Raw genomic sequence first — 57,671 nt, forward strand, 5'->3', positions numbered from 1 at the left:
ATGGATTGATCCAGTTTGATTACATCATTCGTTTGTAAATGCAAAAAGTCCTCAATTGTAATAGATGACTCACCTAAATTCGTTTTAACATCGACTGAGACTTTCGATAAATTTTCTTGAAGCAAGTGATAATCTTCTTCATTTCGCTTATGAGCTTGATTTTCCATCCAATAATGAACGGACAGCTTAGAAATAATGGGTTCTAGTAAAATATGTGGAATGCAAATATTCATCATCCCAGAGCTTTCACCAATCATTGTATTTAATGAAATAACAATCACTGTCTCGTTCGGTGATACAATTTGTAAAAATTGAGGATTCACCTCAAAATCTTCCATTTCAACATCGATGGAAACCATAGATTCCCAAGCTTCTTCTAACGACTCCATCGCTGAACCAAATGTTCTCGACATAATCTTTGTCTCAATTTCCGTCAGTGTTTCTACTTTATTTAAGCTAGAGCCCGAACCACCCAGCATCCGGTCTAAAATAGCATAGGCTATATTTGGATTTACCTCGAAAAGTAATCGTCCTTCTAACGGATCTGCAGAGAAGACATTTAAAATCGTCTTAGATGGGACGGACCGAATAAACTCTTCATAAGGCACTTGGTCGACAGAAGCGACTTGGATCGATACATAAGATCGTAGATGTCCTGAGAAAAAGGATGTCAATAACCTTGCAAAGTTCTCATGGATTCGTGTCAGTCCTCTAATTTGATCTTTTGAAAATCTTAATGCTCTTTTAAAGTCATAGACTTTTATTTTGTTATTTTCTGTTTCATCGACCTTTAATTCCTCTGCATCCATTTCTCCACTGGACAACGCAGTGAGCAAAGCATCGATTTCACCTTGGGATAAAACATCATCGGCCACATTTCTCACCCCCATTAATGGGTCTTTCTATTATTGAAGAACTTTATCGATAGTAAAGATATCGGTTACTTTCCCGTGTTTCTGCAACCCATCTATTTGATTAAGATGATTCTTTAATTGCTGTTCGACTTCACTTAGTCCACTTCTAAAATTCTCTTCCTTCAGGACGGTTAGTTCTTTTAAGATGACATTGTTCAATTGAAAATGCTCGCCCTTTTGTAAGAATTCTGCCGCGTCCTCGTGATCAGTCACGATTCTGAATTGGATTAACAAAAAGTTGTTGTCTGCTAAGTCTGTCCGTATTTCTCCGGTCATAAAGGAATTTTCAACCATGTCATCTATGGTACGTTCTTCCGATGAAACAGAACCTTGATCACCATATACGAGGATAACAATTGTTGCTATACCAATGATTGTCAATGAAATGAGTATAGTAATCATGACCTTGATCGGTTTACTCATCTTTCTCCACCACCTTCTTATGTAAATCAATTGTACCGATTTGCTGATAATAGTCAGTGATCAATTGAATGACTTCGTGAACCGATTCTTTTACAAAATGCTTTTTTCCATTAATTAAGCTGATGGTTGTGTCAGGTAATGCTTCAATTTTTTCAATATATAATGCATTCAAAACGAATTCATCACCGTTTAGCCTAGTTAACTCGATCATATTTAGGTACGGGGCTGAAACAATCCAGCCCCATTCCCTCCCTTATCGTTTCAAGTTAACGAGTTCTTGTAGAATCTCATCACTTGTTGTAATGACACGTGTATTCGCTTGAAATCCACGTTGAGCTGTAATCATCTCCGTGAATTCTTCTGAAAGGTCGACATTGGACATTTCAAGCGCACCGGCAAATAAGTTGCCAGCCCCGCCTTCTCCTGGCACGAAAAGATAATCGGCGATTCCGCCATCTAATTCACCCGCATTGTTGGAAATTTTATAGGAATTATTGCCAACTTTATCTAAACCTTCTGGGTTGGAGAAATTTGCAAGTAAAATTTGACCTGCGACAGCTGGTTGTCCACTTCCGTCCACATAATTGACCGTTCCATCCCCACCGATACTGAAGCTTTGAGCATTATCCGGTAATTGAATTCGGCCGATTTGATTTGTTACGCCGTCATTATCTGCGTTTGGCGTACGACCTACCAAATATCTACCGCCACTCGTTACAATATGTCCGTTGTCATCGAAGTAAAAATTACCTGCACGTGTGAAGCTCATATCGTCAGTATCCGTTGCTAGAGCATCATCACCTTCGACTGATTCGGCAGTTGCAAACATGCCATCACCTTCAATTGCCAAATCTAGTGGGCGATTCGTCGTCTGGCGGTTACCTTGTGTATGGATATTATCAATACTTCCTGTTGTTGTTCCTAATCCAACTTGCATTGGGTTACGTCCCCCTAATGTTGGGTCTCCTGCTGCGTTTTGAATAGGTCCTGTAGCACCTTGCATCGTTTGGCTCATTAAATCGGAAAATGTATATCTTCCTTTTTTAAATCCAAACGTATTCACATTTGCGATGTTATTGGAAACTACATCTAATTTTGTTTGAAAACCTTTCATTCCTGAGATACCTGTATACATCGAACGTAACATTTACATCTCTTCCTTCCGTTTTTAAGTTTAATAGTGAAATTGCTTCAATCAGTCAGCAATTCTCGGCTTCCTTTCGGTCCAGCCGTTAATCCGGCAAAATAATCGTTCCATTTATATTTGTGATTAATTGATCGGTTTGATTATTTTTATCCAATGCCGTTATAATTGTGTGGTTTTTTGTACTGGCAACCAACACAGCATCTTTCGTCACGATGACGGAATCAGTAACGCCTTTTTGTTTTGCCTCGAGCATTTTTTCATGAATCTCATTCCATTGTGATGAACTAATCTGGATATTCCGTTCATCCAATCGTTTTTGCGCATGTTTACTAACTTTTAGTTCAGCCTTCTGGTTTTCTAGGATGGATTGAAAAGATTGCTGAACTGCTTTCTTTTGGTTTACTTGTTTCGACTGTGGTGGAATTGTCGGATAATGAATGGTATTAATTCTACTATTCGCCATCATCAATCACCTCATGGGTCGGTTGGGTAATTTCCATTACTTGACTCGCTGCAATTTTATTTTCATTGGATAGCTTTAGCATCACATCATTCCCAGTAAATGACACCGATTGTACTCGTCCGGTTTCTTTTCCTGCATATTCACCTGTAGAATCATACACCGCGTATGTAATCTCCTTGTTGATTAGGTTGGAATAGGCCAAGAAATTTGATTGGCTTTGTTGATTTGTCAATACTTTCATTGTATCGGACATGTTGATGCTTTGTTCTAATTGTGAGAACGTAGCCATTTGTGAGATGAATTGCTTGTCGTCCATTGGGTCCAGTGGATCTTGGTGTTTCAATTGCGCCATCAGTAATTTCAAAAATTCATCTTTTCCTAAATCGGATTGTTTTGTTTGATTCGTCGGTTGTTTTGTCAGATAAAGATTTTCGTCAATTTTCAATCTCTACACCTCCTCCGCAAATAAATAATCTTGGAAATTCACATCACCATCCTCATCATCCAGTTGCCTTGCCTTCTCTTGCTGCTTTGATGATTGCTCTTCCTGATCTTGTTTTTCCTTGAAGTCGGCTAAGTTCGTTTCATTCGTTGCTTCCATTTGGCGTTCGACAACAACTTGGTGAGGTGAGAACAAGTGTCTTAATTGATGTAAATTTTTATCGACCATTTCTTTCGCCACCTGGCTCATGACGGTTATTTTAACGGTCATTTCACCATCCTGCTTAACAAACCTGAGAATCATTTCACCTAACTCCATTGGCTTCAGTTGCAATGTAAGTTGCGTAGTACCACCTGGTTTTGCGAATCGCGTTGATAAAATCATTTGCTCCATTTGATTCATCATCTGTTGTGAGTTTCCCTGAAGCGACAGACTTTGCTTCACTATTTGAGCATTAGTGGCTGTCACATTTCTCAATAAATTACTCAGTTGTCCAGCAGGTTCCAAGGGCATTTTAGTTGTTGGCTTCGAAAGTTTTTCTGTAAGGACATGTGCCCAATTCATGACTGGCTTATCTGTTTGGGCATTACCCGACAATCTGAGCAATTCTTTGGCAAACCCTGTTTCGGACTGACTTTGGCTTAATTGTTCACTTGAAATGAGCTGCTGCCAAATCGTCGACGCTGTCTGTGTTTGCTTCATACTCGGTTCAGTTATTTGCAGTTGTTGACTTTTTTGTTGGATTAATTGATAAAGAACTTTTTCCATAAGGTTTTTCAGACCATCCAACCCGTTGGATGGTTGCGTGAACAATGCTTCCAACCCCTTAAAGGTCTCAGTAGAAGCTTGATCAGTGGACACGAACGAACGATATAGCTCCGTTAATACCAAGCCGACTTGATCGATTGCTGGAATGGATGCATCTTCTAGTAAGCTATCAAGTTCCTCTGTGGGAATATTCATAGAGTCTGTAAATGTCTGTAGCCAATCGTTTAATTGAGACTCAAGTTCTTCATCAGATGAAATTAACCCTAAGAGTTGTTGTAACATTGCTTCTAGTTCTTCCATTGACCCTTCTTCGGCAAGCTCCATTCCGACTTTTTCCACTGTTACTTTTTCAGCTAACCCTTGAAGTACCTTAGCAAAATCGCCATCTTGACTGAGTGAAAGTGATTTTCCAGAAGTTTTGTTCATCAACTGAGTAACCTGTGGCATGACTTGTAGCATCATTGCGTTATTCACTTTTTCACCCCCTTTCAGCGTATAGACTCGAGAATCTATCGTAATTATTCAGCGTTTGTACGTTCTATGAGAGAGTCTGTATAAGTAGCTGCCTGCTCTGGCTTCATCGCTCCCAACACCTTGCCACGCTCCTCATCACTCATTTGCTCAAGGAGCTTCAATGCAACCTTGTCTTCCATCTCCACAACAATTTCAGCGGCTATTTTGGGCTCAATTCCTGAAAATGAATTGGACATTTTCTTAATCGTTTCTTCTTCAGTTAATAATGTTTGCTCTTTTCGTTCCAACTCAACATTCAAATCAGCAATTTCATTTTTAAGCTCTTCAATTTTAGTTTCTTTTTGGCCAATTTCGCTCTGTAAGTTCTCAATTTGTGTGTTTTTGTTTTCGTTTTCTTTTTTTATTTCATCTAATTGTGATTGCAGAATTTCTTCATCTTTTGAATCCACGAATGATGAAACAACCGGAGCTTCTTTAAGTTGATCCATTGGATTGATTCCCATAACCGACAATACGACGAATAACATAGTGATGGCGAATACAATTGGAATGACGATCACAAATAGAACCCACTGTAGCTTACCTGCCTTTTTTTCTTCGTTGTTATTCCTTGCCATAACATCACCTATCTCGTACGAAAGTATTGTTGCATAGAAATTTCATCCATGAATTCGGCTTCTTTTTTCTTTGCAAACTCTTTTAATTCTTCTTTTTTTAGTTGAATTAACTTTTCCATCTTTTTCATTTCGAGATGTGCTACTTTCAACTGGTTTTCCTTTTGCTTCATGTTCACGCGTGCTTGATGCACCTTTGTCTGGAGCGCTTTTTCCTCTTTTTCAATCCGTTGAATCGAATCATGTGCTGCGTGTATGTATGTAATCGTTACTCGTCCTTTAAGACGATTGTCGAACCGTTCTTGAAGTGTCTCTTTCTTTTTTAACAATTGAAAGAGCTCTGTCGCTTGCTCTTCAAAATAATCGATTGCACGTTGATATTGCGCTTGGGCTTCGTTCATTTCTTTTTCACGAATGTTATATATTCTCTCAATTGAATGGATTGTGTTCATTAGCATCAACCTTTCAAGATCCGGCTAAGTTCGCTTAGTGATTGTGTAAGATTACTGTCCTCTTTTGTGTTTTGTGCAAGGAAAGACATGATTTCCGGATAGTAATAAATCGCTTCATCCACTTTTGCAGAAGACCCCTTTTTATATGCACCAATTTGTATCAACTCTTTATTTTCTTCATAGGTAGCTAGCAGAGAGCGTAGCTTTTTAGCCAATTCAAGATGCTCTTGATCCGCAATTTTCTGAATGAGACGGCTGACGGACTTAAGAACGTTAATCGCTGGATATTGGCCTTGTTCAGCGAGGCGACGATCTAGAACCAAGTGTCCATCCAACAGACCCCGAACGGCATCAGCTATTGGCTCATCCATATCATCACCATCCACTAGCACTGTGTAAAAAGCTGTAATGCTTCCTACTTCACCTGTCCCGGTTCTCTCCAATAACTTCGGTAACATGGCAAATACACTCGGCGGATAACCTTTTGTAGTCGGCGGTTCACCACTGGCCAATCCGACTTCCCGTTGAGCCATCGCTATTCTAGTTAAGGAATCCATCATTAAATTGACTTGATATCCTTGATCCCGGAAATATTCGCTGATCGCTGTTGCTGTATATGCTCCACGGATCCGCTGTAAAGCTGGTTGATCAGAGGTTGCAACAACTACGATCGATTTGGCTAATCCTGCTGTACCCAGTTCTTGTTCAATGAATTCTCTTACTTCTCTACCACGCTCGCCAAGAAGCGCGAAAACGTTAACATCAGCATCACTATTTCGGGCTAGCATTCCGAGCAACGTGCTTTTACCGACTCCACTTCCTGCAAAAATTCCTAAACGCTGGCCTCTGCCGACCGTCATACAAGTGTCGATTGCTTTGATTCCTGTTGATAACACTTGGTCTATCGGCGGTCTGGCTAATGGATTAAGCGGTTGTTTTTCTGCTTCATAAGGGATGAAGTCACTTGGTAGCTTGGACCCATCTAATGGATTACCTAGACCATCCAGCACTTGGCCAATCAATCCTTCGCCAGCTTTCACAGTCAATGATCGATTGAGTGATTCTACTAAACTACCAGGGCCGATTTGGTTTGTTTGTTCATACGGCATCAACAACACATGTTCATGTTGAAAGCCAACCACCTCTGCGAGGATCGGTTCCTTTTCACTTGTTGCAGAATGAATATAACAAACCTCTCCAATATTAACAGCAGGCCCTTTGGATTCGATTAACAAACCAACATTCCGATAAACCTTTCCATAACGTACAATCGAGTCAGTTTTATGTAATGCTTCAACCAATCGCTTAACTTCCACGCTGCTGATTCTCCTTTACTAGCTGTAGCAGCTCTTCTTTAACCTTGCTTAGTTGCTTATCAACACTAGCATCGATTTTTCCAAAAGGAGACTCGATCAAGCATGCATAGGTAGATAGTTCTTCATTGGAGAAAATACTAAGTTGTCCCTTACCCGACAAAATCCCTTCGAGTTCTTCCCGTTGATTCACGACAAATGCATACATTTCTGGATGAACATATACATGTACTTCAGGTTGCTCTGAAACTTCATGGACAATCTGTTTCACAAGCTGAATAAAGCGGTCATTCTCTGACTCTATCGTTTGGTGAATAATTTTTTCGGCAATTTCTACAGCTAACGTCAATAAGTCTTCTTCTGCATCAGATAGTTTTTTTAGATAAGCGGCTTTCGCTTGGTGAACGACATCGTTCGCCTGCTCAATGAGTGACTGATATTCTTCCTTTGCTTGTACAAGACCTTCTTGTTTCCCCTCTTTGTAACCCGTTTCTTTTGCCTCTTGATGTGCATGTTGTATGGAGACTTTTGCTTCTTCGTGTAATCGCTCAGCTTCCTGTTTCGCTTGAGCCACTAATTGTTCTGCTTGCTCTTTAGCCTGTTCAATTATCTTTTCTGCAGTATTTTGCTTTTGTTTTCTTTGTTCTTCATAAGTTAACTCTGTACTTGTTTCAGTAGATGTGTCGCGGATTGCGCCGACTTGAATCGGCCTTTCGGTTAGTTGTTTATCTGATGGATAACGGAAAACATTAGACAATGATGTCATCTCCCCCGCCTCGAGCAATAACGATTTCGCCCATATCTTCTAATCGACGGATGGTGCCAACAATTCTCATTTGTGCTTCCTCAACATCCTTCAACCGAACAGGACCCATATACTCAATCTCATCTCGGATGGTTTCTGCCATGCGTTGAGACATATTTTCAAACACTAAGTCTTTCACCTCTTCACTGGCTACTTTCAAAGCCATGATAAGGTCTTGATTCTCTACATCTCGAATCACACGCTGAATTGCTCGATGATCCAAGGTAACAATGTCTTCAAACACGAACATCCGTGTTTTGATTTCTTCCGCCAATTCAGGGTCACGCACTTCTAATTCATCTAGAATCGTTCGTTCTGTCGATCGATCGACACCATTCAATATTTGAACAATTGATTCAACGCCACCAGTTTCCGTGTAATCCTGTGTAACAGTAGACGAAAGATTCTTTTCAAGTAGTTGTTCTACCTCTTCAATGATTTCAGGCGATGCTGAATCCATAATCGCGATTCTACGAGCGATATCCGCTTGCTTATCCTCTGGCAACTCCGATAAAATCTGAGAAGCTTGTTCAGATTCCAAATAAGACAAGACGAGAGCGATCGTCTGTGGATGTTCATGCTGAATAAAATTATAAATTTGGGTAGGATCCGCTCGTCTAGCAAAATCAAATGGTCGAACTTGTAAATTTGTCGTTAAACGCGATAAGATTTTAGATGCTTCATTTTCGCCCAACGCCTTCTCAAGTACAGTTTTCGCATAGCCAATTCCACCTTGGGAAATATAGTTTTGTGCGAGGGCTATTTGGTGAAATTGGTCTAAAATCTCCTCTTTCTGTGTTGGGTCGACTTTTTTGACGGAAGAAATTTCTAATGTTAGCTGTTCAATTTCTTCTTCTGTTAAGTGTTTATATACTTGTGCTGAGATATCTGGCCCCATGGAGATCAGCAATGCAGCAGCTTTTTGCTTACCGGTCAATTCTTTTTTCTGCGTTACCAAAACAGACTCCCCCTAATCCTCTGAAATCCAGCTTCTTAATAATTTAGCGAATTCTTCAGGTTGCTCCTTCGCAAGTTGTTCAAGCTGCTTTCTTTTGGCTGTTGATTCCGTTTGTTTCTCTTCAATTCTAAAATCTTCAAGATCTGGAATTTCTTCTTGATAAACTTCTTCCACCGTTTCCTCTTCGGTTTTATTTCGGAATAATAAAAATAACAATATAATAATGGCAATAATTAAAATGCCACCAACGATATATAGCCACGTTGGGATGCCAGCCTGTGGAGATTCAAAGCTCCCCTGTCTTGAAAACTCCTGGAATACGACGGAAACATTATTTAATGGCTCTTCGATGTCTACATCTGCAGAAATGGATGTATTGACAATCGAAGAAAGAATGGATTGGATATCTTCCTCAACGGCTGTCTGCTCCGCTGCTGTTAATGTAACGGTTTCACCATTTTCAGTCGTGGAGTTGTCAACAGCTACTTGTATGCCTATATCACGTACTTCATAAGGGCTTTCAACAATTTCTTTTTGGATACGATTAAACTCATTGTTAATCGTTTCCCGAACCATCTCATAATCTGATTGTCCTTCGCCTTCCTCAATACCTTGAAGTTCAGGAATATCCGTGTCGCCCTCAACTAAAGGGGCACCGTCATTTCCTGTATACGTTTCTGTGATTCGGTCGACACTCACCGGCAATCCTTCCATATTATCAAGATCAACCGGCTCCACTAGCTCTTCGATTCGATTTTCTTGGGTGAAATCAATATCTGTTGTGACAGAAACCACAACTTTGTCTTGTCCAACCATCGTTCCGAGCATTCGTTGAACCCGTCGTTGAATATCCTTTTCTACTTGCTCTTTAACCTCTTGATTCTGCACATATGTATTGCCATAACCATTTGTTGAATTATTTATATCCAAATAGTTAAAGTTTTGATCCATAATGACGATATTATCAGTAGGGAGATTCGGAACAGCTTTGGATACCAAATGATAAAGCCCTCTGACTTGGTTTTCTGAAAAGTTATAACCAAAGTCGGTTTCTAAAACAATGGATGCAGACGAATCTTGCATTTCTTCGCCGACGAATATCGTTTCACTTGCTCGATTGATCAGTACCTTTGCCTGATTAATCCCATCAATTTTTTCAATTAAACCTGATAACTCAGTTTGTAAAGCATCGACTTCAATGATTTGCCTTTCTTCATCGGTCATGCCCCAGGAAACATTCTCAGAAAAAAATGAGTAGTCAATGTTTCCGCTATTTGGGATGCCTTGTGAAGCAAAGTCCACTAACAACGAGTCGGATAGTTCTTCAGGAACAAGAATGGATGTCCCACCATCTGTCAGTTCATATGTAATACCTCGTTCATCCAACTCTGCTTTCAATTGTCCGACTTCTTGATGGGACAAATTGCTGTATAATGGTGTCATTTTTGTCGATGTCATAAAGTATGTAAGTATGATTATTAGAAGTATAAATACAGAAAACCCGCCAATCACCCAGGTCTTTTGTGATTTTGAACTACTCTTCCATCTCTCGGTCAACTGCTGCCGAAAGCGTTGAATGGATTGATTCATTTTTGTCCCCCAACTTCCATAAATCTCTCTATCTATCTGTTTTGGACTAATTTTACTTAGACGTTGCTATCATTTTTGCTGAACTGTAATGTTAAATTTGCATACGCATAACTTCTCTGTATGCTTCAATCACTTTATTTTGAATCTCTGTAGCCGCTTGCAGGGTAACTCCTGCTTTTTGAGCCGTGATCATCACATTATGTAAGTCCACATCTTCTCCACGAATTAATTGATTCGTCTTTAAATCCGATTCTGTTTGTAAACCATTCACATGATTAATAGCATTTTTCAATTGTGTTGCGAATTGGTCTTTTGCTTCGGCTGTAGAAACATTACTGACTTTTTCTCCTTGAGACATAGCTAGCTTCATTGGACTATTCGATTGCTGCAATGCAGACAGTTGGATTGGATCCATCACTTGAGTCCTCCTTACTTACCGATTTCTAATGATTTCATCAAGATACCTTTTGAAGCATTCAATGCCGTGACATTAGCTTCGTACGCACGGCTTGCCGTCATCATACCCATCATTTCTTTTAATGGGTCTACATTTGGCATCATGATATAACCCTCTTCATTGGCGTCCGGATGATTTGGATTATAAACTGGTTCAAATGGTGCAGGATCTTCTTTGACAGAGTGGATGAAAACACCTTTCCCTGTGCTGACATCTTTTTTTCCGATTGCTTTATGTAAAAGTTGATTAAATTGCTCGCCCTTTGCTTCTTGGGTAACAATCTTTCTTCGGTATGGCTCCCATTCTCCTGCTTCATTCAATCGTGCTCTTGTCGTCTGTTGGTTTGCGATATTATCTGCGTGTACATCCATTTTGAATCGATTGGCAGTTAATGCGCTCCCGCTAATATTCATTCCATCAAACATTCCCATGATTAACGCCCTCCACCTAAAACTGTACGGATTGAATTAAATTTCCCATTTATTCGTTCAGTCAATGCTTCATAGTATAGCTGGTTCTTTGATAACTCAGCCATTTCCTTATCTAAGTCCACACTGTTGCCATTATGATTATAAGTAACGTTCTGATCTTGTGTGATTTGAATCGTTGAAGATTGCTGATCGAAAGGAATATGTTTAGGATGTGTCCTTAACGTTTCCAATTTCGTTTGTTCTTGTTCGAGTTGTGATTGGAAAGATACTTTTTTTGCTTTATAATTGGGTGTATCAACATTTGCAATATTATTGGCAATGACTTTATTTTTAGTCGATGCATAATCAAGTCCTTGCGCCAAGTGATTAAACGTATTGTTAAATAACTTCATCAGATTCTCCCCTGTCGACGAAATATTTCAGAAGCCAAAATTTTCGACAAAACAATACCTCAATTACTTCATTATTACACAATTCGAAGCTTAAAAACATATCGTGCCCAAAACTTTCCTATGTTTTCGATAAAAATAAATCTAAAGTTCTATAAATCGAAAGAAATTCTGGAACTTATCGACAAAACATGAGCATTAAATTGTCGATATATGATAATTCTTGGTAGAAATTTTGATTCCTTACCAATGATTATACCGAATTTCGACGCTTGATATTGTGACGATTCGATTAAACATTAAGACATTCATTAACACAGAGACCATGATCAATCACAAAAAAATCCCTTAAGTCCAGATCGATGACTCAAGGGATTTTTTCGTAATGATTGTATTACATGGTTTTCTTTTCTAGCTCATTCAAAAACTTATCGTTTAATACTTTGATATATGTTCCTTTCATACCTAGAGAACGGGATTCGATGACACCAGCACTTTCCAATTTACGCAAAGCATTAACAATGACTGAACGAGTAATACCTACGCGGTCTGCAATTTTACTTGCGACCAATAAACCTTCTTTGCCGTCAAGTTCTTTAAAGATATGCTCGATTGCCTCTAATTCACTATATGAAAGGGAATTGATGGCCATTTGAACAACAGCTTTACTACGAGCCTCTTCCTCAATTTCTTCTGATTTCTGATGCAGAATTTCCATTCCAACAACAGTCGCGCCATATTCACCAAGTAACAGATCATCATCTTCAAATGATTCTTCTACACGGGCCAATATTAACGTTCCTAAACGCTCTGCTCCACCAAGAATCGGTACAATCGTTGTTAACCCTTTGCTGAATAAATCTTTGTTTTCAACAGGGAACGCAGTATATTCACTGTTGATATCAATATTCGATGTCGTTTCTTGGATATTAAATAAATTGCTCGTATACTCTTCCGGAAATTGTCTCTCTTCAAGCATTTGTTTCATTCGGCTATTTTCAATTTCTTCTTTGATCGCGTATCCTAATAACTTTCCTTTACGGCTTACTACGTAGACGTTTGAATCAATGACATCTTTCAATGTACCTGCCATTTCATTGAAATTCACCGCGTTTCCTTGTGTTTTTTGTAGCATTGCGTTAATTACGCGTGTTCTTTCTAATAATGTTTTCATTAGTAAATCCTCCTAAAATTTTTTATAAAATGAATTGTGATAAGTCTTTGTTTTTAACAATGGATGTTAATTTTTCATCAACATAATGCTTGGTAATTTCGATTTTTTCCATCGTAATATCTGGTGCTTCGTAAGATAAATCTTCCAATAGTTTTTCCATGATTGTATGAAGTCTTCTTGCTCCAATATTGTCTGTTTCCTGGTTGACTTCATATGCAATTTCAGCGATTCGTTCGATTGCTTCATCTGTAAATTCCAATTTGATATTTTCAGTTTCCAATAAGGCTGTATACTGTTTGATCAACGCATTGGAAGGTTCTTTCAAGATATTGATGAAATCTTGGATAACCAACTTGTTCAATTCGACTCTTATTGGAAATCTCCCCTGTAGTTCGGGTATTAAATCAGATGGTTTCGCCATATGGAAGGCTCCAGCTGCGATGAATAACATGTAATCCGTTTTCACGGTTCCATATTTAGTAACGATTGTGCCACCTTCAACAATCGGCAGGATATCTCGTTGTACGCCTTCTCTGGAAACACCTGCTTGCTGGTCATCCTTACCGCAAACTTTATCAATCTCATCGATGAAAATGATTCCTGATTGTTCTGCATGTTCAATGGCCTTTTGGTGAACTTCATCCATATCGATTAATTTTTGTGCCTCTTCGTGGACCAGGATTTCCCTTGCTTCATTCACAGGCAATCTGCGTTTTTTCTTTTTCTTTGGAAGCATTTGGCTGAAGGCATCTTGCATGTTCATACCCATTTGCTCCATTCCTGAGCCTTGTAGGGCATCAAACATAGAAGGTGCTTGCTCTTCAACTTGAATAGTGACCATCTTGTCCTCTAACTCACCAAGTTCCAATTGATGTTGGATCCGTCTCCGTTTATCTGCAATTTCACTATTTTCTTCCTCTTGTTCTTGTGTTTCCTGGTTTTGCTGTTGATTAAACAACATCTCGAAAGGGTTGGATGCACTTGATTTCTTTTTCTTCTCCGGTACAAGTAGTTTCACAAGACGACGATTCGCTTGCTTTCTTGCTTCTTCTTGAACCTCGATCATTTTCTGTTCTTTGATCATCCGAACACTCATATCAACTAAATCACGAACCATTGATTCTACATCTCTTCCTACATAGCCAACCTCGGTAAACTTGGTAGCCTCCACTTTAACGAAAGGTGCATGCACAAGCTTTGCAAGTCGTCTTGCCAATTCTGTCTTACCTACACCTGTGGGCCCAATCATTAAGATGTTTTTTGGAACGATCTCTTCCTTCAATTCATTCGGAAGCCGCATTCGGCGGTATCGATTGCGAAGAGCGACAGCTAAAGCTTTTTTCGCATCTTCTTGGCCAATGATATATTTATTTAGCTGGTTGACAATTTCCTTAGGGGTCGCCGTCCTACTCATTCATCATTCTCCTTTTCCACCAAGTGTCTCTACGATGATTTGATCGTTTGTAAAAACACAAATTTCACTAGCAATCTCTAATGCAGACTTAGCAATGTCCTCTGCATGATCGATATTTCCATACCGTTTTAGAGCTCGACCGGCACTTAATGCAAAGTTTCCACCAGATCCAATCGCCAGGATATCGTCATCGGGTTCAATCACTTCTCCAGTACCTGATACGAGCAACATGTTATCAAGGTCCATAACGATGAGCATCGCTTCAAGCTTTCGCAAAACTTTATCGCTCCGCCACTCCTTGGCGAGTTCGACAGCTGAACGTTGAAGATTTCCTTCATATTTTTCAAGATAGGCTTCAAATTTCTCAAACAACGTAAATGCATCAGCAACCGAACCGGCAAATCCTGCTAATACTTTTCCGTTATGTAATTTTCTAACTTTACGGGCAGTATGCTTCATCACTACTGCATTTCCCAGTGTCACCTGGCCATCGCCGCTCATCGCTGCTTTTCCATTGTGTCGAACGGCAAAAATCGTGGTTGCGTGAAACGATTGTGACATATTGTTCACTCCTATTTTTCAATTAAGCTCTTGGATGTGCATTATCGTATATTTTCTTTAGATAATCCTTTGTCACATGTGTGTAAACTTGGGTGGATGATAAACTCTCATGACCCAATAATTCTTGTACAGATCTCATATCAGCACCTTGGTTCAATAAGTGAGTTGCAAATGAATGCCTTAACTTATGTGGGTGAATTTTTGATGTCAGCGCAGCTTTTTCAAGCATGCGATTCAAGATATAGCGAATCCCGCGATCGGTAATCGGTTTACCATGATGGTTCAAAAACAGCGTGTTATTCTCACCCTCTGATTTGTTCTGAAGTTTTGGTCGAGAGTCATTTATATATTTTTTTAATTCCATCTCAGCAAAAGAACCAAAAGGTACGTATCGTTGTTTCCGACCTTTTCCGAAAACGAGAAGCAAACCGGCTGTAAAATCAACATCTTCAATTTTTATACCAACGAGTTCTGTTACACGGATGCCAGTTGCATAAAGTAACTCTAGAATCGCTCGATTTCTTTGACTGATCGGTGTCATTCCATCTTCAGCAGAAAACAATTGTTGCATTTCCTCATCATAAAAAAACTGCGGGATTTTTTTATCCAATTTTGGCATAGAAACATACAGAAAAGGATTTTGCTCAATTACGTCTTCCTTTTCCAAGTAGTTAAAGAATGACCGTAAGCCAGATAATTTTCTCGAGACAGATTTCTTCGCTAGCTTTTCTCGATATAACCTCGTTAAATATAGACGGATCTCTACATGAGTAATTCGATTAATTTCATCAATGGACTCTGCCATTAAGAATTGTTCAAACTGTTTAATGTCCGTTAAGTAATACTGAATCGTCAGTGGAGATGTATTTTTTTCGACAAGCATATAATCTTCAAATGCTTGAACCCAGCGTCCAAATATCATGGATCGTCACACTTTCTTATTAAATCGTTTAAATTTTATCAAAATTTTTAAAATTATTCAACATTTAGCATATGAACTTCACATTTTTGTTGAAATTAACTCTTCATACGCATCAGAAAATTCTTTGGAATTCTGATGTTTAAACTGTGCTATCCATTGTCTTAATTATTAAAAGCTTACTAAATGACTTTTCAAGGCTTTTATGATGTAAAGGGAAACTTCTTACCACTGAGCAATTCTATAGGAATGTGAATTGTGTGTCAATTTAATTAAATCCTCACTATACACTTTTCACAATTTAGATAAAATTTAATCACAAAACCGACTTATTTTTTAAAATAGGTATTTTTAACCAAAAAACAAACTGTTCCTACACTGGTCTCCCAGAGAAGGAACAGTTTGAGGTAATTATTGTACACTTTCTTTGTAATCACAATTTGTACAAGTTACCTGCGTACCTTTTTTCTGTTTCTTTTCAACCAATAATGATTCACACCTTGGGCAAGGGCGATCAATTGGTTTATCCCATGATACAAAGTCGCAATCAGGGAATTGATCACAGCCATAAAAAGTTCTTCTTTTCTTACTTTTTCGTTCCACGACTTGGCCTTTTTCACACTTTGGACATGTCACTCCGATTTCTTTAAGAATCGGTTTTGTGTTCCGACATTCCGGAAAGTTTGAGCAAGCTAAGAATTTTCCATAACGGCCCATCTTATAAACCATTTCGTGACCGCATTTTTCACACGTGATTCCTGCAGGCTCATCTTTGATCTCAACCTTTTCGATTTCCTCTTCAGCTTTCTCTAAGCGTTTCTCAAAACCTTCATAAAATTGACCGATTACACGGCGCCATTTTTTGTCACCATCTTCAATATCATCCAAATCATTTTCCATGTTCACCGTAAATTCGATGTCAACGATTTCTGGAAAATACTCTTGCAATAAATCATTGATGATTCCACCAAGCTCTGTTGGTATAAATCGCTTATTTTCCAATTTAACATAACCACGGCGCTGAATTGTATCCAAGGTAGGTGCATAAGTTGATGGTCGCCCAATGCCTTTTTCCTCCATAGTCTTCACGAGTCTTGCTTCAGTGTATCTTGGAGGCGGCTGTGTAAAGTGTTGTTCAGGTTCGATTTGACTCGCTGTTGACTTGGTTCCTTCTTCTAATTCGGGTAGCAACTTTTGCTCGTCTTTTTTCTGATCGTCCGTACCTTCGACATATACTTTCATAAAGCCCTTAAACTTCACTTGAGAGCCTGAAGCACGAAACTCAACTTTGTTATTCAACAAATGTGCCGTTACAGTATCTAAAACTGCTGGAGCCATTTGACTAGCTACAAAACGCTCCCATATCAGCTTATATAGTTTGTATTGGTCATTTGATAATTTAGCTTTGATGGATAAAGGTTCTTTGGAGACAACTGTCGGCCGGATCGCTTCGTGTGCATCTTGTGTTTTCTGTTGGGATTTCTTTGCACGAGATTTGCCGAGATAATTTTCTCCATATTTATTTTGAATTAAAGTAGCTGCTTCTTGTTTTGCCGTATCCGAAATCCGTGTCGAATCTGTACGCATATAGGTGATTAGTCCAGTCGTTCCTTCTCGGCCACCTAGATCGATTCCTTCGTACAATTGTTGAGCGATCATCATCGTTTTCTTTGCTCGGAAATTCAGTTTTCGGAATGCTTCCTGCTGTAATGATGATGTGGTGAATGGTGAGGACGGGTTTCTTCTACGCTCCCGTTTGTTCACTTGATCGACTGTGAAATCTTTTCCGTTCAATTGCTTTAGTATTTGATCGACATCTTCTCTCGATTTAAGCTCCTTCTTTTTTCCATCTACTCCATAAAACTTTGCTTTAAATGTTTCGCCGTTATGGGTAAATTCAGTTTCAATTGACCAATATTCTTCGGGTGTGAAATTATTGATCTCGTTTTCTCGATCGATAATCAGTTTGACGGCAACGGACTGAACACGTCCTGCGCTCAATCCCTTCTTGATCTTTTTCCAAAGTAATGGACTGATATTGTATCCGACAAGTCGATCGAGCACGCGTCTTGCCTGCTGTGCATTAACAAGGTCCATGTTAATGGCCCGTGGCTCTTTAAATGAGTCCTTGACGGCATCTTTCGTGATTTCGTTAAATACTACACGACAGGCTGCATCTTCTTCAATCCCTAAGCTATTGGCCAAATGCCATGCGATTGCTTCCCCTTCACGATCGGGGTCGGCAGCAAGATAAACTTTCTTCGCCTTCTTGGCTGATTTCTTCAGATCATTCAGAATGGGTCCTTTACCTCGAATCGTAATATATCGTGGTTCAAAATCATTATCGACATCGACACCCGTTTGACTTTTTGGCAAATCAATGACGTGACCCATAGATGCTTTTACTTTATATTTTTTTCCTAAATAACGTTCAATGGTTTTTGCTTTCGCCGGTGATTCGACGATTACTAAGTAATCCGACATATATTCAGTCCTCCTGCGAGGTTTTCTATTTTTTGATTTCGCTCTGTTAAAGTTCGTTGTTGTTATGGTGATTCGCTTACGGTGAACGCTTTCCGCGGGCACGGCTTCAGCTAACTTGGGAAGAAAAACACTTCCCAAGTGGATCTTCAGCTCGTGCTGTTCCCGCAGGAGTCGCCACCTTCGCTCTTCACCATACAACAACTATGCACAATCTCTTTATTATCAACTCCACCAAACTTTAACAGAGCCTTTGATTTAAATTTCATTCTTTTAGACTGCCTACGTGGGGCGTCTAGCCCATTTATTCAGCGCCCATCGACCAACAGGGCAACTTGAACAATTGATTGTATTTTATATTTTATGTGTAATCTAATTTTCCTTGATGATAAATCTCATTCATTATTAAATACTTTCTACCTGTTTGTCAAACCGACTTTTCATTTTTTGGTTATTTTAATGAATTCGGAACTGATTTTTTCCACCAATCCAACAGGTCTTGTGGTTGTGTGATTGGGATGGCTCCCTCCTGCAAAAGCTTAAGGCAACCTTTTGCTTCTGGCAAGAAAATTGAATCAGGAACAACAAAAACATCCTTTCCTTGCTCAAGTGCCTGGTCTGCCGTAATCATTGTTCCACTGCGCTCGGTAGCTTCAATAATCAATGTCGCCTGGCTAAGTCCGCTAATAATACGATTTCTCTCAGGAAACCGCCAACGTTCTGGTTTCACATCCGGGGGATATTCGGTTAATAATAGCCCATTTCTCTCAATCGAACGGTACAATGAGGTATGTCTTTTCGGGTAAATATGATTGAATCCAAAAGCCAAAACAGCAATGGTTTTTCCTTTTTTATCGAGTGTCAGTTGGTGGCTCATTCCATCGATCCCATAAGCTAAACCACTGACAATCGTAACAGATTGTTCGATGAGTGGAGGAAGTAATACATTTATTTTATTTTTGGCAGTGGGAGAAGGTTTCCGGGAACCGATTACACTCAGATGATTTCCTTGGAGAAGTTTACGGTTGCCACGTGCATAGAGGATTAATGGGGGATCTGGAATGGATGCTAGAGTTTGTGGATAATCAGCATCGTAGATGGTTATCGGTTGTAATATGTTATATTGCCGGGCGGATAATTGTCGATAATGGCGATTTCTGAGGTGTTCATAGACTGATTTAGCAATAGGGATATTCAAATGAAGTGATTGACTGAGATCTTGCCAATGGAGTGAATGCAATCGTTCTAGTGAAGAATCTGTCAGTAAGTAATTTTGTGCTTTTTTTCGGGTTATTTTTGGGTGAGATAACAAATGAAACAATTCAAACGAGGGATTTATTTGCATCGAACGATGTCTCCTTTGAGGAAAGATACTATTTTTTTACAGGAAGGTAAACGTCTAATAGATGTCTATAAAACTTGGATCATTAAATGTGAGGGGCTTAGAGGATTATCTCGTAGAATAATAGTTGAGCCCAGACGATTCATCTGGACTCAAACTATAAGTTACTTAACGGTTTTACATTTTTCGGCAAGTCCTTTTTCTTCAAGAACTTTAATCATTGTTTCGCCAATATCTGCTGGTGTTTCAGCTACAGCAATGCCGCTTTCTTTCATAATGCGTTTTTTCTCATCTGCTGTACCTTTACCACCTGAGATGATTGCACCAGCGTGACCCATACGTTTTCCTGGAGGAGCTGTTGCACCACCGATGAATCCAACGACTGGTTTCGTCATATTCGCTTTTATCCATTCAGCAGCTTCTTCTTCAGCTGTACCGCCGATTTCACCAATCATGACTACTGCCTCTGTATCTGGGTCTTCGTTGAATGCTTGTAGTACATCGATGAAGTCTGTTCCGTTAACTGGGTCCCCACCGATACCAACAGCTGTAGATTGACCATAACCTTCCGTTGATAGCTGATGAACGGCTTCATAAGTCAATGTACCAGAACGAGATACGACGCCGATGTGGCCTTTTTTGTGGATATAACCTGGCATGATACCGATTTTAGATTCATCTGGCGTGATCACACCTGGGCAGTTTGGTCCGACAAGACGTGTTTTAGAGCCTTCCATCGCACGTTTAACTTTAACCATATCCAAAACAGGAATATGTTCAGTAATACAAATGACCAAATCCAATTCAGCATCTACAGCTTCAAGAATTGCATCCGCAGCGAATGGAGCTGGTACATAAATGACGGAAGCATTCGCTCCTGTCTCTTTCACAGCCTCTTCGACTGTATTGAAAACAGGTACGCCTTCTACTTCTTGTCCACCTTTACCTGGTGAAGTACCGCCGACAATTTTCGTTCCATATTCAAGCATTTGTTTCGTATGAAAAAGGGCTGTTGAGCCTGTGATCCCTTGAACAATAACTTTTGTATCTTTATTTACATATACGCTCATGTTCGACCGTCCTTTCTTATTTGACTAGAGATACAATTTTATTTGCACCATCAGCCATTGATTCTGCTGAAGTAATATTCAAACCGGATTCATCCAAAATTTTCTTCCCTTGATCGACGTTTGTACCTTCCAAACGAACGACAAGTGGCATTTCTAAACCAACTTGTTTGGTTGCTTCAACAACACCTTCAGCGATGACATCACACTTCATGATTCCACCGAAGATATTGACAAAAATTCCTTTTACATTTTGGTCAGATAAAATAATTTTGAATGCTTCAGTTACTTTCTCGGTTGTTGCGCCTCCCCCAACATCAAGGAAGTTAGCCGGTTCGCCGCCATAGTGCTTGATAATGTCCATTGTAGACATCGCAAGACCGGCACCGTTTACCATACAACCAATGTTTCCATCTAGTGCTACATAGCTCAAGTCATATTTGGAAGCTTCGATTTCTTTTTCATCTTCTTCATCCAAATCACGTAGCTCTTGAATATCCTTCTGACGGAATAATGCGTTGTCATCAAAGTTCAATTTCGCATCAAGCGCAATAACTTCGCCGTCACCAGTAGTTACCAGTGGGTTGATTTCTGCAATTGAACAATCTTTTTCGACAAATACTTTATAAAGGCTCATCATAAACTTAACAGCCTTACCGACGTATTCTTTCGGAATGTTCATATTGAAAGCAAGTCTTCTTGCTTGATAAGGGCTAAGACCGACAACTGGGTCAACAACCTCTTTGAAAATTTTCTCTGGCGTTTCAGCTGCCACTTCTTCAATTTCCGTTCCGCCTTCTTCCGATCCCATCATAACGACACTGGAAGTAGCACGGTCAAGGACAACACCTAGATAGTATTCATTCTTGATGTCGCATCCTTCTTCGATCAATAAACGTTTAACTTCTTTACCTTCAGGGCCTGTTTGGTGTGTCACCAATGTTTTGCCTAGGATTTCTTCAGCGTATTGCTTCACTTCATCCATATTTTTGGCAATCTTGACACCGCCGGCTTTCCCGCGTCCACCTGCGTGGATTTGTGCTTTAACAACTTTTACATCTGTAGTCAATTCTTTTGCAGCTTCAACTGCTTCATCAACAGAAAAAGCTACTTTACTATTTGGAACTGCCACATTGTACGCGCGGAAAATTTCTTTCGCTTGATACTCATGAATGTTCATGTTACATCCTCCCATCGATAATATCTCTAGCTATAAGAAAACCATGCTGGTCTTATTATACATAAAAATTGTATCATTCAAAAGAACAATCGCCAAATTACACGGTTTTTGTCATTTTTTGATCTACTCGATAAATATAAGCGAATACTTCGGCTACGGCTTGGTATAATTCTTCAGGTATTTTTTCATTAATATTTAAGTGACTCATTAACTCAATTAAAGCAGGATCCTCGTGCACGGGAACGTTTTCAGTAGCTGCTCGCTCTAGGATTTCTTCTGCTAATAAACCTTGACCTTTCGCAATGACTTTTGGAGCGGTTTCCACTTCTCCATCATAACGAAGCGCAATAGCTGCCTTTCGATTTGGCATAAATTTTTTCATGCTTTAAAATCAATCCCTTCACCTTGTTTTAACGGGTACGGAAAAGGATCGACGGGCCGCTTATTGGAATCTTCTCGTAATTTTTTTAAATGAAGTCCAGTGAACTGATAATTGATCCCTTGCAAACCAGCTTTCAAATCCTGTTCGTAATGATGTACGAGAGAACAAACGGATTTGGGGTCTTGATGATAGATGGTTACGTCAACCATTCGATTCATCACTTGCATATCAACAACGATATTACTTAGACGCGGAAGATCCAAATAAAACATGATCCGACATTGTTCTGGATGGATTGTGCCATCTGTTTGTTTTTTTCCTTCAAAATCCATCCAAAGATCTTCATTCAGGCCGAGCATTTCCTTTGGAAGTTGTGCGCTAAACTGGATAAAGTCGCGACTCGATTCCATCGATAAATGCATCGCTTGGATCGTTTGCTGAATTTGTTGCGCTGCTGCTTGAATAGATGTTGAAGTTGACTGACTTTGAACCTGTTGAAGTTGCGATAAAATACTCGGTAAATTATTAAACTTTCCTTTTCCACTTTCCACTTGGGTTAATTCCATAAAGCTTAATAGTTTTGCCATGACTGCTGTTGTACTTTCGCTTGGTGGCTGAGTCAAACCTCTAAAAAATAAAAGCACACGACGTTGTTCTCCGGCCGTTTGAAGTTGCTGTAGATGGGTCAATGATTCGATCAACTGAGTTCCGTTTGTCGTATGTAAAAATCCTGCAATGTCAGTAGGCCTCTGTTGAATAGAGTTTGTTAATTGGTCTAACATCGTTTGCTGCATAGGTAATTGCTTTTTTATATTGGTCAACAAGGATCCTTGTAGTAAACTCTTTAATTTTTGATGTTGTTCTTTCGTGATTGTTGAGTGGCTTTGAATTGATTGCATGATATCCAAAACGGTTTGAAGGCTTCTTCTGGAATTACCTAATTGCTGGTTCGCCAGCTGCTGAATACTTGTAGAGATTTTTTCACCTGTTATTGAAAAAGGAACTGAATGAAGTTGGCCATTCATCATTTGATTGCCAGACGGTTGAAAACGGTCCGACTGAGAAGCTGCCCAGGCCCGAATATGTGCTGACCATTCAGCATAACTGATTTGACTTGGGATGACTCCAGCTTTTTGGAAAAGTTGAAAGGTCGTCTGCGATCCACTTCCAACTTCTCTTAATGCTTGAAACATGAATGTATGGAGTATTTGATTGGATGACCGCTCTCCTTGAAATAATTGTAGTGAGGAAGCCAGTTGTATTTGATTAACTGTCTGTTGCTTACTTGCCATCATTTGATTTTCCAATTGCTGAATAACTTGATTGATCGATATCGGTTGATTCAAACGCTTGGATAAAGACTGGTAGACTTGCTCAGTCATCGGCATGTTACGAAGCAACATTTCTGAAAGAATCGTCGTACGCGTTGAAAGCGCATCCTCTTTTCCCAATGCAAATAACTGTCCAAGAGCTTCCTTCGACAGTGGGATTTGTTGTTTCATCAACCCTTGCAACAATGCTTGGTCAGCCTTTGTCAGCTTTAAACCGAGCGCTTGCATGATGACGTTCATACGTTCACCCGGATCATTTACCGGTTTTTGCGATAGAACTTTCATTTTAACAGCGGGAGACGTTTCCATGACTTGCATCAAATATTTTTGGTTGGCATGAAGTTCTGTATCAATTTGGCCAACGATTTGCTTCCCGCTCATTTGCATAAGGGCACGGTTTTCAGGTAAAAACTTAATGACTCGTGCAGGTAGTATTTGTCCAGTCCGAACGGCCAGTTTTGAAGCATCCGTCCGTGACAAACGGATGGATTGAAAAAGTTGATTAATTGGTTTCGGTTGCATCACTTTTCCTCCATTAGACAAATTGGTTTACTGGGGCAAAGCTTTTCCGATGATAGGGAGTTGAACCGAGTGTTTTCAACGCCTCCAAATGTTCTTTCGTTCCATAGCCCATATGTTTTTCAAATCCGTAACCCGGATAATCACAAGCGATGTCTTTCATCATCCGATCTCTCGTGACTTTTGCCACCACACTCGCTGCGGCGATTGAGATGCTTTTGGCATCACCTTTAATGATTGAGGTTTGTTCATAATCAATTTCAGGTAGTTTCATAGCGTCAATTAACAGGTGTTCCGGTTGAATGAGTAAGTCATGGACTGCCCGCTTCATGGCTTCCAATGATGCTTGGTGTATATTCATCAAATCGATTTCCGTCGGGCTTACTATGCCGAGCCCTACCGCAATCGCCTGATCCGTAATCAACTCAAAAAAAGACTCTCGTTTCTTTTCACTTAGTTTTTTGGAGTCCGTCAAACCGGGTAAATAAAAGTCTTCAGGTAAAATAACGGCTGCCGCAACGACCGGACCGGCAATTGGACCACGTCCCACTTCATCAATACCAGCGATTAACTGTACACCTTCTGATTTCAACTTATTTTCATATTGCATCATTTCGAAAAAAGCTTCTTTCAACGCTTGTTCTTTCATTTGTTTTTTTTCAAATTGCTCAAGAAGCTTTTGCACGCCGACACGTTCGTCATTTTTGATATGAATCAGCCATTCTTCAGATACATGGTCACTGAATAGCTTTTCTTTAATCATTGTAATGGTTTCTTTTGTTTCTTTCATCGTTTCACCTACTACTGAATTCTTGTTGGTTATATCGGTCAGTCTGTTACTTTGTTTATACGTGGAGTCGGTCCATCGTAATTCTTCCAAGCTTACCGGAACGAAAATCACGTAAAATTACATCTGACGTTTTTTCATAATCGACAACACCGCCCGCTTGGAGGCACCCTCTTTTCTTACCGATAACATCAAACCATGTGATGACATCTTCCTCGGTTAAATCCAGTCCATACCTCTCTTCAAGTAATGTTGGATAGTGTTCTTTTAAAAACTTGAGAAGATAAATAACGACCTCATCCAAGTGAAGGATCGTGTCTTTAATTGATCCAGTCGTTGCTAGTTTATAGCCGACTTCTTCCTCTTCGAATTTCGGCCATAAAATACCTGGTGTATCCAATAGTTCAAATTTTCCACGAATTTTAATCCATTGCTGTTTTTTTGTTACACCGGGCTTATCACCGACTTCAGCTCTTTTTTTATTGGCTAACCGGTTTATTAGTGTTGATTTACCAACGTTCGGGATTCCGATAATCATTGCCCGGATAGCTCGCGGTTGTACCCCTTTACTGGCACGTTTATCGTTCACACCTTGACCTAACTCTTTCGCTTTATGGATGAGCCTCTCAATATCTTTTTTCTGGTTAACATCAACGGAAAGTGCTATATTGCCTTCCTCTTCAAAATGATTGACCCATTGCTCTGTTACTTGCGGATCAGCTAAATCACTTTTCATAAGAACAATCAGTTTTTGTTTTTCTCCCAAAATTTCTTGAAGCATTGGATTCTGGGAAGAAACCGGCGTTCTAGCGTCGACTAACTCGATAACAAAGTCAACAAGTTTTAATTTCTCTTGTACTTCTCTTTTTGCCTTGGCCATATGACCTGGATACCATTGGATTTGCATTGTTCCACCTGCCTATCTCCTCATAACTCTTACTTTCTTCATTATAAGGAATTTCAGGGCGTTTGCCTAACTATATTAGTAATTATAGGGTTCGTGTATAATAGATAAATAATTTATTCTTTTCAAAATATAACTAAAGAAAGCGGTGTTTGAGTTGTACCAACTATATTATCGTACATATCAAATGGCCTTGCGTTCGGTCTCAAAGTTCCTTCCTTGGAGAGAGCCAAAAGTCTTCTCTGGATACAATAGTATCAATCAACTTGTTCCTTTTCTGGTTGAAAATGATTTGCATCGTTTATTAGTGGTAACGGATAAAGGGATCTCAAAAATAGGATTAATGAGTAATTTACTCGAACAAATGAAAGACAAACAAATCGCTGCCTTTATCTATGACGATACGGTACCTAATCCAACGATCACCAATATCGAAGAAGCATACACGATGTATAAGGAAAATCAATGCCAAGCCATAATAGCATTTGGGGGTGGATCGCCAATTGATTGTGCGAAAGCCGTTTTGGCAAAATTGGCAAAGCCTAATCAATCAATTGCCAACATGCGAGGTTTAATGAAAATTCGAAAGAGGGAAAGCTTTCTCATAGCTGTACCAACAACTGCCGGAACAGGAAGTGAAGCAACGTTAGCTGCAGTCATTTCAGATCCTTCTAATCAAGAGAAATATCCATTAATGGACCCAGTCTTAATACCGGATGTTGCTGTATTAGATCCACTGTTAACGAAGAATTTACCACCACATTTAACAGCCACTACAGGGATGGATGCTTTGACACATGCCATCGAAGTTTATATCGGAAAAAATATGACAAATGAAACACGCGAAGCCAGCAGAAAAGCAATTCAACTAGTTTTTGAAAATATATATATCGCTTATAAGGATGGCAGTAACCTTGAAGCAAGAAAGAATATGCTCGAAGCCTCGTACTTAGCGGGTTTTGCTTTCACTCGGTCTTATGTAGGAAACGTTCATGCGATTGCCCATACGCTAGGAGCATTTTACAATACACCTCATGGGCTAGCGAATGCGATTATCCTGCCACATGTGTTACAATATTATAGAGAAATAGTTTATGAACGACTCGCTGAACTTTCGGACTTAATAAAAGTAAGCGAGCAAACTGAACCAATCGACGAAAAAGCGAATCGCTTTATTGAAGAAATTAAACGCTTGAATCAGCGAATGGAACTTCCTGATCATCTTCCAGAAATCAGGGATGAAGATTTACCACAAATGATTGCCCGTGCCCACCGGGAAGCAAACCCTTTATATCCTGTGCCTAAAGTCTTTACAAAAAAGGATTTTGAGCAGGTTTATAAAATGATTCGTGGGTAGCAAAGAAAGGAATGGTTCATCATGGACGCAACACACACCTATACGAAAAAAGAAGAAGTGGTCAATGCGATCACCCATGGGATCGGCATCTTACTCAGTGCTGCCGCGCTGGTCCTATTGGTTGTCTATGCAGCGATGAATGGAACAGCTTGGCATGTCGTCACATTTTCAATTTTTGGCGCGTCAGCCATCGTTCTGTACACATCGTCAACATTGCTACACAGTTTAAGACCCGGACGTGTTAAAAATGTCTTTGAAATTTTAGATCACTCGTCCATTTACTTCTTTATTGCCGGAACGTACACCCCTTTTGTATTAATTGCTGTAAAAGGTGGTCTCGGCTGGACGCTGTTCGGAATTGTTTGGGGTCTTGCAATTGCAGGGACTGTCTTTAAATTATTTTTCGTTAAAAAATTCCTGCATGTTTCTACTTTGCTTTATATTTTGATGGGTTGGCTCATCGTTTTAGCATGGAGTCCACTTTCAACTTATATGACGACAGGTGGAATGCAGTTACTTGTCGCTGGAGGAATTCTTTATACAGTCGGTGCTGTATTCTATGTGTGGAGAGGTTTTAAATACCATCATGCTTTATGGCATTTATTCGTCCTAGCTGGATCGATTACACACTTCTTTTCAGTGGCAACTTTAGTTTAATTTTGAGATTTACGAAACCCCTCAGTTAGATGACTCGTTTCATTCGTCTCTAACTGGGGGTTTTTGTGTTAATTCATCTATTTTTTCATGTGCGATTGATCGTTTGATTGAGCGCTGGGTCTTCAAGTAAACCATGTTTCTTTTTAAAACGGTTTAAAATTCGTATCCAACTCATACTAAACAAACTAATAAAGACGATATTGGATATAGCATGGGCTAGATCATGATAAAAACTGGACACATAAATGCCCACAAGGAATTCCCACGTGAAGTTTTGCATATTGCTGAAAACAATCCATAGATTCATCATCCAACCAAATATAAAACCCCAAATAAAACCGAAAGTATTCAAAACCCATAAATTACCCATGCCCGCAAATTGTCTTAATAATCCAGCACTCATTCCCATCGTTCCCCAAGCAAACATTTGCCACGGAGTCCATGGGCCTTGTCCTAAAAACATATTTGAAACGAGTGCTGCCAAGGCACCAACCAAAAAACCTGATTCTGCCCCAAAAACCAATCCAACGGTTATAATTACGAATGAAGTCGGTTGAACACTTGGAAGGCCAGCAAAGGGTACACGTGCTACTGCGCCAATCGCTGACAACAATGCTAAGATGACGATTTCCCTTGTTTTCACAGTTTTGATTTCAAAACGAATAAAAAACAACATCATAATCCCGCCAATTATACCCAAGCTCAATAGTAGATAATTATGGTAGTTAAACACGGCATACATGACGATCAGCATTATAAAAACCGTAGCGGTTGCAATAATTAGGCTAGCTCGCGCTCTTGCCATGAATGCACCGCCTCCTCTAACGTCAGTACTTCCGGAAATTGACTATTTTGTGTAACTCGATTGATTGATGTTGTATAAAAATAGTTGCCTTTGAAAAACGAATGGGGTGGTGCTTCAGCCGTAATTTTCCCATCAAATATCATGGCACATTTCGTTGCAATTCTCGCCGTAAATTCAATATCATGAGTCACCATCAAAATGGTCAGACCTTCAGAATGCAATCGTCGAAGAATTGATTGAAGTTTAATTTTCGAAATGGGATCCAACCCTTTCGTCGGTTCATCCATCAATAAAATGGTCGGCTTCGTTAACAACATACATGCTAAAGCTGCCTTCTGAATCTCACCACCAGAGCAATCGTATGGGTGTCGATTCCGTAGATGCTCGATTCCGAATGTATTTAGCAATGAATCTATTTGTTGTTCAGAATCTTGAATCTCGTGCTGCTCGGTAATTAATAGCATTTCTTTTTCAATTGAATCTTGGATGAAGAACGTATGTGGTTGCTGCGATAAATAGGCAATATTTTGATGAACCCGGTTTACTGACTTATTTGTTAACTTGCGACCAAATCGCTTAACGATGCCTCGCTGAGGTTTGAGCAGACCTAGACAAGTTTTCAACAACGTTGTTTTTCCAGAACCGTTCCCTCCCATGACCGCATAAAAATCACCTTTTTTTAATGAAAGAGATAACTTGGACAAGACCATCGAAGAACTCTTTTCATACTGATAGTAAACATCCTTCAACTCAATGATTGGCTTCGGATTCTCAGTTGATTTTCCGTTTTCTTTTTTGATCATTTGATCCATTGCAGGTAGTGAAGCAAGCCATGCTTTACCTTCATTTACATTCAGAGGAATTTGATTAACTGTTGGTGAATGTTCCATTTCTAAATACATTTGTGAAATCGCAGGAATATATGGTAAGAAAGAAGTATCTTGTTGTTTAAAAACCTGATGAATGACTTCCCGACTCTTCCCATCATAAGCGATCTTCCCTTCTTGCATGAACACAATTCGATCAGCCTTATCAAAAAGCTCCTCAAGTCGATGTTCGACGACAATAACAGTTATGCCAAGCTCCTTGCTTAACCGTTCGAGCATAACCAACAAATCCTTGGCAGCTACAGGATCAAGTTGAGAAGTAGGTTCATCTAAAAGTAACAATTTCGGTTTCAATAAGAGGGCTGACAACAAATTCAATTGTTGTTTTTGCCCACCGGATAACGTTGTAGTTTTTTGGTTCAGAAGATGTTCTACACTGAAGGTATGGACCATTTCCGCCAGCCGTAGTCGCATATCGATTGGTGAATATCCTAAATTCTCCATGCCAAAAACAAGTTCTTGCATGACGTCATCCATAATGATCTGATTTTCTGGATCTTGTAAGACAAGACCAATTTCCTCCATTAAAACTCTCTCTTCCCATTCATCTAAGGATTTACCGAAGTAAGATATATCACCCGAATTCGAGCCATGCGGAGCAATTTCTCTTTTCAGCAAATGAAGGAGAGTCGATTTTCCACATCCACTTGGTCCACCAACGACGACAAACTCTCCCTGCTTTAAACGTAAATTAACACCATCCAAAGCATAGCTGGCTGACTCTGGATATTGAAAAGACAACCCGTTTACATTGATCATTTCCATCTTAATTTTTCTCTCCCTTCAGTAATGAGTGGAAAGGACGTTAAAATAAGCATACAGAAAAAAACAACCCAATCGAACTGAAAAAACCGCCATGGGCCTAGTTCTGGATAAATAATCATCTGGCCATATCCTAATTTGCCCCCATAAAAGCAAACCACCATTAAACTCACTAATACAAACAACCAAAACCAATCACGTTTTTCCATATAGTAAGGCGTGTAGGAACTTTTTTTACCTTCACTTCCATAGCCTCTCGCTTTCATTGAATTCGTCACATGGACCGCTTCCTCAAGCGACCACGTCAAAAGGATTTGAATTCTCAGCATGCCGCTTCTGACTCTTGTTTTAAGACTCCCAACAGTCATACTCATTCCTCGTAGACGTTGAACATCTCCAATTTCATCGAGACGTCTTTTCATCAATGGAACAAACCGAATTGCCATCATGATCATTAGAGCAATACGAGGAAGAAATTTTGAAAAAATATATAAAAATCGGTTACCGTTTAATATGATATTGAACGATATGAAGATCACTAAAATGATCGCAATAAATAATGCCATCGTTATTCCATACATAAAGGCTTCTACTGTCACTTGCTTTCCTCGAAAATAAAAAAGAATAGTCGTCCCTCGTGACACCAGGAATGGATTGATTAGGATAATTAGAGTACTCATGATCGACAGTGTAGGCAACCATTTTCGTAAGTCTTTACCACCATCATGAGATATATTGACGAAGATTAGTAACAATAAAATGGTCACTAGAAAGATTGGATGATTGAAATACATTGCTAATATCAACATACAAATATAATAAAAAAACTGAACATATGGGTGGTAACTGCGAAAACCATTATCGATTTCTCATCACACGCTTTCTATGTAAATATCGATATGCATTCCAGTAAAAAAACACTTCCCTGTTACAGGGAGGCAAAGGAGCCCGCTTTGCATTCTAAGAGGGCTCCTCTAAAACTTCCCTGAGTTCAAAATACGTGGTTGTATTATCTGATTTTGTATAGCGCTTTACAAAATGCATAATTTCATTCCGCTATCTTCTGAAGGGTTTTAAGTCTGCCCCCAAATCCTGGCCTAAGTTCGTTGTGTACAACCATTCCACTCGATCTCCTGGTCGTAATGGCACTACACCAGCTCCTCGGTCTGGAAATATTCCATTGACTCGATACATCCAGCCGCTTCCTGAGCCACGGTCAAATTCATAAACGTTTGCTATACCTTCAACATAAGCTGTTGCACCTTGACCGCCTCGATAATCCATCTGAATCTTATGTGCCTTTGTTATTTTAATCAACGCATCGAGTACGGTGAATCCATCTTTAATTTCCATTTCTGTAGGTGGTAATGGCACCTCGCTATCTGAGATGACAATCGAATGGACAATCGTTTGCCCCTTTTTCTTATCATCTTCCTCTTTCGTACTTTCATCTGAAGGCTGATCATCCTTCTTTTGATCCTCTTTGTTGCTTTCGGATGGTTCCGATGGTTGATTGGCTTGACCTTCTTCTTCATTTTTAGAAGGTTGAGAAGTGGATGGTGATTTTTCTTTCGATTGCTCCTTCTCTTCCTTTGATTCTGATTTTTGATCGTCTGTTTTGTTGCTTTTTGTTGAATTTGATTTACTCTTGTTTTTTTCCTTTGATGCTAGAGTAGTTGTGTCATCTGGTTGATCTTGATGAGCAACTTCGTCTTCGGACGGCAAATCTGATTGACCTGATTCTTTTCTCTCGGTCTCATTTGCCACTTCTGTTGATTCGTCTGGGTCTGGCTCATTATTCTCTTCCGATGAACCATCCGAATTCGTTTCTTTTCCAATGCTTGATTTGTTTAAACTTGTTCCGATATCATCATCCAATTTTTCATGAAATGTACCTCCTCTTACTTCAGATTGCTCCTCAGCTTCCTTTAGCTCATTTGCTTCTTCTTTGGATAATGGTGCAGATCCGCAAGCAGCCAATAAAAACAACAATACAAGTGAAATTGGGATGAAGAGACGCTTATACGTAAATTGCATAGTATCCTTCCTTTTACCCGTGCTATTTATGGTTCTTTTTACGGTAATATAAGATGAAAAATGCACCTATAACAATGAACAGTGCAAATACCAGCCAATAGCCATACGTCGTATTTTCTGACTCAGTCTGCTTTTGTCCGCTACTTTCTTGTGAACGGACATCCGTTTCTTCTGATTCTTCATTTGATTGACTGGCAACAGAAGTATCTGTCTCATCATTTTCATTTGAATTCTTGGCGGAAGATTCTTTTTGTTCTTCTTTTTTAGATTGACGATCGTTTTCATTCGAATTTTTTATCGCAGATTCTTCTTGTTCATTTTTTTCAGATACTTCGTGAGCAGCAATAACTCGAACTGATTGCTCTTTATCTTGCTTAGTACTTCCATAATTTTCATTTAAACTGACGTGTCTTTGACTCTTTTCATCATTTGTTCTAGCATTGTCTGTTTGGTCTTCTACCTCAGTTGGATTTGTTGTTAGATCCTCTTGTGAGTTATTTTCTTTTGATGGATTATTTACAATCATCTGAGTTGGCTTTTCAAGATTATGACCTGTACCATCAAACACACCATAAATGCTAAAATGATTCGTTTGGAAAGAGATTGTTCGAGTTTTTGAATCATATTTTCCTGAATCAATATGCTCCCATTCATTCGTTTGTTCATTAAAATAATAAGCCTGCGGATTCTGCGCTTCTTGTTGATTGACTTGGAGTGTTAACGTAATTTCATTGGTGCCGAAATCGCTGACTTTAGCATCACCCGCCATCAACGTAAAATCATAAACAGAGCCTACTGCGTAGCCTGCTGAATATTTTTCCATTTGAATGGTTACTGGTGCTCCATTTGCTTGCTTCGCTAATTGACTTAGAATCTCCGTTGGGATGTGTACGGCTGCATCTTCTTTGTTAATTTTTAAATCATTCTTGCCTTTGATCAATGTATCAATTACTGTTTTCTCTAAATTTATCGCTAATTGTTCTTGAATCTTTGCATTCTTGGGTTGGACCACAATCACACTATCATTAACTTTTTTAACATCTTCAATAGCCACAGTGGTTTCCATCATTTTAGTTGCTTTCGTTGTTGATTTAACTTCAATTTTAATTTCCTTCTTAGATGGATTTTCCTTTTGTTCTCCCGGTGACTGTTCTTCTTCATCAGTGTCTTCGTCTGAACCTTCCTCATTATCTTTTAGTGGAGTCTCTTCCTCGTTATCTCCTTCACTTGGAGATTCTTCTTCATCATCTTTTATAGGAGGTTTTTCCTCACTATCATCTTCACTTGGAGGTTCTTCTTCGTTACCTTCTTCGCTATCGCCAAAATGATAAAGTGACTTTTTTCCTTTTAAAAAGTAATCATACGCTACCAATGCTTGGAAAGCTTGTTCGGTAGCCATTGCATTTGATACAACTTCTCCTTGAGTGTGTTTAAATCCACCATCTTCATTTTGATAAGATAATAGATGTGAAATTAAGCTATTTTCATTTTTTACAAACTCTTCATTCGTTGGATCAATTCCATTCGCTGATAAACCGATAATAACTTGTGAAGCAGCTTCACTTGTAATTCCTCCTACAAAACTTCCGCCATCAAAACCTCCGTCCTCAGTTTGAATATCTGATAGCCAGTTAACTGCGGAATCTATCGACTTTCGGACTTCTTCCTGGTCATTATATGGACTTAACCCTATTAAAGCCATTGCCGTTATATCAATGCTCGGCGATTCGAAATTTGTATTTAAATGCCAACTGCCATTTTCATTTTGGTTATTTAATAACTCCTTAATTAGTTTTTGTCTCGTCCATTTAGCATCATTTGGAACTTCAAAATTTTGCGTGTCTAAAGCAATTAAAGCAAATATCGGACCGTTATTCCCTTGGAAAGTCATTGTATCAAACCCACCACGACGTTCAGGGCTGTTATAAATTAGCTCAATAAGGTTTTTTCCTTCAATCTCAACTTGTAACGGGTTGATTCCGACAGCCACAGCAGCAATTACCAATCGCTCGATATCAGTTATTTTGATACGGCCATTTTCTAACCCTTTAACCACTTGGTTTTCTAAATGTTCATAAAAAAACGTGTCGGTATAATCATTGGGAACTTGCTTACCGGCTTGAGCTAATCCGATAGCTTCCCATTCACTAATGACTCCCTTATTTAAAATAAAATTACTAGCCGCATCTATTGCTTGTTCAATTTCATTCTCTGTAATTTCAGTAGAACCCAAATTTTCTACACTTTCAGCAGACGCTGTGTTAATACCAATAGAAATAATGAGCACAAACGAAATCACTAAATGTGATATAAAACTAAAAATTCTTTGCATTAATTACCCTCCTAGTTAGTAAAATCTATTAAATAAACCTATTTGAACATAAAAAAACATCTCTAACGAGTAGAGATGTTCAGTGGGCATTCTATCACTATGGTACATTTATGTATTTCAGAATTAGCATAGTCGTCGCCACACCTCCCTATCCTCGTAGGTTGAATGGTGCAAAAAACAGGCAGGTCTCCTGGCTTATGGTCGTCATTTTCTAAATCCTTCCCATCATAAGACAGTGGAATGTTTTAGAAAACTCGCAATATACAGTGGCGGGACCGCGCCGGATTTCCACCGGCTTCCCTTTTAATGATTGATTAAAAAAATTTAATCGAATCAACCTGTTTTTACCTATTCAATTGTCTATAGTCTATATCTTTCGTCAACAAACGTCAAACTTATTTTAATTATCAGCATTTTTTTATGTATAAATACAAAATGAAAGACAAAATAAAAAAAGCTGTTCTGAGTACAATAATTTGACTCAGAACAGCTTCTTATTTTTTCATTAGCGTCTTTCTTTAATTCTTGCTGCTTTACCACGAAGGTTACGTAGGTAATAAAGTTTCGCACGACGAACTTTACCTTTACGAGCAACGTCGATTTTAGCAACACGCGGAGAATGTACAGGGAATGTACGCTCAACACCTACACCATAAGAAATCTTACGGACAGTGAATGTTTCGCTAATTCCACCACCACGTCTTCTAATTACGACACCTTCAAAAACCTGAATACGCTCACGGCTACCTTCGACAACTTTTACGTGAACTTTCACTGTGTCTCCAGCTCTGAATTCAGGCAAGTCTGTACGCAGCTGATCTTGAGCAACTTGGTTAAGAATTTCTTGCATTCTGCTCACTCCTTCCAACAAAATGCTCTTACTTTCTAAGAAGTAGCGGAACATTGTTATCACGCTTAACGAACTTAAGCACATCAATTAATATATCATACCGCACTAATAGATGCAATGAAAATTCCGTACTACTTTTCGTCGATTATTTGTGTCAAAAACTTTTGTTGTTTATCCGTTAAGCCTGCTTTGTCAATTAAATCCGGCCGCCGTTCATATGTTCGCTTAAGCGATTCATATTCACGCCAATCCTCGATTTTTTGATGGTGCCCAGACAAAAGGACGTCCGGCACACGGTGACCTCGAAAATCACTCGGTCGTGTATAATGTGGATGTTCCAATAGATTGGTGGAAAATGAATCTTGCTTCGCAGACTCATCATTCCCTAACACACCTGGCAAGAGTCTCACAACACTATCTGTAACGACCATGGCGCCAAGTTCTCCACCCGTCAATACATAGTCACCGATGGATATTTCATCGGTAACAAGATGTTCGCGAATTCGTTCATCATATCCTTCATAATGACCACAAATAACGATTAAGTGTTCCTCTTTGGCTAGCTCTTCAGCCTTTTTTTGGGTGAATGTCTCTCCTTGAGGACACATCAATAAAATTCTTGGTGTTGTCTTAGATTGTTCGGTTAAGCTTTCAACAGCATCAAAGATCGGTTGCGGACTTAATACCATTCCAGCTCCGCCACCATATGGATAATCATCCACTTTTCGATGTTTACTCTCTGTATAATCTCTAAAGTCAACCAGGCTATAATCAAAGTGTCCTGCTTCATGTGCTCTTTTGAGAATAGAGGAGTTCATCACGCCAGAAAACATTTCCGGAAACAACGTCAATAGATCGATTTTCATTCGGATAGCAGTCCTTCCATATTCTCAATGATAATTTTTTTATCCTTCACATTTACTTGTTTAACGATTTGCTCAATATAAGGAATTAAAGCATCCCGTAGACCATGCCGCTGGACCACCCATACATCATTGGCACCTGGTGAAAGTATTTCTTTAACATGGCCTATATACGTATCATCTGTCAGGTATACTTCACAACCGATGATTTCATGGTAGTAAAATTCATCATCGTCCAAGTCATGTTGATCCTCGGCAGCTACCTTTAAATATCCACCTTTCATCCACTCAACATCATTGATGGAATCCCTATCCTCAAAGGTCAATAAATCGAATTGTTTATGCTTCCGATGCGAATGAACGGTTAATACGACCGGCTCGCTTTGTTGATCATTGAAAAAGTATAGCGTATGACCAGGGGCGAAACGTTCGTCGAAATCTGTGGTTGAAATAATCCGGACTTCACCTCTAACACCATGGGTATTGACGACTTTTCCGACATTAAAATAGTTTTCTTTCATGCAAATCACCTATTGATTTTCTCTATTATTCCGTCTTTAATGACGATTTCTCGATTACCAGCAATATCATCCCATGAATCCCCGACTGATAGTTCAATAATCTCCTCAACTTCACCTTCAACAATCTCACTACCGATTGGCAATATTTCCAACTGCTCTAATTGGTATTTGCACCATTCAATCGAGCGTTTTCTGCGTTCCTCTTCTTGATTAAAACGCTTTTCCACTTGATTTGCTGGGAATCTTTTTTGATGAAGCATTTTCTTTTTTTCAAAATGAAGTTGATCAAGTTCAGTCTGATGCTTGGACTTTCTATTTTCAAACTTCTGTTGTAGAGCTTCTTTACTCTGCGGTGTGATGACTTGCTTGATTTTCGTTTTTCTTAAAATTTTCACGACATCCACCTCGAAAGCGTGTCTTAAAAAAACGTAAAAGTGAAAAAAGGGAAAGGTTTATTTCCCCCTCCCCATTTACATAATGTCTAAGTAGACTCTTTTGTTTGTATCGGAACCCGCTGCATAGACAACCGTACGAATCGCTTTTGCAATCCGACCATTTTTGCCGATGACTTTTCCAACATCATCCGAATGGACAGTCAAATGATAACGAATTTTTTCATCCGTTTCTTCAACTGTCACTTCGATTTGATCCGGATGGTCAACCAACGGATAGACAATCGTTTCAATTAAGGCTTTCATGTATATCTCAAATCCTTATTTGTTTGTTTTTGAATTATGAAATTTTTCCATGATGCCTTGCTTAGAAAATAAGTTACGCACTGTATCGCTTGGTTTTGCGCCTTTTGTCATCCAGTCTAATGCTTTTTCTTCATCGATTTTAACCTCAGGTGTTTCTGCAACTGGATTATATGTGCCGATCTGCTCGATAATACGTCCATCACGAGGTGAACGAGAGTCTGCGACGACTAATCGATAAAAAGGATTTCTTTTAGATCCCATTCTTTTCATGCGAATTTTTACTGCCATAATTACACCTCCATTTAATCTTTCCTATCACAAGTTTAGATTGTATCAAAGAATTTTTAGTCTGTAAAGGGTTTTTACATTACATGAAAGGAAAATTCATTCCTCTCTTTTTACCCTTCTTCGGACTGGTCATTTGTTTCATCATTTTCTTCATTTCTTCAAATTGTTTTAGTAATCGATTCACTTGTGAGACAGATGTCCCTGAACCTTTAGCAATCCGCTTCTTCCGGCTGGCGTTAATGACGGAAGGTTCGATTCTTTCTTGTTGTGTCATCGATTGAATGATTGCCTCAACGTGGGATAATTGCTTATCGTCCACTTGGAGGTTTTTCATGCCTTTCATTTTGTTTGCGCCAGGCATCATATTGATCAATTCATCGAGTGGACCCATATTTTTAACTTGGTCCATCTGTTCAAGGAAGTCTTCGAAGGTGAATGACATCGACTTGATTTTCTCTTCCATTTCCTTCGCTTTCTTCTCATCTACTTGTGTCTCAGCTTTTTCAATCAGGCTCAGTACGTCACCCATACCAAGAATTCGTGAGGCCATACGTTCAGGGTGGAATGCTTCCAATTGATCAAGTTTCTCACCCATACCGGCAAACTTGATCGGTTTACCTGTAACGGCACGAATGGATAAAGCTGCACCACCTCGAGTATCCCCATCTAACTTCGTTAAAACGACTCCGGTGACATCAAGCTGTTCATCAAAGCTCTCTGCGACATTGACCGCATCCTGCCCAGTCATGGAGTCAACAACTAAAAATACCTCGTCTGGATTGACAGACTGTTTGATTTCTTGAAGTTCTCCCATTAGATTTTCATCGATATGCAAGCGACCAGCTGTATCGATAATGACATAATCGTGATGCTCTTCTTTTGCCTTTTCGATTGCTTGATTCGCTATATCTACCGGGTTTGCTTCTGTTCCTAAGGAGAAAACAGGTAGATCAAGTTGACTCCCTAATGTCTCTAATTGATTGATCGCTGCCGGACGATAAACGTCGGCTGCAACCAACATCGGGTTTCGGTTATGTTTTTTCCGCAGTAGATTTGCAAGTTTACCAGTAGTTGTCGTTTTACCGGCACCTTGCAGACCGACCATCATGATGACCGTCGGTGGCTTATTTGCTACTGCAATCTTACTTTGTTCGCCACCCATCAATTCTGCAAGTTCTTCTTTGACGACCTTAATGACTTGCTGGCCTGGTGTCAGGCTTTCCAATACTTCTTGACCGATTGCTCGTTCTTTTATGCGTTTAATTAAATCTTTTACGACTTTAAAGTTTACGTCTGCTTCCAATAAGGCTAATCGAACTTCTCGTGTCATTTCTTTGACGTCTTGTTCGGAAACCTTCCCTTTACCGGTAATTTTTTTTATTGTATTTTGCAGACGGTCTGCCAAGCCTTCAAATGCCATGTGCAAAAGACCCCCTAATCAATGTTTTCCATCTGGTTTAATAGCTTTTTCAGCTGATCGAAATTCTGATTCTCCACAGCAGCTTTCATCTGGTCGATCAACTCATTCCTTGCTTGAAACCTACGATAAAGTCCAAGCTTTTCTTCATAATCTTCCAGCATAACTTCTGTACGTTTAATATTATCATAAACTGCCTGCCGACTGACATCATAAGTCTCTGAAATTTCTCCGAGTGAATAATCTTCCAAATAGTACAGGTCCATGTAGTTTTTTTGCTTTTCAGTCAGTAGTTGTTGATAAAAATCGAACAGATAATTGATTCGTGTCGTTTTCTCAAGCATTACGGAATGCCTCCTATTCTTCTACACCGTCATCTACGAGATCGCCAAATAATCCATAGACAAACTGATGGGCATTGAAACGTTGAAGGTCCGTCATTTGTTCACCAAGACCGACGAACTTGACCGGTAGCCCCATTTCATTTCGTATCGCAAGAACAATTCCGCCTCGCGCTGTTCCATCCAGTTTTGTTAAAACGATTCCGGAAACATCCGTTGCTTCTTTGAACGTTTTAGCCTGAGCCATCGCATTTTGACCTGTCGTTGCGTCTAATACAAGCAATGTCTCATGAGGTGCTCCTTCAATTTCCCTGCTGATTACGTTTTTTACTTTGGATAGCTCTTTCATCAAGTTTACTTTGTTCTGCAAACGTCCTGCCGTATCACATAGAAGCACATCGGCCCCACGGGACTTGGCAGCCTGAATTCCATCATAAATGACAGCAGCTGGGTCGGCACCTTCGCTATGCTTAATCACATCGACACCTGTACGCTCTCCCCATACTTCTAGCTGTTCAATTGCACCTGCACGGAATGTATCACCCGCAGCGAGAACAACCTTTTTTCCTTCTTGTTTCAATTGGTAGGCAAGCTTTCCGATTGTTGTCGTTTTACCGACACCATTGACACCAACAATAAGAACAACGGAAAGGCCATCTTCGTTAAGGTTCAATTCCTCGATGGATTCTTCATCATCACCGTAATAGATTTCCACTAGCTTCTCTGATATGACTTCCTTAACCTGTTCGGTGTCTTTAATATTTCTCCGTTTCACTTCCATTTCCAACTCTTCAATCAATTCCATGACGGTTTCGACACCGACATCTGCGGAGATCAAGATTTCTTCGAGCTCCTCGAAAAACTCTTCGTCTACTGTACGATATCGAGCGACCAAATCATTGACTTTCGATGTAAAGTTATCACGCGTTTTCGTCATGCCTGTTTTGAATTTATTCGTTACTTGTTCGGTCTGATCGTTAATTTTATCTTTTAGTTTTTTGAAAAAACCCATGTTTCACTACTTCCTTTCTTACGTTAACATCATGTCTTCCGTTTCTTCGAGTTTAACGGAGACCATTTTTGACACACCTGACTCCTGCATCGTCACACCATACAATACATCGGATAGTTCCATTGTACCCTTTCGGTGTGTAATCACAATGAATTGTGTTTCAGCAGAAAATTCCCGTAAATACTTTGCGAACCGGAATACGTTTGCTTCATCAAGCGCCGCTTCCACTTCATCCAATACACAGAATGGTACGGGGCGAACACGTAAAATCGCAAATAATAACGCAATTGCTGTCAATGATCGTTCGCCACCGGATAGCAAACTTAAATGCTGCAGCTTTTTGCCAGGTGGCTGAGCGATTATTTCAACACCTGTTTCAAGCATGTCTTGCGGGTCCGTTAATTGCAGCTCCGCCCGGCCGCCACCAAATAATGTTTTGAATACTTGCGTGAACTCTTTCTGGATTTTCTCGAAAGTGTCACTGAATTTACGAACCATTTCTTCATCCATTTCACCAATGACGTCATATAAGGTTTGCTTCGCTTCCAACAAGTCAGATTGCTGACGTTTTAAAAAGTCATAACGCTCCTGAATACGTTCGTACTCTTCAATCGCGCCTAAGTTTACATGACCTAATTCATCGATCGCACGTTTAATCGTTTTTACTTTTTCTCTTGAGGCTTCCAAATCATCCGTTAACCCGTATTCTTGTTTTGCGCGCTCATGAGTAAGTGTGTAGTCATCCTGTAATTGTTGCAAACGGTTTTCCAATTCAACGTCCAAGCGGCTCGCATTGACTTCGAGCTTTTGAACTTGATTATTTTCCTGCTCATATTGCTTATTTTTTTCTTTTACTTCACGTTCAAGATCATCGCGTTGATGGGTAATCGACTGTCTCTTCTCTCTGCCTGCATCTATATTTCCATTCAACGAAACGAGGTTTTGTCGATACGTCTTCAAATTAGTTGTCAGGTTTTCAATAGAATCCTTCTGTTCATAGGACTCTTGCAGTTGCTTTAACTCTTGTTCTTTCGCTTGCTTGACCTTCTTTCCTTCTTCCAGGTCGGACAAAGCCTCTTCGTAGCGATTTCTTTGGTTTCTTACTTCGCTATCCTGCTCAGCATAACGAATTTGCATATGATTCAATTGTTCACGAACCTCTTCGTGAGCTTCCTTATAACTGGACAAGTTATTCGTTAAATGCTCAATCTTTTCACGTAATCGATTGGTTTCTTTCTCTGATCCTTTAAGAAACTCTGTCACATCGTTTAAGTCTTTTTTAAGTTCGTTGATTTCAATTTCTAATTGGTCATTTTCTTGATCATACACGTTTAATTGATCTTGTACATTGGACAATTGATACGTGACAGAATATAGTTGTTGTTCTTTTTCTTTGATGATTTCTTCCTGATTTCTTTTTTGTTCTTGAAGGTCAGAAATTTCTTTCTTCAACTGTTCCTGTTTGGTTTGCTTTTCTTGTAAATTATGTTCAAATTGCTTCGTCTTCTGTTCATATCGATTCAGTTTACTAGCTGTTTCATCCAATTCTTTCTCTCTTGTAAACAAAGAGGCTTGGTTGGAGTTCTTCTTGGCTCCACCAGTCATCGAACCACCTGGGTTCACTACGTCCCCTTCTAGCGTCACAATCCGATAGCGATGGTTCATCTTTTTGGCAATTTCATTGGCTGCTTTTAAGTTTTCTGTAATCAATATATTTCCTAATAGCTGTTTGGCTATCGATTCATATGCTGAATCTACTGATACCAAGTCAGCAGCGATTCCAATGAAACCTTCTTGGTCTAATCGGTTGATGTCTTCCTGTCTAATCTTTCGTGGGCGAATCGATGTTAACGGTAAAAACGTGGCGCGCCCACTGTTCGATTTTTTCAACCAACGAATTGCACTTCTGGCCGCCGCTTCATCCGAGGTTACGATATTTTGAGCTTGACCACCTAATGCTGTTTCGATTGCGGTAACATAAGCTTCGTCAATCTCCAACAACTCGGCGACCGCTCCATGAATTCCTTGTATTTTCTTTTTTTTGGATGCTTGCAGAATTGCCTTCACACCGTAATAAAATCCACTATAAGAAGATTTCATTTGCTCCAACATATCTTTTTTGGAACGTAATTGATCAATCAAGCGGTAAGCTTCTTGTTTTTTACCTTCATCAACCCGGATGTCTTCCGCTAACGCAGCGTACGCTTTATTCGCTTGTTCAACTTTCGTTTCTATTTCCTGATATGTCGATTGTTCATGTTCAACTTCATTCGTATAAAATTGCTCATTCTGCTGCAATTCTTCGCGCTGTCTGATTAATTCTTCAAATCGTTCATCTAATCTTTGTTTTCGATAGCTTGTTTGTTCGATTTGTTTTTCTTTTGAATGCTTTTCGTTCTTTTTTGCAGCTTGCTCATTTAGTTGATCGATATATTGTGCCTTCAATGTCTCGATTTGCTCTTCGACTTGATGGCCTGTTTGATTTAACTTTTCTTTTAGTTCATTGATTGTTTTCTTCGTTTCATCGCGCTGTGATTTTAATAAGTTCAGCTTTCCTTCATGGTCTTCAACATCGAATTCACCTTGCTCAATTTGGTCTTGATAGGCTTGAATTTGATTTTTTAATCGTTCTTTATTTTCGTCAAAGTGCTTTAATTGCTCAGTCAATAAGTTTCGTTGACCATCCAGTTGTTCAATCTGCTGTGTCAGTGTTAACTTTTTCTCTTGCCATTCTTCGATTTCTTGATCTAATGCCGTAATGGTTTGTCGATAAGTTTCCAACTGAGCATCATCTTTATTCACTTCTGTCTTTAAGTTGAGTAGGTATTCTTTCTTTTTATCAATTTTGGATAATAGTTGTTGCCATTCTTCATGGTAGGATTCAATTTCTGTAACCAATAACGAAACTTCATATTGCTCCAGCTCATCTTTTCTCTCCAAGTATTCCTTGGCAATCGCTGACTGTTCCTGTAGAGGTCCTAGCTGTCCTTCTATCTCGTGAATGATATCTTCGACGCGACTGAGATTATCCGCTGTGTCGATTAACTTCTTTTCGGCATTTTGTTTCCTCTTCTTATATTTTAGGACACCCGCTGCCTCTTCAAAAATGCTTCTTCGTTCTTCTGACTTTGAACTAAGAATCTCTTCAACACGTCCTTGGCCAATGATTGAAAAAGCTTCCTTTCCGAGTCCAGAATCTAGAAATAGATCTACAATATCTTTTAGTCGACACGGTTGCTTATTGATCAAATATTCACTGTCCCCTGAACGATAGACACGTCTTGTCACTGCCACTTCTTCATAATCGATTGGCAAGCGTTGATCCTTATTGTCTAATGTGAGTGTGACTTCTGCGACATTCAGTGGTTTCCTTGAATCACTTCCCGCAAAAATAATGTCTTGCATTTTTGAGCCACGTAAAGATTTCGCTGATTGCTCACCCAGCACCCAGCGAATCGCATCGGTAATATTCGATTTCCCACTACCATTCGGTCCCACCACTGCAGTAACTCCAGGAACAAAATCGACAGATATTCGTTCTGCGAATGATTTAAAACCGACTGACTCCAATTTTTTTAAATACATATGTATACACCTACTCATTTTCACGAACTCACTTAACATTTCAACCTATTTATTTTATCATAAATACTAGGCTACAAAAAGTCGACTTCAGAAGCTAAAGAGGTGAATACAATGAATTTGAACGAACCAACAGAAGAAAATCTGGAATTTATCATTAACGATCTAGCTGAAGAGCTTCAGATCATTAACCGATCAGTCGTTAAACCTGACAACTTTGACCTATCAAACTATCAAGATATTAAGGACCTTTACGACATGGTGAAGGCAAAAGGCCAAGTGAGTGTTCCAGAAATTCATGCAATCATTGATGAATTAAAAAAATTTCGGAGAAACTAACTTCATTGAGATATTTATCATGCGGATGTCTTTTCCATTGAGACACCCTCTCGACGACCTTTCGAGGTGGGAATTGCTTCGTTCGGGTGTTGAGAATCCCAAAATCGTAATTTCACAAAATAAACTCCATTCCCTTAACCATATTGGGAATGGAGTTTATTTTCAATTCACTGTTCTGTTTGCTTCAGTGCAGTTAAACAACGTTCAGCCGCACGTTGCTCAGCCTCTTTTTTTGAGCGGCCTTTACCTTCACCACAATGACGGTCCTCTATAAAACAAGCGGCAACGAATTGCCGATCATGATCAGGTCCAATTTCATTGACGATTTGGTAACTGACTTGTTGGCCTTGTTTCTGAACAAATTCTTGTAAAGAACTTTTGTAATCCATCGCATGCGAAAAAGCACCCACTTCAATTCGCGGAAATACATTCGACTTCAAAAAATTGAGTGTGGCATCAAAATTTTGGTCTAAATATAATGCGCCGATGAATGCTTCGAAGACATCCGCCAATAGTGCAGGACGACTTCTGCCACCTGTCGCTTCTTCGCCTTTTCCGATATACACCAGTTGATCCATTCCTAACTGAACGGAAAACTTATGGAGAGAAGGCTCACAAACGATATTGGCACGAAGCTTCGTCAGTTCTCCCTCACTCATTAATGGATACCCACGGTACAGATACTGAGAAACAGCTAGTTCCAATACAGCATCGCCGAGGAATTCAAGGCGCTCATTATCTTTGATTTGACTTTTTCGATGCTCATTCGCATACGATGTGTGTGTAAATGCTTGTTTGAGTAATTGCTCATTCTTAAATGTAACGTTGTATTTTTCTTGAAATGATTGGAGGTCCACTTGACTCACCTTTTCTAAATTGAAAGTTAATCTTACTGTATTGTATAACGAAATCGTGCTAGGAGACAAAAGGAACGTCCTGCTCTCAAAAGAAATAACTGACCCCTTTCCAAGTAGTTAGGGGCCAGCAGTTTTATTATTGGTTGCTGTTTATGTAGTTAACAGCATCACCAACGGTTTCAATTTTCTCTGCATCTTCATCTGCAATTTCCAAATCAAATTCATCTTCTAATTCCATGATTAATTCAACAACATCTAAAGAATCTGCTTCAAGGTCGTCTTTAAATGAAGCATTTTCTGTAACTTTGCTTTCATCAACATCCAATCGTTCAACGATAATATTCTTTATACGATCAAATACGTCTGCCATTCACGTCACCTCCCTTCAAAGGTTGCATGTTTATTAAAACATATAACTACATAACCATACCACCATCAACATGAATTGTTTGGCCAGTCATATAATCTGATTCCTCGGAAGCTAAAAATTTAACCACATTAGCCACGTCTTCTGGGTCTCCCAGTCGATTTAATGGAATCATGTCATACATGCTTTGTTTTTGTTCATCGGTCAACTCATCTGTCATTTCAGTTGAAATAAAACCCGGTGCGACCGCGTTCACGTGGACATTCCGAGTTGCTAATTCTTTAGCGACTGATTTTGTCATGCCAATCACACCTGCTTTGGCGGCAACATAGTTCACTTGACCCGGATTTCCGCTCACACCAACAATGGAAGCAATATTGACAATTTTTCCAGCTCGTTGCTTCATCATTTGACGGGTGACGGCTTTCGTGCAATTAAATACACCTTTTAGATTCGTATCAATGACTTGATCGAATTCTTCCTCTTTCATACGCATAAGTAAATTATCACGTGTAATCCCCGCATTATTGACAAGGATATCTAAACTTCCGAACGTATCAATCGTTTCTTTTACCATTCGCTTTACATCATCAGCGTCAGCAACATTCGCTTGAACAGCGATTGCCTCCTGGCCGAATGACTTAATTTCTTCGACTACGGCTTCTGCTTTTTCTTTACTTCCAGAGTAGTTAACGACAACATTTGCACCATTTTTACCTAAATTAAGTGCAATTGCTCTACCAATTCCTCTTGAAGCACCGGTTACAAGAGCTGCTTTTCCTTCAAACATTTACGCTTCCTCCTTCGTCCAGTCGAGAAATTTATCAAAGGTATCTACGTCTTGGACAGCAAAAACCTTTGCACGACGATGAACTTTTTTCACTAAGCCTGAGAGCACTTTTCCGCTGCCGACTTCAACGAATGCATCTACATCCTCTTCCAACATATTTTCGACAGTTTGTGAAAATTGAACTGGAGAGTAAAGTTGTTCAATCAATAATTGCTTAATCTCATCACTTGTTGTAACTGGCTTTGCGTGAACGTTCGCATAAACTGGAATATTGGCTTCTTGGAAGTTTACTGAATCCAACACAGCTTGAAATTCAATGCTGGCTGGTTTCATTAACGCTGAATGGAAAGGTCCGCTTACATTCAATGGCAATACTCGTTTTGCACCGTTCTCTTTCAATTGCTCACTCGCTTTTTCAACTCCAGCTACACTACCAGAGATCACAATTTGACCAGGGCAATTATAGTTCGCGATGTTGACAACGTCACCCGCTTCCGTAACTGCATCGGTTACTTGGCGAATCTCTTCATCCTTCATCCCCAGCACAGCTGCCATCGTGCCTTCTCCAGAAGGTACAGCCTTTTCCATTAATTTACCGCGTTCATGGACGACTTTAATGGCGTCTTCCAAGCTTAAAACACCTGCAGCATATAATGCACTGTATTCTCCTAAACTGTGACCAGCCACTAACGCTGGCTCAACACCTTTTTGCTTCAACTGATCATTAATCACTGCACTGATCAATAATAAAGCTGGTTGAGCATTTTCCGTCTTTGTCAACGTTTCATCAGGACCGTTCAACATTAAATCACTTAAAGAATAGCCAAGTACATCATCTGCTCGTTGAAATGCATCTTTCACTTCTTGATTTTGATCAAAGAAACTTTTTCCCATTCCGACCGTTTGTGACCCTTGTCCGGGAAAAAGAAATGCCAATTTACTCATCCGACCCCTCCTCAGTTTGCAGTTTTTTCACTTCTTGAGTAATCGCGTCAATCACCTGCTCATCGACTAGCTGACGTGTCTGTCTGATTGCATTAAAAATCGCCCGATCGTTTGATGATCCATGTGCCTTAATGACTGGCGCTGCAAGTCCAAATAAACCTGCTCCACCATATTCTGAGTAATCCAGTCGATCTTTCAATCCTTTTAGATCCGTCTTGACCATAGCGGCTGCAATCTTTGTTTTCGTACTTTTCATAAATACATCTTTGACCATAGAAAACAACGTAGAAGCTGTTCCTTCAACGGTTTTCAAGACAACGTTCCCAGAAAAACCGTCCGTTACAACGACGTCCGCCACACCATCAAGCAGATCGCGCGCCTCAACATTTCCAATGAAATTCAAGTCCGCTTGCTGTAAAAGTTCAAATGCTTTCTTCGTTAATTCCGATCCTTTTTGTTCTTCAGTCCCGACATTCAATAAACCTACGCGCGGTTGATCGATGCCACGAATTTTTTTGGCATAAATGGATCCCATTATTCCGTATTGCAGCAAATGATTTGGTTTCGCATCGACGTTGGCTCCGACATCCAGGAATAAAAATCCTCCGCCATTAACGGTTGGTAATGTCGGGCTCAATGCAGGTCGTTCAATCCCTTTGATTCGGCCAACCTTAAACAACCCTGCACTCATGAGGGCTCCAGTATTTCCAGCTGAGATACAAGCATCTGCTTGTCCTTCTTTAACTGCTTCAGCCATTAAAACCATCGAAGCATTCTTTTTGCGACGAACTGCTCGCACCGGTTCATCTGTGCTTTCGATTTTTTCATCGGTATGAACGATGGAAATTCGTTCATGTGACTCATTCATAAAGGGCTTAATCTGGTTTTCATCACCATACAACGTGATTTCAAGTTCTTCGTACTCTTTGACTGCTAATAAACTTCCTTTGACGACCGCTTCAGGTGCATTGTCGCCACCCATTGCATCAATTGCAATTTTCATCAGCTAATACTCCTTTATCAATCCGTTGAGCGATACATTTCGAATGTCCCCGAAAATACAAGTTCTTTTTCAACATGGCTATTCACTTCAACGGTAGTTCTTTTTTTATCGGTATGGATTACTTTTGCTTTTGCGACAACCCGTTCATGTAAGCGCACAGACCGTTTAAATTGAATAGAGGCATTGACAGTCAATGCGAGCTCGTCATCAATAACGGCTACACATAACGAGTTAGCCTGTGCGAATAAATGGTGTCCACGGGCAATATGGTTTCTTGAAAAAACATGCTCCGCTTGGATATCTAAAATGGAGATTGCGGACTGATCTAATTCAAGATCAATCACTTCACCAATTACCTCATCTGCGGGAAGTGCTTTTAATGTTTCATCCCAATTTTCCTGAGCAACAGATTCAATTCTTTTTCTTACTTCAGGGATTCCCAGCTCCATACGGTCTAACCGAATCGTTTGAATGCTGACCTGAAATTGTTCCGCTAACTCTTCATCCGTAATAAACGGGGTCTGTTCAATAGCTTGATTTAATTGTTCTTGTCGATCTTTCTTTTTTAATTTCATTTGATGCTCCACCGTCCAGTATTATGACTAGGTCCTAATAGTAATATATAATACAGAACTCATTGTTGCAATGATTTTTTAAGCAATTCTGTGACTCACTCCATTTTATGAACTTGTCCGTTAAACAAGATAAAAATGAATGATGAAATAAAAATGGCTGGGACAAAATCTCTTAAGTTGACTCAGATACGAACATTCTAAATTAGCGTGTCGGAAATAACCGCTTCGGAAATATACTCCGCTTTTCGCGGGCAGCTGTTGAGCCTCCTCGTGCTTCGCACTGCGGGGTCTCACCTAGGCTTTTGCTCCCGACGCCCAGGACGGGCTAGTGTCAACGTTGGCCACAGGACGTGGCCGCATTTAGTTGACCGCAGAAGTCTCCGTATATTTCCTACGCTAAGTTAGATTGGTATTCGTGATTCTGAGTTCATAACTTTGATTTGTTCCAGCCGTCATTCTATAAATCAATTAATCAAAAATCCTCTCTTGAATTAGTGGATCTGAGAGAATCATTTCTTTCAATACACGGTATTCAGGTTCTTCGATCAAATTATCTTGAATAATTCGGACAGCGTCTTTTCGTGCAACCTCCAACGCCCGGAAATCCTCCGTCAAATCTGCCACTTTAAACTCTGGCAAACCGCTTTGTTTTTTGCCAAAGAAATCGCCTGGTCCACGTAACTTCAAGTCGTGTTCTGATAACTCGAATCCGTCAGTCGTCTCTGTCATCACGCTCATTCGTTCTCTACCTTGTTCTGTTTTCGGGTGAGCCATCAGGATGCAATAACTTTTGCTGCTCCCCCGACCAACGCGTCCTCTTAGCTGGTGTAATTGTGCTAATCCGAATCGCTCAGCGCCGTAAATCAACATCATGGTCGCATTCGGCACATTGACACCAACCTCAACGACAGTGGTTGATACGAGCACTTGAATTTCATTTTCAGCATAAGCTCGCATCACTTCTTCCTTTTCATCGGGATGAAGTCTTCCGTGCATGAGTCCAACTTTTATCGAATCCGGCATCCATGCTTGCAATTGCTCATAAACTTCAATCGCATTCGATAAGTCTAGTTGTTCAGATTCTTCAATGAGTGGACAAATGACATAGGCTTGGTGGCCGTCTTGGATTTCTTTCAACATAAAAGCCAAAATACGTTCTAGCATATTTTCTTTTACCCAATACGTTTCAATCGGAATTCTTCCGGATGGCATCTCATCAATCGTCGATACATCCATATCACCAAGTGCAGTAATCGATAGTGTGCGAGGAATTGGTGTGGCTGTCATGAATAAAACATCCGGTGTAACACCTTTATCTCGCAATGTTTTACGCTGCTCCACACCAAAACGATGCTGCTCGTCAATAATAATTAAGCCCAATTGATCAAACACAGTATCATCTTGGATTAGCGCATGTGTCCCAATCAATAAATCAATCTCTCCACTTTGTAATCGCTCTAATTTTTCGCGTCGTTTTTTACCTTTAATTGAACCGGTTAATAACTCGATTGATAAATGGTCACCGAGTAAAGACTGTAAAGATTCTGCGTGTTGTTCAGCCAAAATTTCTGTTGGGACCATCAATGCTCCTTGCTGACCGGATAACGCTGTTGCATACAAAGCAATTGCAGCAATAATCGTCTTTCCGGAACCAACGTCGCCTTGAAGCAATCGGCTCATCCGTGATTCACTTTTCAAATCGGTTAAAATCTCGTCCAACACACGTTGTTGACTATTCGTTAGCTGAAATGGCAGGGATTGGATGAATTTGTCTAATTGATTCTCGTCATATTTTTTGACGAGCCCTTCCATCCGTTTTTTGTTTTCTTTTCGAATCCACTGCATTTTCAGTTGAAACAATAATAATTCCTCATAAATCCACCGCCTGCGAGCGTGCTTCAAACCTACTTTAGAACTCGGTTGATGAATTTCACGGATCGCTTGCTGTCTTCCGGGTATTTTATATTCCTTTAAATACTGATCTGGTAGTAATTCTTCGACTTCAGAAAGCGAAGCCTTCAATGAATAAGAGATCCACTTTTTTAGTTGGTTCGTCGTAATATTTCCTTTTGTGGAATAAACGGGCTGAATTGTTTGGTCTTCAAAACCTTTTGGATGATATTTATGTACCGTTATTTGCAGTCTTCGTTCATCCCACTTTCCTGTTAAGGTAACTTGTTCACCTGGAATGAGTTTATCTTTCAAGAAATTCTGATTGAAAAAAACCGCTTTTACTGCAACATGACCAATCGTAAGTGTGCACGTTAATCTAGACTTTTTCCGTCCATAAAATTGCACATGTGGTTGTGATGCGACGATTCCTTGAATGGTAGCAACTTCATCGTGTGCAATTTCTGTGAGTGGTTTCAGTTCATGAAAATCATAACGAAAAGGAAAGTGGAAGAGTAGATCCCCCACTTTTTCAATGTTCATCTGTTGTAGTTGTTCGGCTGTTTTATCTCCGATGCTTGGTATATTGGTTACTGGTTCCTCAATCACTTATTACCCTTCTTTCGATGCTGCAGCTGGACCGAAAACTTTCGCTGCAAGTGCTCTTCCTGTTGGTGTTGCCGCAAGACCGCCTTCACCCGTTTCGCGAAGTGTCGATGGCATTGATTTTCCGATTCTAAACATTGCTCCGATGACCTCATCACACGGAATACGGCTCGTTACACCTGCTAAAGACATATCTGCTGAAACGATAGCTTGGGAAGATCCCATCGCATTCCGTTTCACACAAGGTACTTCTACTAGCCCTGCAACAGGATCACAAACAAGGCCGAGCATGTTCTTAAGTGTCATCGCCATTGCTTCAGCTGATTGCTGAGGACTTCCGCCTGCCATTTCGACGGCAGCTGCACTTGCCATCCCCGCTGCTGATCCGACCTCTGCCTGACATCCACCTGCTGCACCGGAGATCATCGCATTATTAGCAATCACTTGGCCAAAAGCTCCCGCTGTGAATAAAAAGTTAATCATTTGCTTTCGCGTTGGATTCAGTCTTGGTTTCAAACCAAATAACACACCCGGAACACATCCCGCACTTCCAGCGGTAGGTGTTGCACAAATCGTGCCCATCGCTGCATTCACTTCATTCGTTGCAACGGCTTTACTAATGACATCGAGTACTAATTCACCAGATAATGTATTGCCTTTTTCCATATAATTTTTCAGTAGTACAGCGTCGCCACCTGTTAAGCCAGAGGTCGATTGCACACCATTTAACCCATCTTTTACGGATTTTTCCATGATGTCCAAGTTACGTCCCATTTCTGCAAAAATTTCTTCCCGTGGTTTGCCGGTTTCTTCCACTTCTTGTCGAATCATTATTTCAGCAATAGAGACATTATTTTCTTCAGCTGCCTGAATCAATTCACTTACGTTTTTAAATAACATACTGCATCCCTCCCCCTTTTTTTATTCCGAAATAGAAATGACACTTAAAATATGTTCACAGCCTTCTAGCTTTTCCATAATCTCAACTGGAATCCGCTGATCCGTTTCGATAATCATCATTGCTTCTTTTCCTTTGTCGCGACGAGATACTTCCATATGACCGATATTGATTTTGTTGTCTGCCAAAACGCTCGTCACAGATGCAATGGCACCATGGCGATCATTATGCAAGACAAGGATTGCCGGATTTTCACCGCTTAATCGCAATTCAAATCCGTTAATTTCCGTAATTTCGGCCTTTCCTCCACCAATTGAAATGCCAACGAGTTCGAAATCGCTTTCATCATCCCCGATTTTTATACGTGCTGTGTTCGGGTGGTCCGAAGCTCCTTCTTCTTCGATGAATTCAACTGTCATCCCTGCTTCTTCTGCTAACTGGAAAGCTTCTCTAATGCGTTCATCGAATGTATCAAAATCCAATAACCCACCGACAATCGCTACGTCCGTACCGTGACCTTGATATGTTTTTGCAAAAGAACCATACAAATGGATTTTGGCCCATTTTGGTTGACGTCCATATAATTGACGCGCCATCTTTCCAATTCTTGCAGCTCCTGCAGTATGTGAACTTGACGGACCAATCATTACCGGACCAATTACATCAAAAACCGATCTAAACTTCATAAGGCACCATCCTTACTTATTGTCTTATTCTTATTTTACCAAGAAATACGGAAAAGCCCAACCTTATTCGGCATAACAGAAACAAAATCATTTGCATTGACAGTCTACGTACCTATATAATGTCTTTTGGGTTTCATCCCGGGTGGGTCGAGGGTTATTTAAAAAGAAGGAAAATAATGAATAGAGTAAATAATAATTTGGGACAAGAGATCTCTGCTGGTTTAATTGGCTACTTAACGACTGTCTATATTGTCGTCGTCAATAGTGCCATCTTGGCAGACGCTGGGTTAGACATGGAATTCGGTATGATTGCTACGATTCTAGCAAGTACACTCGGTTGTATATTGATGGGGATTTGGGCAAAGCTGCCACTCATCATCATACCTGGCATGGGTGTCAATGCGTTATTCACCTACTCCATCGTTCAACAATATGATTATTCGTATGGAGAAGGCTTAGGTGTAGTGGTCATTGCAAGTCTAATTTTCGTTATTACCGCTTTTACACCAATGGGATCGTACTTAAGCCGTGCAATTCCTAATACGTTGAAACATGGTATTACAATCGGCTTAGGATTATTTTTAATATTAATTGGATTGGAAAATGCCCAACTCATTGTCAGTGGGAACCATTCTATTATTTCTTTAGGTGATCTTTCTTCGCCATATGTCATTGTGAGTTTAGTGACGTTACTCATTGGTGTACTTTTATTTGTTAAAAATGTACCAGCGAACTTTTTGATTACAATGATTGTTGGTACGATGCTTACTTTCGTATTCGGACTTTCAGAACAGGAGCCGATTACCATTTCACTCAGTAGCATAACAGATGGATGGGTTGCACCTGAGTTTCATCACATCGGACAAATAACATTTTGGGCAGCTGTTTTACCCCTTGCTCTTGTCTTGATCTTCGAAACAATTGGCATTCTACAAGGACAGGTTGACATGCTCGAAAAGCCTGAGCGATATAAAGTAGGCAGTAAAAGCTCTTCTATCGCTGCTTTATTTAGTGGATTTTTCGGTACATCACCGACAATCCCAGCTGCAGAAAACGCCGCAGTAATTGCCGCGAAAGGACGAACGGGCCTGGCAAGTGTCGTTGCCGGTATACTCTTTTTATCAACCATTTTACTGATCCCTTACATCAGCATGATTCCAGCAAATGCAATCAGCCCGATTTTAATCATCGTCGGTGTGTTGATGATGCAAAACATTAAACACATTAATGTAAATGATCTGACGGAAGCTTTTCCGATGTTCTTGATCATGTTCATGATTCCATTCACGTATAGCATTGCTGATGGAATGGCATTTGGGTTTATCGCTTACCCATTAATTAAATATTTTACAGGAAATAAAGAAGCAACCACTCCGATTCTATGGGTGATTGCCGGATTATTTGTCTTGGAGTTTATCGTCAAGGCAACGATGTAAAAGAAAGCACCTCAGGGATTTGAGGTGCTTTCTTTTAGTCTAATTAGGATAGACATTTAAGCAGATAGACTGTTTGTTTTGATATGTTTCCTGCGCAATAACCTTTCGATAAAGATTCTAGATATGAACATGACTACGCTAAACAATACCAAGCAAACACCTATAATTAAGATGATATGGCTTAAGCTAATCGAAAATAAAATAGCGTAGACAAACGTACTTAAGATCATCCCCAATACAACGGCCACTGAGCTCCAAATGGCAATTTCTTTTAATAATAAGCGGGATATATCTTTTAAACTCCACCCAATTGAGAGATAGGTTGTAATTTCTTTTTCCCGCTCTCTTAATAAAGAATAGTTACTTTCTAACAAGGTGATTATTCCTAGAATATACGTAACTACGAGGATGATTGTATGCCAAGCATTAATCTGGACATTAACAAATTCACCTAATGCGGTTACATTGGTCGTCGTCACCGTACCTGTTAACGCCAAATAAACAATTGAATTTAAACTACTGACCAAAAACAGTTGTACAAAGGTTGTCCGAATATGTTTTTGATAAAAAGCTAAGTTTTTACTGACTAAAGAATTTTTTCTTTTGATTTTTTCACCATTCATTCGCTTCTTCCCTTTTGAACTGGTGATTTGTTTCGTATAGTAATGATTCATTACAAGCATGAAAATGAGAAATGAAATCGCTGAACAAATAAATAAGAAAAGTAAATCCCATTCCATGACTGAAAAAGCAGGGATTGCCACAATAAAAGGAACGGCTATTCCGATGCTCGCCAATATCAATAATAGATTCTCTTGTTTTCCAATTCGTCTGATATCACGATTTAACCAACCCATTTGTTGATACAAAAGAATGTCTTTTTTATTAACGACAGACCAAAAATGTGAACGATTCAGCATGTAAGTTAACACAACTAAGACAAACAATAAGCCAAGAAGCAGGTTGGTCAAACTCCACTCAGAGATAATAGTTCCAGCTGCTCCTAAAGTCGTCCACGATTCTTTGACTGTACCGATATTCTCAACGTCCATTTCCATCGTTTGCGGTGATGACCCTGCAATCTTGGTCACCATGAGACCTATCTCTTCCAGTTCATCAGTGATGGCATCAATTTTCTGGATTGATTCATCCGTGTAACCCGTAATTCCAGCAACTTTAATCCGGATTGCATCAATCGGTTGATCACCTTTGACAAGGACAGAACTCTCGATATTCGTTACACCTTTAGCCGGGGGAGTAATAAAACTTCCCGGTGTCAAGGTCGGTTTCAATTCCACCTCATTGCCATTTTCATCTTTCCCGTATACCGGAGAAAATTGATAGATTCCGAGCGGACTGGATGCCAAATCGATATCCCTTTCCTCAAAATCTATGGTATCAACTGGATCGAGTATAACAACGTCTTCTCCTTGATCGGAGGCTTCTTCACTTGTCATCCCTTTCTTGATAATTTCCCGATACGTCGGAATACCGTTTTCTTCACCGGCTTGCTTGATTTGAATACCTTCACCGCTTAAATCATAACTTGGATATCCGGCTTGATAATAAATTGGGTTATTTAAGAAGTCATACATTTCAAAATAGCGTCCGCCAAATAATTCTGGATGATCAGCCAAATGGCGAACAGATCCATCTTCAAAAAGGATGATTCCATTTTGATGAAAGGACTTCAATTCTTTACCTAAGTCGGCGGTAAACTCAAAAACTTCATCTCTTGGTATGGCTTGTAAATCGTTGATGAGTAACTGACGCTTTTCTGCATATTCCGGATCAAGTAACTGATAGAAATCATGAGGATAATCATCAACTGTACTGCCTATATCATATCTTTCTCTTAATGCGACAACTTCAGTAGGTTCGATGTCAAGCGTTGCAGCTGTTACGTTGGCTTTCAAGGTGGGTGATGGACCTTCAATCTCTAGTACTGGCAATAATGGTGAGTTGGGGAATCCATTTTGCTGAAATTGATAGGCTGGGCCTCTGATGGTCTGTTCAGGATCAATTTTATCAAAAGAAACACCGACCAGTTTTTCCTCTTCCTCCGGGTCAATTCCCACGACAAGTTGATACGTGCTAGGCATTAAAAAATTTGGCGCTTCATCTTTACAATAATTCAGTAGTTCACGGTTATCCGTGAAGAATTCATATTTTGGATGAACTGGTTTACCATCTACTTCAATTCCAGACTCTAATAAATAGCACATTTGCCGGTTACCGACTGGATAAGAATTAATTCCATCTTCTGTGAAAAACGTTGTTTCATAATAGCTGCTTGTATCCAGAAACATAACACCAAAATTCGAAGTCACCCCTGTAAAATAACCTAGAGATGCGACAGGTGCGGCAATTTCGATATCTTCTCGATCTCGAATTTGTTCCCATTGCTCAATCGAAATACCACCCTGACCAAAACCAATATAGTTTTCAGGTACGATACCCAGTTCTTCCTCCAATGGATGTTGATTGCCTTCTGCTCTAACCAATAAATCATAACTGCCTCGTGCATAATGGGATATATTACTTTCTACATCTTGTTGTAAGTTGAAAACAGAATGGATGGCTACAGGAAAACAAAGTAAAATGAAAAAGAAAGCGATCATGAAAATACCAGAATACCATTTATTTCGTTTAGCCTTTAAAAAACTCAAACGATTCATGTAGGCTGCACCTCTTGTAGCCTGCCATCACGCATGTAATATTCTCTGTTACCCAACTTTCCGACTAATGAATCATGTGTTACGAGAAGAATCGTAATACCTTGTTCGTTCAATGTTTTCAATATTTCCAATATGTGGTCTCGATTGTCTTCATCTAAATTACCTGTAGGTTCGTCACATAATAATACATCAGGTTCATTTAATAACGCGCGGGCAATTGCGGTTCTTTGTTTTTCTCCTCCAGACAATTCGTTTGGTAATGCGTCTATGCGTTCAGTTAGTCCTAAGTGTCCAATGATTTCTTTAGCTTTTGACTTCAGATGTAGCTTATTTTCATACGGCCAATAAGGCATCATTACATTCTCCAAGACAGTGTACTGATCAAAGAGTCGATAATCTTGAAAAATATAACCTATTTTATTTCTTCGCATTTGTTGAAGCTCTTCTTTTGTAAAGTCACTATACTTCTTACCGTTAAATTCAACTGTGCC

Annotated in this window: 58 protein-coding genes and 1 riboswitch (2 of these 59 cut by a window edge); of the genes, 4 read left to right on the forward strand and 54 right to left on the reverse strand. The window is 39.7% G+C overall.

Features of this window, described 5'->3' with window-relative positions:
• The 28 genes from fliM to ylqF form a co-directional block, all read right to left on the reverse strand.
• On the reverse strand, positions 1–875 hold the 5' portion of the coding sequence (gene fliM / locus FPQ10_RS01860; protein WP_144159371.1) for a flagellar motor switch protein FliM. 121 nt of this gene lie to the left of the window's left edge; only the first 875 of its 996 coding nucleotides appear in the window; it begins with the start codon at positions 873–875; its stop codon lies off the left edge, out of view.
• 30 nt (positions 876–905) lie between these two features.
• Positions 906–1,337, reverse strand: a complete 432-nt coding sequence (locus FPQ10_RS01865) for a flagellar basal body-associated FliL family protein (protein WP_144159374.1) — start codon at positions 1,335–1,337, stop codon at positions 906–908.
• Positions 1,330–1,548: a flagellar FlbD family protein gene (locus FPQ10_RS01870; protein WP_144159377.1), complete on the reverse strand. Its 219-nt coding sequence runs from the start codon at positions 1,546–1,548 to the stop codon at positions 1,330–1,332. Before FPQ10_RS01870 ends, FPQ10_RS01865 begins: the two co-directional genes overlap by 8 nt.
• A 42-nt stretch (positions 1,549–1,590) precedes the next feature.
• Complete coding sequence (gene flgG, locus FPQ10_RS01875; protein ID WP_144159380.1) at positions 1,591–2,484, reverse strand: flagellar basal body rod protein FlgG; 894 nt, start codon at positions 2,482–2,484, stop codon at positions 1,591–1,593.
• Between the two features lie 85 nt (positions 2,485–2,569).
• Positions 2,570–2,947, reverse strand: a complete 378-nt coding sequence (locus tag FPQ10_RS01880; protein ID WP_144159383.1) for a TIGR02530 family flagellar biosynthesis protein — start codon at positions 2,945–2,947, stop codon at positions 2,570–2,572.
• Complete coding sequence (gene flgD / locus FPQ10_RS01885; RefSeq protein WP_144159386.1) at positions 2,937–3,392, reverse strand: flagellar hook assembly protein FlgD; 456 nt, start codon at positions 3,390–3,392, stop codon at positions 2,937–2,939. The genes FPQ10_RS01880 and flgD overlap by 11 nt, the downstream gene beginning before the upstream one ends.
• 3 nt (positions 3,393–3,395) lie before the next feature.
• A complete protein-coding gene (locus FPQ10_RS01890) occupies positions 3,396–4,631 on the reverse strand; it encodes a flagellar hook-length control protein FliK (RefSeq protein ID WP_144159389.1) in 1,236 nt (411 codons plus the stop codon).
• A 44-nt stretch (positions 4,632–4,675) separates the two neighbouring features.
• On the reverse strand, positions 4,676–5,248 hold the full coding sequence (locus tag FPQ10_RS01895; RefSeq protein WP_144159392.1) for a MotE family protein: 573 nt from the start codon (positions 5,246–5,248) through the stop codon (positions 4,676–4,678).
• 8 nt (positions 5,249–5,256) lie between these two features.
• Positions 5,257–5,697, reverse strand: coding sequence for a flagellar export protein FliJ (gene fliJ, locus FPQ10_RS01900; RefSeq protein ID WP_186278499.1), 441 nt, complete (start codon positions 5,695–5,697; stop codon positions 5,257–5,259).
• 5 nt (positions 5,698–5,702) lie between these two features.
• A complete protein-coding gene (gene fliI, locus FPQ10_RS01905) occupies positions 5,703–7,013 on the reverse strand; it encodes a flagellar protein export ATPase FliI (RefSeq protein WP_144159399.1) in 1,311 nt (436 codons plus the stop codon).
• Positions 7,003–7,767, reverse strand: a complete 765-nt coding sequence (fliH, locus tag FPQ10_RS01910) for a flagellar assembly protein FliH (RefSeq protein WP_186278500.1) — start codon at positions 7,765–7,767, stop codon at positions 7,003–7,005. Before fliH ends, fliI begins: the two co-directional genes overlap by 11 nt.
• Positions 7,760–8,773: a flagellar motor switch protein FliG gene (gene fliG / locus FPQ10_RS01915; protein ID WP_144159405.1), complete on the reverse strand. Its 1,014-nt coding sequence runs from the start codon at positions 8,771–8,773 to the stop codon at positions 7,760–7,762. The genes fliH and fliG overlap by 8 nt, the downstream gene beginning before the upstream one ends.
• A gap of 12 nt (positions 8,774–8,785) precedes the next feature.
• Positions 8,786–10,363 (reverse strand): flagellar basal-body MS-ring/collar protein FliF, encoded by a 1,578-nt coding sequence (fliF, locus tag FPQ10_RS01920; RefSeq protein ID WP_144159408.1) that lies wholly within the window; start codon positions 10,361–10,363, stop codon positions 8,786–8,788.
• A 91-nt stretch (positions 10,364–10,454) separates the two neighbouring features.
• Positions 10,455–10,721, reverse strand: coding sequence for a flagellar hook-basal body complex protein FliE (gene fliE, locus FPQ10_RS01925; protein ID WP_246569259.1), 267 nt, complete (start codon positions 10,719–10,721; stop codon positions 10,455–10,457).
• Positions 10,722–10,792: 71 nt separating this feature from the next.
• The gene (flgC, locus tag FPQ10_RS01930) at positions 10,793–11,251 is read right to left on the reverse strand and encodes a flagellar basal body rod protein FlgC (RefSeq protein WP_144159411.1); all 459 of its coding nucleotides are present in this window, start codon (positions 11,249–11,251) and stop codon (positions 10,793–10,795) included.
• A 2-nt stretch (positions 11,252–11,253) separates the two neighbouring features.
• Positions 11,254–11,643, reverse strand: coding sequence for a flagellar basal body rod protein FlgB (gene flgB, locus FPQ10_RS01935; RefSeq protein WP_144159414.1), 390 nt, complete (start codon positions 11,641–11,643; stop codon positions 11,254–11,256).
• Positions 11,644–12,034: 391 nt separating this feature from the next.
• Positions 12,035–12,814, reverse strand: a complete 780-nt coding sequence (codY, locus tag FPQ10_RS01940) for a GTP-sensing pleiotropic transcriptional regulator CodY (RefSeq protein WP_144159417.1) — start codon at positions 12,812–12,814, stop codon at positions 12,035–12,037.
• A gap of 22 nt (positions 12,815–12,836) precedes the next feature.
• Positions 12,837–14,228: an ATP-dependent protease ATPase subunit HslU gene (hslU, locus tag FPQ10_RS01945; RefSeq protein WP_144159420.1), complete on the reverse strand. Its 1,392-nt coding sequence runs from the start codon at positions 14,226–14,228 to the stop codon at positions 12,837–12,839.
• A 3-nt stretch (positions 14,229–14,231) separates the two neighbouring features.
• Complete coding sequence (gene hslV, locus FPQ10_RS01950) at positions 14,232–14,789, reverse strand: ATP-dependent protease subunit HslV (protein WP_144159423.1); 558 nt, start codon at positions 14,787–14,789, stop codon at positions 14,232–14,234.
• 22 nt (positions 14,790–14,811) lie between these two features.
• Positions 14,812–15,711: a tyrosine recombinase XerC gene (gene xerC, locus FPQ10_RS01955; protein ID WP_144159426.1), complete on the reverse strand. Its 900-nt coding sequence runs from the start codon at positions 15,709–15,711 to the stop codon at positions 14,812–14,814.
• Positions 15,712–16,119: 408 nt separating this feature from the next.
• Positions 16,120–18,192, reverse strand: coding sequence for a type I DNA topoisomerase (gene topA / locus FPQ10_RS01960; RefSeq protein WP_144159429.1), 2,073 nt, complete (start codon positions 18,190–18,192; stop codon positions 16,120–16,122).
• A gap of 448 nt (positions 18,193–18,640) precedes the next feature.
• Positions 18,641–19,534: a DNA-processing protein DprA gene (gene dprA, locus FPQ10_RS01965; protein ID WP_144159433.1), complete on the reverse strand. Its 894-nt coding sequence runs from the start codon at positions 19,532–19,534 to the stop codon at positions 18,641–18,643.
• A 161-nt stretch (positions 19,535–19,695) separates the two neighbouring features.
• The gene (sucD, locus tag FPQ10_RS01970; protein WP_144159436.1) at positions 19,696–20,601 is read right to left on the reverse strand and encodes a succinate--CoA ligase subunit alpha; all 906 of its coding nucleotides are present in this window, start codon (positions 20,599–20,601) and stop codon (positions 19,696–19,698) included.
• A 16-nt stretch (positions 20,602–20,617) separates the two neighbouring features.
• A complete protein-coding gene (sucC, locus tag FPQ10_RS01975) occupies positions 20,618–21,778 on the reverse strand; it encodes an ADP-forming succinate--CoA ligase subunit beta (RefSeq protein WP_144159439.1) in 1,161 nt (386 codons plus the stop codon).
• A gap of 97 nt (positions 21,779–21,875) precedes the next feature.
• The gene (locus tag FPQ10_RS01980) at positions 21,876–22,148 is read right to left on the reverse strand and encodes an EscU/YscU/HrcU family type III secretion system export apparatus switch protein (protein ID WP_255439623.1); all 273 of its coding nucleotides are present in this window, start codon (positions 22,146–22,148) and stop codon (positions 21,876–21,878) included.
• 8 nt (positions 22,149–22,156) lie between these two features.
• A complete protein-coding gene (locus tag FPQ10_RS01985; protein WP_144159445.1) occupies positions 22,157–24,013 on the reverse strand; it encodes a hypothetical protein in 1,857 nt (618 codons plus the stop codon).
• A 13-nt stretch (positions 24,014–24,026) separates the two neighbouring features.
• Positions 24,027–24,773: a ribonuclease HII gene (locus tag FPQ10_RS01990; protein WP_144160159.1), complete on the reverse strand. Its 747-nt coding sequence runs from the start codon at positions 24,771–24,773 to the stop codon at positions 24,027–24,029.
• Positions 24,774–24,855: 82 nt separating this feature from the next.
• Positions 24,856–25,704, reverse strand: coding sequence for a ribosome biogenesis GTPase YlqF (gene ylqF, locus FPQ10_RS01995; protein WP_144159448.1), 849 nt, complete (start codon positions 25,702–25,704; stop codon positions 24,856–24,858).
• A gap of 154 nt (positions 25,705–25,858) precedes the next feature.
• Here ylqF and FPQ10_RS02000 point away from each other — a divergent pair, with 154 nt between their 5' ends.
• Both FPQ10_RS02000 and trhA read left to right on the forward strand, forming a co-directional pair.
• A complete protein-coding gene (locus FPQ10_RS02000) occupies positions 25,859–27,058 on the forward strand; it encodes an iron-containing alcohol dehydrogenase (RefSeq protein WP_186278501.1) in 1,200 nt (399 codons plus the stop codon).
• A gap of 21 nt (positions 27,059–27,079) precedes the next feature.
• Positions 27,080–27,715 (forward strand): PAQR family membrane homeostasis protein TrhA, encoded by a 636-nt coding sequence (gene trhA / locus FPQ10_RS02005; protein ID WP_144159451.1) that lies wholly within the window; start codon positions 27,080–27,082, stop codon positions 27,713–27,715.
• Between the two features lie 85 nt (positions 27,716–27,800).
• Here the strand turns inward: trhA and FPQ10_RS02010 are convergent, their stop codons facing one another.
• From FPQ10_RS02010 to smc, 15 genes are all read right to left on the reverse strand, one after another.
• Entirely contained in the window at positions 27,801–28,520 is a 720-nt protein-coding gene (locus FPQ10_RS02010) for an ECF transporter S component (protein ID WP_144159454.1), read from the reverse strand.
• Positions 28,496–30,172, reverse strand: a complete 1,677-nt coding sequence (locus FPQ10_RS02015; RefSeq protein ID WP_144159457.1) for an ABC transporter ATP-binding protein — start codon at positions 30,170–30,172, stop codon at positions 28,496–28,498. The genes FPQ10_RS02010 and FPQ10_RS02015 overlap by 25 nt, the downstream gene beginning before the upstream one ends.
• A complete protein-coding gene (locus FPQ10_RS02020) occupies positions 30,163–31,035 on the reverse strand; it encodes an energy-coupling factor transporter transmembrane component T (RefSeq protein ID WP_370512019.1) in 873 nt (290 codons plus the stop codon). The genes FPQ10_RS02015 and FPQ10_RS02020 overlap by 10 nt, the downstream gene beginning before the upstream one ends.
• A 190-nt stretch (positions 31,036–31,225) precedes the next feature.
• Positions 31,226–32,206: a DUF4430 domain-containing protein gene (locus FPQ10_RS02025; protein WP_144159463.1), complete on the reverse strand. Its 981-nt coding sequence runs from the start codon at positions 32,204–32,206 to the stop codon at positions 31,226–31,228.
• A gap of 22 nt (positions 32,207–32,228) precedes the next feature.
• The gene (locus FPQ10_RS02030; RefSeq protein ID WP_144159466.1) at positions 32,229–34,538 is read right to left on the reverse strand and encodes a prenyltransferase/squalene oxidase repeat-containing protein; all 2,310 of its coding nucleotides are present in this window, start codon (positions 34,536–34,538) and stop codon (positions 32,229–32,231) included.
• Between the two features lie 163 nt (positions 34,539–34,701).
• Positions 34,702–34,895: riboswitch (cobalamin riboswitch) on the reverse strand.
• Positions 34,896–35,043: 148 nt separating this feature from the next.
• Positions 35,044–35,388 carry a 50S ribosomal protein L19 gene (gene rplS / locus FPQ10_RS02035; RefSeq protein ID WP_144087713.1) on the reverse strand — a complete coding sequence of 115 codons (345 nt, stop codon included), beginning with the start codon at positions 35,386–35,388 and terminating at the stop codon, positions 35,044–35,046.
• A 131-nt stretch (positions 35,389–35,519) separates the two neighbouring features.
• A complete protein-coding gene (trmD, locus tag FPQ10_RS02040) occupies positions 35,520–36,254 on the reverse strand; it encodes a tRNA (guanosine(37)-N1)-methyltransferase TrmD (protein ID WP_144159469.1) in 735 nt (244 codons plus the stop codon).
• Positions 36,251–36,772 (reverse strand): ribosome maturation factor RimM, encoded by a 522-nt coding sequence (gene rimM, locus FPQ10_RS02045; protein ID WP_144159472.1) that lies wholly within the window; start codon positions 36,770–36,772, stop codon positions 36,251–36,253. Before rimM ends, trmD begins: the two co-directional genes overlap by 4 nt.
• A gap of 5 nt (positions 36,773–36,777) precedes the next feature.
• Positions 36,778–37,167: a YlqD family protein gene (locus tag FPQ10_RS02050; RefSeq protein WP_186278503.1), complete on the reverse strand. Its 390-nt coding sequence runs from the start codon at positions 37,165–37,167 to the stop codon at positions 36,778–36,780.
• 75 nt (positions 37,168–37,242) lie between these two features.
• Positions 37,243–37,470 carry a KH domain-containing protein gene (locus FPQ10_RS02055; RefSeq protein WP_144159478.1) on the reverse strand — a complete coding sequence of 76 codons (228 nt, stop codon included), beginning with the start codon at positions 37,468–37,470 and terminating at the stop codon, positions 37,243–37,245.
• Positions 37,471–37,485: 15 nt separating this feature from the next.
• Entirely contained in the window at positions 37,486–37,758 is a 273-nt protein-coding gene (rpsP, locus tag FPQ10_RS02060; RefSeq protein ID WP_144087708.1) for a 30S ribosomal protein S16, read from the reverse strand.
• A gap of 79 nt (positions 37,759–37,837) precedes the next feature.
• Positions 37,838–39,178 carry a signal recognition particle protein gene (ffh, locus tag FPQ10_RS02065; protein ID WP_144159481.1) on the reverse strand — a complete coding sequence of 447 codons (1,341 nt, stop codon included), beginning with the start codon at positions 39,176–39,178 and terminating at the stop codon, positions 37,838–37,840.
• A 14-nt stretch (positions 39,179–39,192) separates the two neighbouring features.
• Positions 39,193–39,519: a putative DNA-binding protein gene (locus FPQ10_RS02070; protein ID WP_144159484.1), complete on the reverse strand. Its 327-nt coding sequence runs from the start codon at positions 39,517–39,519 to the stop codon at positions 39,193–39,195.
• Positions 39,520–39,532: 13 nt separating this feature from the next.
• Positions 39,533–40,528: a signal recognition particle-docking protein FtsY gene (gene ftsY / locus FPQ10_RS02075; RefSeq protein WP_144159487.1), complete on the reverse strand. Its 996-nt coding sequence runs from the start codon at positions 40,526–40,528 to the stop codon at positions 39,533–39,535.
• Between the two features lie 18 nt (positions 40,529–40,546).
• Positions 40,547–44,113 (reverse strand): chromosome segregation protein SMC, encoded by a 3,567-nt coding sequence (gene smc, locus FPQ10_RS02080; RefSeq protein ID WP_144159490.1) that lies wholly within the window; start codon positions 44,111–44,113, stop codon positions 40,547–40,549.
• 111 nt (positions 44,114–44,224) lie between these two features.
• Here smc and FPQ10_RS02085 point away from each other — a divergent pair, with 111 nt between their 5' ends.
• Complete coding sequence (locus FPQ10_RS02085) at positions 44,225–44,449, forward strand: DUF1128 domain-containing protein (protein ID WP_144159493.1); 225 nt, start codon at positions 44,225–44,227, stop codon at positions 44,447–44,449.
• Positions 44,450–44,616: 167 nt separating this feature from the next.
• On the opposite strand, the gene rnc is transcribed toward FPQ10_RS02085, so the two are convergent.
• The 9 genes from rnc to sdaAB all read right to left on the reverse strand — a co-directional run bounded on the left by rnc (position 44,617) and on the right by sdaAB (position 53,066).
• Positions 44,617–45,306, reverse strand: coding sequence for a ribonuclease III (gene rnc / locus FPQ10_RS02090; protein WP_144160165.1), 690 nt, complete (start codon positions 45,304–45,306; stop codon positions 44,617–44,619).
• Positions 45,307–45,442: 136 nt separating this feature from the next.
• Positions 45,443–45,676 (reverse strand): acyl carrier protein, encoded by a 234-nt coding sequence (locus tag FPQ10_RS02095; RefSeq protein ID WP_144159496.1) that lies wholly within the window; start codon positions 45,674–45,676, stop codon positions 45,443–45,445.
• A gap of 46 nt (positions 45,677–45,722) precedes the next feature.
• Positions 45,723–46,463 (reverse strand): 3-oxoacyl-[acyl-carrier-protein] reductase, encoded by a 741-nt coding sequence (gene fabG, locus FPQ10_RS02100; protein WP_144159499.1) that lies wholly within the window; start codon positions 46,461–46,463, stop codon positions 45,723–45,725.
• Positions 46,464–47,408 carry an ACP S-malonyltransferase gene (fabD, locus tag FPQ10_RS02105; protein ID WP_144159502.1) on the reverse strand — a complete coding sequence of 315 codons (945 nt, stop codon included), beginning with the start codon at positions 47,406–47,408 and terminating at the stop codon, positions 46,464–46,466. It lies immediately after the preceding gene.
• Entirely contained in the window at positions 47,401–48,411 is a 1,011-nt protein-coding gene (gene plsX, locus FPQ10_RS02110) for a phosphate acyltransferase PlsX (RefSeq protein ID WP_144159505.1), read from the reverse strand. Before plsX ends, fabD begins: the two co-directional genes overlap by 8 nt.
• A gap of 17 nt (positions 48,412–48,428) precedes the next feature.
• Positions 48,429–48,986, reverse strand: a complete 558-nt coding sequence (fapR, locus tag FPQ10_RS02115) for a transcription factor FapR (RefSeq protein WP_144159508.1) — start codon at positions 48,984–48,986, stop codon at positions 48,429–48,431.
• A 468-nt stretch (positions 48,987–49,454) separates the two neighbouring features.
• The gene (gene recG / locus FPQ10_RS02120; protein WP_144159511.1) at positions 49,455–51,485 is read right to left on the reverse strand and encodes an ATP-dependent DNA helicase RecG; all 2,031 of its coding nucleotides are present in this window, start codon (positions 51,483–51,485) and stop codon (positions 49,455–49,457) included.
• 3 nt (positions 51,486–51,488) lie between these two features.
• The gene (gene sdaAA, locus FPQ10_RS02125; protein WP_144159514.1) at positions 51,489–52,382 is read right to left on the reverse strand and encodes an L-serine ammonia-lyase, iron-sulfur-dependent, subunit alpha; all 894 of its coding nucleotides are present in this window, start codon (positions 52,380–52,382) and stop codon (positions 51,489–51,491) included.
• A gap of 21 nt (positions 52,383–52,403) precedes the next feature.
• A complete protein-coding gene (gene sdaAB / locus FPQ10_RS02130; RefSeq protein ID WP_144159517.1) occupies positions 52,404–53,066 on the reverse strand; it encodes an L-serine ammonia-lyase, iron-sulfur-dependent subunit beta in 663 nt (220 codons plus the stop codon).
• Positions 53,067–53,242: 176 nt separating this feature from the next.
• Between sdaAB and FPQ10_RS02135 the strand changes: the two genes are divergently transcribed.
• Positions 53,243–54,502, forward strand: coding sequence for an NCS2 family permease (locus tag FPQ10_RS02135; RefSeq protein WP_144159520.1), 1,260 nt, complete (start codon positions 53,243–53,245; stop codon positions 54,500–54,502).
• A 56-nt stretch (positions 54,503–54,558) separates the two neighbouring features.
• Here FPQ10_RS02135 and FPQ10_RS02140 read toward each other — a convergent pair whose 3' ends face one another.
• Positions 54,559–57,180: an ABC transporter permease gene (locus tag FPQ10_RS02140; RefSeq protein ID WP_144159523.1), complete on the reverse strand. Its 2,622-nt coding sequence runs from the start codon at positions 57,178–57,180 to the stop codon at positions 54,559–54,561.
• Positions 57,177–57,671: the 3' portion of an ABC transporter ATP-binding protein gene (locus FPQ10_RS02145; RefSeq protein WP_144159526.1), read on the reverse strand. The gene runs 183 nt beyond the window's last position; the window shows 495 of its 678 coding nt (coding positions 184–678); the start codon falls outside the window, past its right edge — the gene reads right to left on this strand; it ends in the stop codon at positions 57,177–57,179. Before FPQ10_RS02145 ends, FPQ10_RS02140 begins: the two co-directional genes overlap by 4 nt.

Origin of the sequence: Allobacillus sp. SKP2-8, from assembly GCF_007559355.1 — a bacterium.
GTDB classification, from domain to species: Bacteria; Bacillota; Bacilli; order Bacillales; family Alkalibacillaceae; genus Allobacillus; species Allobacillus halotolerans.

What these genes read in the sequence shown, in the direction of transcription:
- FPQ10_RS01865 (WP_144159374.1), bottom strand. Translation starts at nt 1,337, where the DNA reads ATGAGTAAACCGATCAAGGTCATGATTACTATACTCATTTCATTGACA.
- FPQ10_RS01870 (WP_144159377.1), bottom strand. Translation starts at nt 1,548, where the DNA reads ATGATCGAGTTAACTAGGCTAAACGGTGATGAATTCGTTTTGAATGCA.
- flgG (WP_144159380.1), bottom strand. Translation starts at nt 2,484, where the DNA reads ATGTTACGTTCGATGTATACAGGTATCTCAGGAATGAAAGGTTTTCAA.
- FPQ10_RS01880 (WP_144159383.1), bottom strand. Translation starts at nt 2,947, where the DNA reads ATGGCGAATAGTAGAATTAATACCATTCATTATCCGACAATTCCACCA.
- FPQ10_RS01895 (WP_144159392.1), bottom strand. Translation starts at nt 5,248, where the DNA reads ATGGCAAGGAATAACAACGAAGAAAAAAAGGCAGGTAAGCTACAGTGG.
- fliJ (WP_186278499.1), bottom strand. Translation starts at nt 5,697, where the DNA reads ATGAACACAATCCATTCAATTGAGAGAATATATAACATTCGTGAAAAA.
- fliF (WP_144159408.1), bottom strand. Translation starts at nt 10,363, where the DNA reads ATGAATCAATCCATTCAACGCTTTCGGCAGCAGTTGACCGAGAGATGG.
- fliE (WP_246569259.1), bottom strand. Translation starts at nt 10,721, where the DNA reads ATGTCTCAAGGAGAAAAAGTCAGTAATGTTTCTACAGCCGAAGCAAAA.
- flgC (WP_144159411.1), bottom strand. Translation starts at nt 11,251, where the DNA reads ATGGGAATGTTTGATGGAATGAATATTAGCGGGAGCGCATTAACTGCC.
- flgB (WP_144159414.1), bottom strand. Translation starts at nt 11,643, where the DNA reads ATGAAGTTATTTAACAATACGTTTAATCACTTGGCGCAAGGACTTGAT.
- codY (WP_144159417.1), bottom strand. Translation starts at nt 12,814, where the DNA reads ATGAAAACATTATTAGAAAGAACACGCGTAATTAACGCAATGCTACAA.
- hslU (WP_144159420.1), bottom strand. Translation starts at nt 14,228, where the DNA reads ATGAGTAGGACGGCGACCCCTAAGGAAATTGTCAACCAGCTAAATAAA.
- hslV (WP_144159423.1), bottom strand. Translation starts at nt 14,789, where the DNA reads ATGTCACAATCGTTTCACGCAACCACGATTTTTGCCGTTCGACACAAT.
- xerC (WP_144159426.1), bottom strand. Translation starts at nt 15,711, where the DNA reads ATGATATTTGGACGCTGGGTTCAAGCATTTGAAGATTATATGCTTGTC.
- topA (WP_144159429.1), bottom strand. Translation starts at nt 18,192, where the DNA reads ATGTCGGATTACTTAGTAATCGTCGAATCACCGGCGAAAGCAAAAACC.
- dprA (WP_144159433.1), bottom strand. Translation starts at nt 19,534, where the DNA reads ATGCAAATAAATCCCTCGTTTGAATTGTTTCATTTGTTATCTCACCCA.
- sucD (WP_144159436.1), bottom strand. Translation starts at nt 20,601, where the DNA reads ATGAGCGTATATGTAAATAAAGATACAAAAGTTATTGTTCAAGGGATC.
- sucC (WP_144159439.1), bottom strand. Translation starts at nt 21,778, where the DNA reads ATGAACATTCATGAGTATCAAGCGAAAGAAATTTTCCGCGCGTACAAT.
- FPQ10_RS01980 (WP_255439623.1), bottom strand. Translation starts at nt 22,148, where the DNA reads ATGCCAAATCGAAAGGCAGCTATTGCGCTTCGTTATGATGGAGAAGTG.
- FPQ10_RS01985 (WP_144159445.1), bottom strand. Translation starts at nt 24,013, where the DNA reads ATGCAACCGAAACCAATTAATCAACTTTTTCAATCCATCCGTTTGTCA.
- FPQ10_RS01990 (WP_144160159.1), bottom strand. Translation starts at nt 24,773, where the DNA reads ATGATTAAAGAAAAGCTATTCAGTGACCATGTATCTGAAGAATGGCTG.
- ylqF (WP_144159448.1), bottom strand. Translation starts at nt 25,704, where the DNA reads ATGCAAATCCAATGGTATCCAGGTCATATGGCCAAGGCAAAAAGAGAA.
- trhA (WP_144159451.1), top strand. Translation starts at nt 27,080, where the DNA reads ATGGACGCAACACACACCTATACGAAAAAAGAAGAAGTGGTCAATGCG.
- FPQ10_RS02010 (WP_144159454.1), bottom strand. Translation starts at nt 28,520, where the DNA reads ATGGCAAGAGCGCGAGCTAGCCTAATTATTGCAACCGCTACGGTTTTT.
- FPQ10_RS02015 (WP_144159457.1), bottom strand. Translation starts at nt 30,172, where the DNA reads ATGGAAATGATCAATGTAAACGGGTTGTCTTTTCAATATCCAGAGTCA.
- FPQ10_RS02025 (WP_144159463.1), bottom strand. Translation starts at nt 32,206, where the DNA reads ATGCAATTTACGTATAAGCGTCTCTTCATCCCAATTTCACTTGTATTG.
- FPQ10_RS02030 (WP_144159466.1), bottom strand. Translation starts at nt 34,538, where the DNA reads ATGCAAAGAATTTTTAGTTTTATATCACATTTAGTGATTTCGTTTGTG.
- rplS (WP_144087713.1), bottom strand. Translation starts at nt 35,388, where the DNA reads ATGCAAGAAATTCTTAACCAAGTTGCTCAAGATCAGCTGCGTACAGAC.
- trmD (WP_144159469.1), bottom strand. Translation starts at nt 36,254, where the DNA reads ATGAAAATCGATCTATTGACGTTGTTTCCGGAAATGTTTTCTGGCGTG.
- rimM (WP_144159472.1), bottom strand. Translation starts at nt 36,772, where the DNA reads ATGAAAGAAAACTATTTTAATGTCGGAAAAGTCGTCAATACCCATGGT.
- FPQ10_RS02055 (WP_144159478.1), bottom strand. Translation starts at nt 37,470, where the DNA reads ATGAAAGCCTTAATTGAAACGATTGTCTATCCGTTGGTTGACCATCCG.
- rpsP (WP_144087708.1), bottom strand. Translation starts at nt 37,758, where the DNA reads ATGGCAGTAAAAATTCGCATGAAAAGAATGGGATCTAAAAGAAATCCT.
- ffh (WP_144159481.1), bottom strand. Translation starts at nt 39,178, where the DNA reads ATGGCATTTGAAGGCTTGGCAGACCGTCTGCAAAATACAATAAAAAAA.
- FPQ10_RS02070 (WP_144159484.1), bottom strand. Translation starts at nt 39,519, where the DNA reads ATGCTTGAGAAAACGACACGAATCAATTATCTGTTCGATTTTTATCAA.
- ftsY (WP_144159487.1), bottom strand. Translation starts at nt 40,528, where the DNA reads ATGGGTTTTTTCAAAAAACTAAAAGATAAAATTAACGATCAGACCGAA.
- smc (WP_144159490.1), bottom strand. Translation starts at nt 44,113, where the DNA reads ATGTATTTAAAAAAATTGGAGTCAGTCGGTTTTAAATCATTCGCAGAA.
- FPQ10_RS02085 (WP_144159493.1), top strand. Translation starts at nt 44,225, where the DNA reads ATGAATTTGAACGAACCAACAGAAGAAAATCTGGAATTTATCATTAAC.
- FPQ10_RS02095 (WP_144159496.1), bottom strand. Translation starts at nt 45,676, where the DNA reads ATGGCAGACGTATTTGATCGTATAAAGAATATTATCGTTGAACGATTG.
- fabG (WP_144159499.1), bottom strand. Translation starts at nt 46,463, where the DNA reads ATGTTTGAAGGAAAAGCAGCTCTTGTAACCGGTGCTTCAAGAGGAATT.
- fabD (WP_144159502.1), bottom strand. Translation starts at nt 47,408, where the DNA reads ATGAGTAAATTGGCATTTCTTTTTCCCGGACAAGGGTCACAAACGGTC.
- plsX (WP_144159505.1), bottom strand. Translation starts at nt 48,411, where the DNA reads ATGAAAATTGCAATTGATGCAATGGGTGGCGACAATGCACCTGAAGCG.
- fapR (WP_144159508.1), bottom strand. Translation starts at nt 48,986, where the DNA reads ATGAAATTAAAAAAGAAAGATCGACAAGAACAATTAAATCAAGCTATT.
- sdaAA (WP_144159514.1), bottom strand. Translation starts at nt 52,382, where the DNA reads ATGTTATTTAAAAACGTAAGTGAATTGATTCAGGCAGCTGAAGAAAAT.
- sdaAB (WP_144159517.1), bottom strand. Translation starts at nt 53,066, where the DNA reads ATGAAGTTTAGATCGGTTTTTGATGTAATTGGTCCGGTAATGATTGGT.
- FPQ10_RS02135 (WP_144159520.1), top strand. Translation starts at nt 53,243, where the DNA reads ATGAATAGAGTAAATAATAATTTGGGACAAGAGATCTCTGCTGGTTTA.
- FPQ10_RS02140 (WP_144159523.1), bottom strand. Translation starts at nt 57,180, where the DNA reads ATGAATCGTTTGAGTTTTTTAAAGGCTAAACGAAATAAATGGTATTCT.